A 56,317-nucleotide genomic window follows, 5' to 3' on the forward strand; every position below is an offset into this window, starting at 1 on the left:
CCGAACGCCTCCTCCGCCCACCCGAGGACGACGAGCCCACCCAAGCGTCGGCCGACCCCGCAGAACCCGGCGGACCCGCACCACCCGACAACCAGGTGGCCTGACGGCCGATCGCTAGATCGCGATCCCTGCGGCGATGGCCTCGGTCATGCCGCGGGTCGCGAGCACATCCGCCAGTTCGTTGTCGTCGACGCCGGAGTGGCCCTTGACCCAGAACCACTCGACTTCGTGCCGCGCGCAGGCCTTTTGGAGGCGCTGCCACAGGTCGACGTTCTTCACCGGTTGCTTCGCGGCGGTCAGCCAACCGTTGCGCTCCCAGCCGAGCACCCACTTGGTGATGCCGTTACGCACGTAGGTGCTGTCGGTGTAGAGGTGCACCGAGACCGGACGGGTCAAAGCCTCCAGCGCCATGATCGGCGCCGTCAGCTCCATCCGGTTGTTGCTCGTCACGCCCGACTCGCCACCGAACATCTCGCGCACGTGCTGGCGCTGCCGCAGCACCGCGCCCCAGCCGCCCGGCCCGGGGTTGGGGCGGCAGCCGCCGTCGGTGTGGATCACCACGACATCGTCTCGGGCGTCGTCTGGCATCCGCCGAGAATAGGCAATCGGGCCACCGGTGTGCGGGGTGACTCGCCGCGTCACCGGCGTGTCGTCGTCGCGGCGCGCGCTCGGATGGCCGGCGCGATCCACTCGGCCAGGTACTCGCGCAGGGCGTCGCCCTGGCGAGCCGGCCCGCCGGGATCGACGATGAACGACTGCACCGTCCTGAGCATGAACTCGACGAGACCACCCAACGAGTCGCCGCCGAAACCTGCTGCAGCCCAGTCGATATCGAAGCGCTCCAGAATCGATCGGCCGAATCCGATGGCCAGCTCGGACGTCACCCCCGCGGTGAACGCGGACGCCTTTCCCGGTTCGACGACCAGGCGCAGGTAGCGATCCTGCGACAGCTGCTCGAGGGTGTAGGCGATGCTCTCGACCACCGCCTGCGTCGGATCGCTGATGCTGCCTAGTCGTGCGGCCAGGCGATCGAGGAATCCGTCGATCGACGACAGCGCAGTAGCGGCGAGCAAGGCCTCCTGGGTGGGGAAGTAGCGGTAGACCGTCTGACGCGTCACCCCGAGCGACTGCGCGATCGTCGAGATGGTCGCGGGCCGGCCGCCGTCGATGGTCTGACGGGCCGCCTCGAGAATGCGCGCGACGGCCTCGTCGTCGTCACGGGGGATGTCTCCCGACCATCCGTGTCTACGCATCACGCGATCGTCGCACGACCCGGTATCGACCATTGACAATACATTCCACTAGAGATGTATGGTCAGGGAATGGATGCTCCTGCCCACTGCGACGACGAGGTGCTGACCGAGCGGGCGCTCGCGCACGCGCTCGCCGGCACCACCGACATGGCCGACCGCGAGTTGCGGGTGCCGCTGCACTACTACCGCGATCCGAAGACCACCGACGTCGAGGAGTCGCAGATCCTGCGTCGGGTCCCGCTCGCGATCGCGCCGTCAGCGCAGGTGCAGAACGCCAACGACTACGTCGTCCGCTCGGTGCTCGGAGATTCCCTGCTGATCACCCGCGACCGACATGGAGTCAGCCGCGTGCTGCTGAACTACTGCCGGCACCGGGGCGCCATGCCGGCCTGCGGATCCGGCAATGCGTCACGATTCGTCTGTCCCTATCACGCATGGACCTACAAGAACACCGGCGAGCTCTTCATGGTCCCCGGCAGAGCAGGGTTCGATTCGATGAACCTGAAGGACTACGGTCTCGTCGAACTGCCGTCAGAGGAGCGCTACGGCTTCATCTGGGCGGTACTGTCGGCCGACGCGACGATGGACCTGGACGCTCATCTCGGAACCATGGGGCCCGAACTCGAGCGGTGGAACTTCGCGTCCTACGGCTATCACACAGAACGCGAATTCACGTCCGGCGTCTCATGGAAAGGTGCGCTCGAGGCCTTCGCCGAGGGCTACCACTTCCCGTTCGTCCACGGTCAGAGTGTGATCGGACAGAACACGTTGGCCAACACCGCAATCTACGACGAGTACGGCCGACACCACCGCATCGGTTTCCCGTTCACGTGGATCACCAACCTTGACACCGACGCCACGGGGCCGCGCGACCCGTCGACGAACATGGGCGTCATCTACTGGATCTACCCGAACCTCATTCTCGCCAACAGCCCAGTCGGAGTGGAGATCATCGACATCCTGCCCGACGGCGAGCCGACCCGCTGCACCGTCCGGCACAGCTGGATGGCGCGCATTCCCGCGCAGAACGATGAGATGCGCGCGACCTACGACACCATCTACGACAGCGTGCACGCCGCGGTGCGCGACGAGGATTTCGCGATGCTGCCGCAGTGCGGCGAGGGGGTGCGCCGCGGCCAGCACGATCATATGATCATCGGCCGCAACGAGATTGCCGTTCAGCACATGATCAAGGTCTTCGCCGACGAGCTCGGTATCGCCCTGTCCTGATCACGACCGCCGCGGCGCTGACATCAACGCCGTGCGCACTGTCATGCCCACCTCGTGGTGGCGCAGCGTGGTGATCCGCCGACCGGGCTGCACGGCCGCCTTGATCGGCGAGGTTCGGTCACCGAAGAACCGGGCCGACTCCTCGATGTCGTCGACCACATAGGTGATGCCCCACAGCGTCGACGGGCCCTGGCCCGAGACACCGGGTGAGCCGACCACTTCGACGATCGTCTCGCCGAACCGATAAAAGATCTGCCGGATCGGCCGCTCGCCGAGATGAGCATCGCGTTGGCGACGCGGCTGCACGCCCAGGCCGCCGAGCGCCCTGACCGTCCGGTCGAGATCCGGCGACATCAGCACGACATGGTCGATGACGGTGACGCCGTTGCGGTGAACCGCCGGCGGGGTCGCAGCAGCACCGGATCTCGTCGTAGCGATCCCGTCCACGTCCTCACCCACACCGGGTGGAAGGCCATCCAGTGACCACCCGACGATGCCGAATCCGTTGTCGCGGCCGACCAATTGGATACCCACGTCGCCGACCGCGCACATTCCATCGGCACGCACGGTGAATCCGGCCTCGGCCCAGGCCGATGGCGGATCGGCCACCTCCAGCGTGGCGATGCGCAGCGTCATGAGCGCCGAGTGTGTCAGATCAACGGGCGAAGTCGGCGGGACGGAACTTTCCGTCGCTCAACTTGCTCTCGATCTCCTCGAGGCTGCGGCCGGTCAGGTCGGGCATCCGGAAGTACACGAAGAGCCATGCCGCCACGTTGAACAATCCGTAGAGCCACATCGCCGGACCGACGCCGATGCCGCTGATGAGCGTCAGCAGGGTCAGCGTGATGAGCAGATTCGTCCCCCACAGCGCCGCGGATTGCACAGCCGTGCCTGCCGGCCGGACCGCCAGCGGATACGTTTCCGAGCCGGTCAGCCACCCCATCAGCTGAAGACCGCCGGCGTTGAACAGCATGAACACCACCAGGCACGCGATGATGAAGGGTATCGAGTCCCGATCGCTGTTACCGGTCACGAACAGCGTGCCGAGCACGAACAGGCTCGCCGCGGCGCCGGGGATCATGATCAGGGTGAGCCTGCGCCGGCCCACCTTGTCGATGATCGACAGACCGACCAGCTGAGCCACCAGATAGCTGACCCCGAGAGCAACCGACACCTCGAGAGCCACAGACTCGGAGAAGCCGTTGTCGGTCAGGATGGTCGGCGAGTAGTAGATGATCATCTCGATACCGCTGAGCTGCGTGAAAATCGCAATGCCGCAACCGAGGACGAGAGCGGGACGCACCCATGCCTCGCGGAGCCCCGGCCACCCGCGGGTCTTCGCGGTCTGCTCCTTGCGCGTCAGCTCTTCCATCTCCTCGAGCTCACCGTCGACGTCGTAACCCGACGGGCGAACGCGTTCGAGGACGTCGCGGGCATCGTCGCCGCGATCGTTCTTCACCAGCCATCGCGGGCTCTCGGGCAGTCGGAGCAACAGCAGGAGCATGATCGCGGCAGGGACCGCGGCCGCGCCGATCGACCATCGCCACGGAATGTGTTCGGTGGCGCCGACGATCGTCGCGATCACGATGCCGACACCGATCGCTATCTGGAAGCAGAGCACCAGCCGGCCACGGTATTTCGGTGGCGCCAGCTCGGCGACGTACATCGGTGCGGTCTGCGTCGCGCCACCGACGGCGAACCCGAGGACAAGGCGACCGAGCGAGAGCACGAACGGATTCGGTGCGACTGCGCACCAGAGTGCGCCGACCACGAACACCGCCGCAAGCATCAGTAGCGTGCCCTTGCGACCCCGCTTCTCCGAGAGATAGCTACAGGTCAGGGCGCCGATCACGGCGCCAAGCAGGATGCTCGCCGCGATCACCTGCTTCCACGACTCCTCGATACCGAAGTCCTTGGTGATCTGAAGCAGCGCCCCAGAGATGATGCCGGTGTCGTAGCCGTAGAGCATGCCCGACACCGCCGACACGAGTGCGACGATGATCGCGGCGCCGGTCAGCTGGCCCGAAGCGGTGGCCCTGTCGTGATCGGACGCGGCGGTGTCGTGGGACTTCATCCGAGGACTCCTGACGTTCGGCGTCGCGCTGCAGCGACGAGCGTCGTTGCAGCGCACTGGATTCCGTGACTAATCGTCGTCCTTCTCGGACTTGTCGGAATCCTCGGCGTCGTCCTTCTTGTCGGAGTCCTTCTTGTCGTCGTCGTCCTTGTCGGAGTCCTTCTTGTCGGAGTCCTTATCGTCGTCCTTCTTGTCGTCGTCAGAATCCGACGACGAAGACGTGACGAGTTCGAGGACCGCCCAATGGCTGGGCGACAGCAGCACAGACCACTTGCCCTCTTCGCGGCCGAGCTTCAGAACACCGTCGTCGAGCTCCCAGACGGTGTCGTCGTCGTGCGTGGATTCCTGCCCGTCCGAGTACGTGAGTTTGAAAGCCATGCCGGTGTGTGCCCCAACCTCGGCCGTGTTAATCCCGTCACACCGTAGGAAGTGGACGCGCGGCGTGTCAGCGAGGCGCGTGGGCCAGGAACGTGTGCACGATGTTGCGCTGCCAACCCGAGACCGTCTCGCTGCGTACGTCGACGAAACCGTTGCGCTGCAGGCGTTCCCGGAACGCAGTGGCTCCGTCGAAGTCGTTGACGCTGGTGCGTAGGTAGCGGTAGAGCCCCGCGTCGCCCGAACGAATCTTGCCGCTGGGGATGATGATGGCCGCGCAGACCAGATTCCATGTCACGCGGGCGACGGCGGAATCGCGCACCGAGTACTCGTGCGCGGCGAAGACGCCGCCGGGGGTCAACAGTCCGCGCAGTGTCTGCAGCACCGGATCGGGGTCCGGCAGGTTGCGCACCAGATAGGCCGCGAGGATGCCGTCGAACGGTCCGGTGACCCCGGCCTCGGTCAGACCTTCGGCGCGGCTGTGCACGAACCTGACCGAATCCGGCCACTGTTTGGCCCGTGCCTGCGCCAGCATTCCGGCCGACCCGTCGACGCCGATGATCTCCGCGTGCGGCGCCGCCTCCAGCAGCGCGGCCGTGGAGGCGCCGGTGCCGCAGCCGATGTCGAGCAGCCGCAGCCCGCGGCCCTGATCCGGCAGGGCCATACGCTGCGCCGACTGCCGGAGGTGCTCGTGATAGCCCGGGTTCGCGCCGACCAGTCCGTCGTAGGCGTCGGCGCCGGCATCGAAGGCGTCGGGAACGTCGTAGGCGCCGCGTGTCATCGACCGAACTCTACCCACGGGCCGTCACAGCTTCGCGATCACGTTCTCGGCGAACATCTCGAGGTTGCGGATCTTGGTGTCGAGCGGCTCGGTGTCGGGACCGGTGATGTAGGGGATCCGGAAGCCGACGATGACGTCGGTGATGCCCTTGTCCTCGAGCCTCTTGACGCCGTCGAGGGTGTACGCGTCGATCGAGATGACATGGATCTGGTAGTCGTCGTTGTCTGCGCTGCCCTCCTCCTCGCGGAAGCGGGCGAGCTTGGCCAGCAGCCCGTCGAGCTCTTCCGGGTCGCCGCCGCCGTGCATCCAGCCGTCGTTTCGGGCCGCCCGCCGCAGTGCCGCATCGGCGTGCCCACCGATCAGGATCGGTACGGGACGCGACGGCGCCGGGGTCATCTTGGTCTTGGGGATGTCGTAGAACTCCCCGTGGAACTCGAAGTACTCGCCCGAGGTCAGGCCGCGGATGATCTCGATGCATTCGTCCATCCGCTTGCCGCGGCGAGCGAACGGCACACCCATCAATTCGTAGTCCTCCGGCCACGGGCTGGTGCCGACGCCGAGGCCCAGTCGGTTGTCGAACAGCGCGGCCAGCGAACCGGCCTGCTTGGCGACCAGCGCCGGCGGCCTGATCGGCAGCTTGAGGACGAAGTGGTTGAAATGCAGCGTGGTGGTCACCGCGCACAGCGCCGCGGTGAGGACGAACGACTCGATGAAAGCTTTCCCGTCGAGGAATTCGCGGCTGCCGTCAGGGGTGTACGGATAGGTCGAATCCGACTCGAACGGATACGCGACGCTGTCGGGGATCGTCATCGCGTGGTAGCCCGCCGCTTCGGCCGCCTTGGCCAGCGGGATGTAGTACGTCGGGTCGGTCATGGCTTCTGCAAAGGTGAACCGCACATCGCCTCCTGGTCGTCGCTGACCACACACTAGAACGTGTTCTAGATTCTGCGGGGCGCAACCGTCTTACAGGATGGGGACCTCGATGTCGGTGGTCGCCAGCGCGAACGGGGGAGTGCCCGTGCCCATGACCGTGATGCCGCCCTGCGTGGTCCGTTCCGTCAGTCGTGCGCGGACCGACTCGCCGTCTGCGGCGATGTCCACATCGGACGGTATCCGGATGTCCGCGAGCTCAGTCAACAGCGTTCCGCGCCAATGGAAAAGGCCGTCGATCGGGTCGAGCTGCCCGGTGAGCCGCACCCGCGCCTTGACCTCGTGCCCGTCGACGGTGACCGTCGCGATCCCGTCGTAGACGGCGTCGTCCAGATCGTCGGGCAGCTCGTCACTGAGCCGCTCGACCTCGAACGCCGTCGGGATCTTCGCGCCGACCGCGCGCCAGTACCGTCCGCCGCGGTGCTCCCCGGCTCGGCCGCGCTGGTTGAAGATGCGTTGCGAGGCGGGGCGCACCTCGATCCGCGAGCCCCCGGTGCGGCCGAGATGGTCCAGGCATTTGGCGATGTAGCTCTTCCGCGCGGCGGTGTCCGGTCCCGACAGCAGGAAGTAGTTGGGCACCCCGGCCACCGCAACCCCGAGGTAGGGAAGGAGGCCGTCGGACGGTGCCGCGGTGCCCGCCGGCAGCGTGCCGTCGGTCGCGATCAAGACACGCGCCGTGCGGTCACCCACCTGCCAGGTGTGTGTCCCCTCGTCGAACTCGGCAGCGACGGAGCCGCTGACGTACATGACCGTCTCGGTCACAGGAACCCGGTGCGCTGCCACACGCGGCGTGCAAGCGGTCCCATGAGGTCGACCTCGGTGAGGAACGCCGCGAGCGGTGCGAAGCCCAGCGTCTGCACCTCGCGGCGATGCGGGCTGCTGCGCGCGATGCGTCGTGCCTCGTCGGGGTCGAGACCCACCCGCGAGTACTGCACCCGGTTGGTGAACAGATGCCGGAAGAACAACCCGCCGGCGCCGTTGATGTTGCCCACCCACATGCGCGACAGCCGCCCCAGCTGCGGTGCGCGCTTGCGCAGACCGTCGCGGGCGAACTGGATGTGGCGCGCCTCCTCGGTGACGTGGATGCGCATCAGACGTTGCACGAGTGGCTGCAGTTCGGGATCGTCCATCATCTGCCGCTGCAGGGAATCGAAGATCTCCTCACCGACCAGAGCGGCCACCCACAGCAGCGAGCCCCGGAACGCGAACGGCAGCATGTTGATCATCACGCGTTGATACAGCCTGGGCCGCACCGGTTTTGCGCCGATGTGCTCGATCGCTTTGCCGAACATGACCATGTGGCGGGTCTCGTCGCCCAGCTCGGTGAGCTCGTAATGGGTAGCGCGCGCGGTCGGGTCCTGATGCATCATCTTGCGCAGCAGGGCCTGGTTGAGGATGTTCTCGAACCAGATGCCCGCCGACAGCGTGTTCGCCAGCTCCTGGCGCGACAGCTCGATCTGTTCTTCGCGAGACATGCTGTCCCATAACGGGGTTCCATACAGGGACACCACTTTGGGGGGCAGGAAGAACTTGTCCGGCTCCAGTGGGGCGTCCCAGTCGATGTCGACGACGGGCGCGTAGGACTTCTTCACCGAGCCCTTGAGCAGGCGGTCGGCGAATCCGTCGCGTGTCGTGGGGCTGCGCTGGGCGGGTGGAGCTGTCATCGTCGACATCCCTTCGGCCGTGGTGATCATGACGGTAGGGAGCGGTGCGCCGTCATGTCAATACCCGCGGTACCGCATACCTTTGGTACTGGCCCCTGTCGGCGCCGACGGGGCATGATGACAACCGTGACGTCGTTTCTGCTGCGTGCCGCGCTCACCGGGGTGGCGCTGTGGGTGGTCACCCTGGTCGTCCCGGGAATCGCCTTCGTCGGAGGTGACTCGACTCCGGCGCGAATCGGCATCATCTTCGTGGTGGCCATCGTCTTCGGGCTGGTCAACGCCATCATCAAGCCGATCGTGCAGATCATCTCGATCCCGCTCTACATCCTCACGCTCGGCCTGATCCACATCGTGATCAACGCGCTGATGCTGTGGATCACCTCGTCGATCACCGAGCACACCACCCACTGGGGTCTGTTCATCGACGATTTCTGGTGGACCGCGATCTGGGCGGCGATCGTGCTGTCGATCGTGAGCTGGGTGCTGTCGCTGGTCGTGAAGGCAGACTGAACAGATGCCAGAACTGCCCGAGATCGAAGCGCTCGCCGACCATCTGCGCCGGCACGCGGTCGGGCAGACCGTGCGACGCGTCGACGTCGCCGCGCTGTCGGTGCTCAAGACCTTCGATCCGCCGCTGTCCGCGCTGCACGGCCGGGAGGTGACCGCCGCGAACCGGTGGGGCAAGTACCTCGGCCTGCAGGCCGGCGAGCTACACCTCATCACTCATCTGTCGCGTGCCGGCTGGCTGCGCTGGTCGGACAAGCTGTCGCCGACACCGCTGAAACCGGGCAAAGGACCCATCGCGCTGCGGGTGCACCTCGGGGACGAGGGCCTCGGCTTCGACCTGACGGAGGCCGGCACGCAGAAGCGGCTCGCGGTGTGGCTGACCACCGACCCGATGGCCGTGCCGCAGATCGCGTCGTTGGGGCCCGATGCGCTGGCGCTGACCGTCGACGGCCTGGCAGATGTGCTGCGGAGCAACTCCGGGCGCATCAAGACCGTGATCACCGACCAGAAGGTGATCGCCGGGATCGGCAACGCCTACAGCGACGAGATCCTCCACGTGGCCAAGCTGTCGCCATTCGCGACGGCCAACAAGCTGACCGAGGCGCAGCTCGCCGCGCTGCACGACGCGATGGTCTCGGTCCTGACCGACGCCGTGACCCGCTCGGTCGGTCAGCAGGCCGCCACGCTCAAGGGTGAGAAGCGATCCGGGTTGCGGGTGCACGCTCGGACCGGCATGCCGTGTCCGGTCTGCGGCGACACCGTGCGGGAGGTCTCGTTCGCCGACAAGTCGTTCCAGTACTGCCCGACATGTCAGACCGGCGGCAAGGTGCTCGCCGACCGGCGAATGTCCCGCCTGTTGAAATAGCTCGGCACCAACCCGCGCGCGTTCCCCCCGCCCAAACCGACGTTTGGGCGCGTTTTCGGGGCCTTTTCGCGCCCAAACGTCGGTTTGGGCGGGGGTGGAGCGCTCGATTTCGGCGCAGTTGTCTAACTCGGTTATCCTGCCGCAATGACTCGGCAGAAGATCCTGATCACCGGTGCGAGCTCCGGGCTGGGCGCCGGAATGGCCCGCCAGTTCGCCGCCAAGGGCCGCGACCTCGCGCTGTGCGCCCGTCGCCTCGACAACCTCGACGAACTGCGGACCGAGATCACCTCGCGGTATCCCGGCGTGCGTGTCGCCGTCGCCGCCCTCGACGTCAACGACCACGACCAGGTGCCCAAGGTCTTCGCCGAACTCGCCGAGGAACTCGGCGGTATCGACTGCGTGATCGTCAACGCCGGCATCGGCAAGGGCTATCCGCTCGGCGGCGGCAAACTGTGGGCCAACAAGGCCACGCTCGAGACGAATCTCGTTGCCGCCCTTGTACAGATCGAGACCGCGCTGGAGATGTTCAAGGCCGCAGGTAAGGGCCACCTCGTCCTCGTCTCCTCGGTGCTGGGCAATGTCGGCGTGCCCGGCCACAAGGCTGCCTACGCGGCCAGCAAGGCCGGCGTCACGTCGCTGGGGGAGTCGCTACGCGCGGAGTACCCGTCGGGACCCATCAAGATCACGGTGCTCGAGCCCGGCTACATCGAGTCGGAGATGACCGCCAAGTCGAACTCGACGATGCTGATGGTCGACAACGAAACCGGCGTCAAGGCGATGGTGGACGCCATCGAGAAGGAAAAGGGCCGCGCCGTCGTGCCGGGCTGGCCGTGGTGGCCGCTGGTCGAGGTGATGAAGCTGCTGCCGCCGAAATACACCAAACGCTTCGCCTGAACCCACAGGAACGCGTGCTTTCATCGTCGGATGCATAATCTCGACCGCCGCAGTCTGATGGTGATGTCCGGGATCGGCCTGCTGGGCGCGGCTCTCCCGACAGCGACGTCCCGGGCCACTCCGCCACCGGCCGCGCCGCCGCCCCCGGGAAAGTACCTGTTCGAAGACCACTTCGACGGCCCCGCCGGCTCCGCGCCGGACCGGTCGAAGTGGGAGATCGCCACCGCGCGTGAGTCCATGGAGGACCCGACGTACTGGGAGCTGCCCGGCAACGTCGGCCAGTACCGCGACGACCGTCGTAACGTCTACCTCGACGGCAAGTCCAACCTGGTGTTCCACGCTGCCAAGGACGGCGACACCTACTACAGCGGCAAGATCTTCGGCACCTTCCGTGGCGGCATCGGCCACAACTGGGAGGCCCGCATCAAGCTGAACTGCCTGACCCCCGGCTGCTGGCCGGCGTGGTACCTCGCCAACAACAACCCCGTCAACGGCGGCGAAGTCGACATCATGGAGTGGTACGGCAACGGCAGCTGGGCGCCGGGAACGGCGGTGCACGCCAAGCTCAACGGCGGCGAGCACGTCAGCCAGACCATCTCCGTCGACAGCGCGTGGCACACCTGGCGGGTGCAGTGGGACGACGCCGGCATGCGGTTCTGGCGGGACTACACCGACGGCGCCGCACCGTATTTCGACGTGCCGGCACATGCACTGCCCGACTGGCAGTTCAACGAGCCGGGCTATCAGCTGTTCCCGATCCTCGACTTGGCCGTCGCGGGCTCAGGCGGCGGCGACCCGCGCGGTGGCAGCTATCCGGCCGAGATGCTGATCGACTACGTCCGCGTCTGGTAATCGCGATTTCGGCGTAGATTGCCGTCGGTCGCCGACGAAAACCACGCCGAAATCACCACGCGGCTTGACACGCTGTTGGGTTTTCCCAACAATTGCTTGTATGAGTCCAGTGCGACGGGGGGAAACCTTCCCTATCCACAACCGCATCGGCGTGCTTCGGGCCGAGCGGGGGATGTCGCGGGCACAGCTGGCCGACCTCATCGACGTCAACCCACAGACCGTCGGCGCGCTCGAGCGGGGCGACCACTTCCCGAGCCTCGATCTGGCCTTCCGCATCTGCGCAGTGTTCGACCTCCCCGTCGAGGCGGTCTTCTCCCGCGAACCGTTCACCCCCTTGTCGACGGCGCTCTACCCCCGGAACCGCAATGGAGGGACCGACCATGCCTGACGTGACGCTGATCGACCGGTACCAGGATTACCGCACGCGACAGTTCGTCAAGAACGAAAAGCGCTACGCCGAGTGGTTTCCCGCGTGGCGGACGCAGCGCCGCCGCCGCGCGCTCGTCATGCTCCTCGCGGCCACATTCACGGTGATGTTCGTCGTCAGCGTGCTCTGTGCGTTCGGGCTGAGCTGGGCGCCGCTGCTGTGGTTGCCCGCCACCGTGGCGTTCCTGCCGATCTGGGTGATGCTGCAGATCGTGTCGGGCCGTCAGGGCGACGCGCCCCATCTGACCCTCGACGAATACGAACTCGCACAACGCAACAGCGCCCGATCCATCGGCCTCACCGTGACCCAGTACCTGATGATGGTGCCTGTGGCCTACCTGATCTTCGGGGCCACCGCCACGGGCGGCGCCGACACCGACATGGCCTACGCCGGCGGGCTCATGGCGCTGACCGTCCTGCTCATCGGCGGGTGCACCCCCGCGATGATCCTGGGTTGGACGCGGCCCGACCCCGACGCCTAGACCGAGCGACCTCGCTCCGCCCGGCTCAGGCTGATCGACCTCGCTCCGCTCGGCTCAGGCTGATCGACCTCGCTCCGCTCGGCTCAGGCTGATCGACCTCGCTCCGCTCGGTAGCGGCGCACCAGGGCGTCGGTCGACGAATCCGACTGCGTCGCAGGCGAATCATCCTCGGTCAGTACCGGCAGCAGCGCCTTGGCCTGGGTCTTGCCCAGCTCCACACCCCACTGGTCGAACGAGTCGATGCCCCACACCACACCCTCGGTGAACACCTGATGCTCATAGAGCGCGATCAGCTGGCCGACCACCGACGGAGTCAGCTTGGTCGCCAGGATCGAGGTGCTCGGCCGATTGCCCGGCATCACCTTGTGCGGCACCACATTCGATGCCGTGCCCTCGCCCGCGATCTCGTCGGCCGTCTTGCCGAAGGCCAGCACCTGGGTCTGGGCGAAGAAGTTGCTCATCAGCAGGTCGTGCATGCTGCCGGTGCCATCGGCGGTCGGCAGGTCATCGGTGGGCTCGCTGAATCCGATGAAGTCGGCCGGGATCAGCCGGGTGCCCTGGTGGATCAGCTGATAGAACGCGTGTTGGCCGTTGGTGCCGGGCTCACCCCAGAAAATCTCACCCGTACTCGTCGTCACCGGTGACCCGTCGGCGCGCACCGACTTGCCGTTCGATTCCATCGTCAGCTGCTGCAGATACGCGGCGAACCGGGACAAGTCGTTCGAATACGGCAGCACCGCACGGGTTTCCGCACCGAAGAAGTTGTTGTACCAGAGTCCGATCAACCCCAGCAGCGCCGGCGCGTTGGCCTCCAGTGGGGCGGTGCGGAAGTGCTCGTCGACGAGGTGGAAGCCGGCCAGGAACTCGGCGAATCGCTCCTTGCCGATCACGGCCATCACGCTCAAGCCGATGGCGCTGTCGACCGAGTAGCGGCCGCCCACCCAGTCCCAGAAGCCGAACATGTTGGCGGTGTCGATCCCGAACTCGTCGACCAACTTCGCATTCGTCGACACGGCCACGAAATGCTTGCTCACCGCGTCATCGCCCAGCGCGTCGGTGAGCCAGCGTCGTGCCGCCGTCGCGTTGGTCAGCGTCTCCAGCGTCGAGAACGTCTTCGACGCGACGATGAAAAGCGTTGCGGCCGGGTCGAGTCCGTCGAGCGTGGCGACGAGGTCGGCCGGGTCGACGTTCGACACGAAGCGCGCCGAGACGCCCGCGTCGGCGTAGTGGCGCAACGCCTGGTACACCATCACCGGACCCAGGTCGGAGCCGCCGATGCCGATGTTGACCACGCACGTGATGCGCTCACCCGTCGCGCCGCGCCACTCGCCGCTACGCAGCCGGTCGGTGAAGTCGCCCATGCGGTCGAGCACCTCGTGCACGTCGGCCACCACGTCCTGGCCGTCGACGCTCAGCGCCGCGTCGCGGGGCAACCGCAGCGCGGTGTGCAGAACCGCCCTGTCCTCCGAGGTGTTGATGTGCTCACCGGCGAACATGGCGTCGCGCCTCTCCGGCAACCCGGCTTCGCGCGCCAGATCCAGCAGCAGGCTCAGCGTTTCGCCGGTCACGCGGTGCTTGCTGTAGTCGATGTAGAGGTCGCCGACGGTCAGCGTCAGCTCCCTTCCCCGCGCGGGATCGTCGGCGAAGAGCTGACGTAGATCGGTGGCGCCGATCTGTTCGTGGTGCCGGGACAGTGCCTGCCATGCCGGCGTGGCCGTGATGTCGGAGGAGCCCATGAAAAGAACCCTAGTGCGGTCCACTTGACCGAGGGTGTAAGACGTGGGGTATGGATACCACCACCCTGTTGAACTCCGTTCCCACCGGTCTTTGGATCGGTGGTGAGGAGCGGCAGGGTTCGTCGACGTTCGACGTGCTCGACCCCAGCGACGATCAGGTGATCACCAAGGTGGCCGACGCCACCCCCGACGACGCGCGTGCCGCACTCGATGCTGCCTGCGCAGTGCAGGCCGAGTGGGCCGCCACGGCGCCGCGCAAGCGTGGCGAGATCCTGCGGGCGGTGTTCGAGACGATCACCGAACGCGCCGACGACATCGCGGCGTTGATGACGCTGGAGATGGGCAAGGTCGTCGCCGAGAGCAAAGGCGAGGTCACCTACGGTGCGGAGTTCTTCCGGTGGTTCGCCGAAGAGGCGGTCCGGATCGACGGCCGGTACACCGCGAGTCCCGCTGGGACGGGGCGCATCCTGGTCACCAAACAGGCCGTCGGACCCTGCTACGCCATCACGCCGTGGAACTTCCCGCTGGCCATGGGCACCCGAAAGATGGGGCCCGCCTTTGCTGCCGGCTGCACGATGATCGTCAAGCCGGCGCAGGAGACCCCGCTGACGATGCTGCTGCTGGCCAAGCTGATGGACGAGGCCGGCCTGCCCAAGGGTGTGCTGTCGATCCTGCCGACCAGCAATCCCGGCGGCGTCACCGAGGCACTGATCAACGACGGCCGGCTGCGCAAGCTGACGTTCACCGGCTCCACCGGCGTCGGCAAGGCGTTGGTCAAGCAGTCCGCGGACAAGCTGCTGCGGACGTCGATGGAACTGGGTGGCAACGCGCCGTTCATCGTGTTCGACGACGCCGACGTCGATGCCGCGGTCGACGGGGCGGTGCTGGCCAAGATGCGCAACGGCGGCGAGGCGTGCACCGCGGCCAACCGGTTCCACGTCGCCAACGCGGTGCGGGAGGAGTTCACCGAGAAGCTGGTCAAGCGGATGAGCGAGTTCACCCTCGGCAAGGGTCTCGATTCGTCGTCGACGCTGGGCCCGCTGATCAACGCCAAGCAGGTCGCCACGGTCACCGAGCTCGTGTCCGACGCGGTCTCCCGCGGCGCGACCGTCGCCGTCGGCGGCGTCGCGCCGGATGGGCCTGGGAACTTCTACCCGGCCACGGTGCTGACCGACGTACCGGCAGACGCACGCATCCTCAAGGAAGAGGTCTTCGGGCCCGTCGCACCGATCACCGGGTTCGACACCGAAGAAGAAGGGGTGGCCGCGGCCAACAACACCGAGTACGGGCTGGCCGCCTACGTCTACACCCAGTCGTTGGATCGCGCCCTGCGCGTAGCCGAGGGCATCGAATCCGGCATGGTCGGCGTCAACCGCGGCGTGATCTCCGATGCGGCCGCGCCGTTCGGCGGAGTCAAGGAATCCGGGTTCGGTCGTGAAGGTGGCAGCGAGGGCATCGAGGAGTACCTCGACACGAAGTACATTGCGCTGACGAAGTAGCGCGCGCCTTCCGGATTCGGCGCCCGATCCTCCCTAGGCTTCCTTGTTCGAAGGCAAGGAGGGCCACAGGAGTTGACTGCCGTGAGCGCGGCGCCGATCCGGGTGGGCCCACGCCGCTATGTCGGTTCGGGCCAGGGGATACCGGCGCTCGACGGGGTGCGGGCCATCGCGGTCGGCTTGGTGCTCGCCGACCACGGCGGAGTGCCGGGACTGCCGGGGGGATTCCTCGGCGTCGACGTGTTCTTTGTTCTCAGTGGGTTCCTCATCACCTCGCTGCTGATCGACGAGACGACCCGGACGGGGCGGATCGGGCTGCGGGGGTTCTGGGTGCGCCGCGCCCGCCGGTTGCTGCCCGCACTCGTGGTGATGGTGCTGGCCGTCGTGGCTGCGCGCGACCTGTTCGCCCCGGAATCGGTCGCCGGTCTGCGTGAGGACGCCGTCGCCGCACTGTTCTGGATGTCGAACTGGATGTTCGTCGCGCAGCAGACGGACTACTTCTCCACCGGCGCGCCACCGTCACCGCTGCAGCACACCTGGTCGCTCGGCGTGGAGGAGCAGTACTACCTGCTGTGGCCGCTGCTGATCGCCGGGATCGTCGCGGGGCTCGGCGCGATCGCCTACCGCCGTGGCGTCCCGGTCACCCCGACGATGGTCCGCACCGCGGTGTTCGTCGTCGCCACGCTCGGCGTCCTCGGCTCGGCGGCCGCGTCGGTCGCGCTGGCCTCCGACGACGCGCTGCACCGCGTGTACTTCGGGACCGATACCCGCATGCAGGCTCTGCTCGTCGGCGCTGCTGCGGCCGCGCTGGTGGTGCGTGACTGGCGCGGCATGACAGCCGGTCTGGTGACGCTGCGCTCCCGTTGGACCCGCTGGCTGGCCTGGGTGCTCCCGGTCCTCGGGCTGCTGGTGCTGGCGACGGCGGCGCATCTGGCCGTCGGGACGGCGGCCGAGTTCCGGGGCGGACTGCTGATCGTGGTCGCCGTGGCGGCCGTGCTGGTGATCGCCCCGGTGGCGCTGGATCAGACAAGCCCGGCGGCGCGGATGCTGTCGATGGGGCCGCTGGTGGGCCTGGGTGCCATCTCCTACGGCGTCTACCTGTGGCACTGGCCGCTCTTCTTGCTGCTCAACGGTGAACGCACCGGGTCCGAGGGTTGGAAGCTGTTCGCGCTCCGCTGTGCGGCGACCGTGGCGGTGGCGGCGGTCTCGTGGTGGTTGATCGAGCAGCCGATCCGGGATTGGCGTCCGACGTTCGTCCCGATGCTGCGGCTGTCGGCGGCGACGGCCGCCACCGCGGCGGTCGTGGCGATGACCGTGCTCCCCTCCGGCGTGCCCTTCCCCAAGCCGGGCACCGGCCCGCTGATCGATTCGGCCGCGCTCGTCGCCCCCGAGATTCCGGTCGCCGTCACCCAGCCGGCGCGCCAGCGGGCTCCCGGGGACGTGCGGGTGGCGGTCTTCGGCGACTCTGTCGCATGGACGATGATGCGGTACCTGCCCGACACCCCTGGGGTCGACTTCGCCGACTTCACCACGATCGGCTGCGGCATCGCACGCGGCGGGCCGTATGAGTACGTGGGTCAGGAACTCCAGCAGAAGCCCGAATGCGATTCCTGGCCGGCGCGGTGGGCACAGCGCATCGGCTACGAGAAACCGGATGTGGTTCTGCTGATGGTCGGCCGGTGGGAGGTGGTCGACCGGATGAACGAGGGCAGCTGGACCCACATCGGCGAGCCCGGCTACGACGCCTACCTCCGCGGCGAGCTCACCCGCGCCCTCGACATCCTGGGCTCCACGGGCGCCCGGATCGTCGTCACGACCGAGCCGTACAACCGGCGTGCGGAGAAGGCCGACGGCAGCCTCTACCCCGAGGATCAACCCAAGCGGGTCGATGCGTGGAACACCTTGCTGCGCAACGTCACCGAAGCGCGCCCCAACGTGACGGTGCTCGACCTGAACCGCAAGCTCAGCCCCAACGGCTACTACCAGGCGAAGGTCAACGGGATGGTGGTGCGCGCCGACGGCGTGCACCCCACGCCCGAAGCCGTCGAGTGGCTGACGCCCTGGCTGGTCGACGCGGTCAAGCCGCGGTGATTTCGGCGTGTCTGTCGTCGCCGAGCGACGACGATCACGCCGAAATCGCGGGAGGTCAGTGGCCGAGGCGGCCGCGGCCCAGCCGCAGCAGCAGCATCGCGAGGTTCTTGCCCTCGGGGCCCAGCACGCTGTAGCGCTCGATGACCTTCATCTCGCGGCTGTGCACCAGGCGGGTGCCGCCGGAGGCCATCCGGGCCTTGCCGATGATCTGCGAGACCTCGGTGCGCCGCTGCACGGCCTCGAGGATCGTCGCGTCGAGGCGATCGATCTCCTGGCGCAGCTCGTCGATATCGGGCGCCTGTGCGGTGTCTGTCGTCATGTCGTTCTCCGGATTCTCGTCGTGTGGCTGGTCTGGTCTCATCCGGTTCCGGGCCTCACACAACAGACGAGCCCCGGGTCCGGAAGCGGACCGCGGGGCTCTGGGAAGCAGCTAGACCACGGGCACCGCTGGCCGGTACCCGTAGAAAAATCGCCGCTGCTGACAAAGCACTCAACGAGTGTGCCACTACCTGCCGCGCCTGCGCAAAGAGTGTCACCGTTCGGCGGTAAGTTTGGAACAGTATGTCGATCGCAACAGAAACAGATGAGCTCTTAGACGGGCTCAATCCCCAGCAGCGCCAGGCCGTCCTCCACGAGGGCACGCCGCTGCTCATCGTCGCCGGAGCAGGCTCCGGTAAGACGGCGGTACTCACCCGTCGTATCGCCTATCTGCTCGCGGCGCGCGAGGTCGGCGTCGGCCAGGTCCTCGCGATCACGTTCACCAACAAGGCCGCCGCCGAGATGCGCGAGCGCGTGGCGCAACTGGTCGGTCCGCGGGCCCGCAACATGTGGGTTTCGACGTTCCACTCGACGTGCGTGCGGATCCTGCGTAACCAGGCGTCGCTACTGCCCGGGTTGAACTCGAACTTCTCGATCTACGACGCCGACGACTCACGTCGTCTGCTGCTGATGATCGGCAAGGACATGGGCCTCGACACCAAGAAGTTCTCCCCGCGGCTGCTCTCGAACGGCATCTCGAACCTCAAGAACGAGCTGATCGGTCCCGAACAGGCCGCCGCCGAGGCGTCGGAGGCTGCGGAGGACCTAGCCCGCGTCATCGCCGAGGTGTACGCCGAATACCAGCGTCGGCTGCGGGCGGCCAACGCGCTCGACTTCGACGACCTGATCGGCGAGACGGTCGCCGTGCTGCAGGCCTACCCGCAGATCGCGCAGTACTACCGGCGCCGCTTCCGGCACATCCTGGTCGACGAGTACCAGGACACCAACCACGCGCAGTACGTACTGGTGCGTGAACTCGTGGGAGGACCCGCGACGGAATCCGACGATCCAGCCGGGGTGGCGCCTGCAGAGCTCTGCGTTGTCGGCGACGCCGACCAGTCCATCTACGCGTTCCGCGGTGCGACGATCCGCAACATCGAGGACTTCGAGCGCGATTATCCCAGCGCCACAACGATTCTGCTCGAACAGAACTACCGCTCCACGCAGACGATCCTGAACGCTGCCAACGCCGTCATCGCGCGCAATGCGGGTCGGCGGGACAAGCGGCTGTGGACCGACGCCGGCGAAGGGGAGCTCATCGTCGGCTATGTCGCCGACAACGAGCACGACGAGGCCCGGTTCGTCGCTCAGGAGATCGACGCCCTCGCCGACGGGGACGCCGAGTTCTCCTACAACGACGTCGCGGTGTTCTACCGCACCAACAACTCCTCCCGCGCCCTCGAAGAGGTGTTCATCCGCGCCGGCATCCCGTACAAGGTCGTCGGCGGCGTGCGCTTCTACGAGCGTCGTGAGATCCGCGACATCGTCGCCTATCTGCGGGTGCTCGACAATCCCGGCGACTCGGTCAGCATGCGGCGCATCCTCAACACGCCGCGCCGCGGCATCGGTGACCGCGCCGAGGCATGTGTGGCGGTGCACGCCGAGAACACCGGCTCGAGTTTCAGCGACGCCCTGGTGGCCGCCGCCGAGGGTAAGGTGCCGATGCTCAACACCCGCGCGGAGAAGGCGATCGCCGGCTTCGTCGAGATGCTCGACCAGCTGCGGGGCGGCCTCGACGGGGAGCTGGGCGAGCTGGTCGAGTCGGTGCTCGACCGCACGGGTTACCGCGCCGAGCTCGAAGCCTCCACCGATCCGCAGGATCTGGCAAGGCTCGACAACCTCAACGAATTGGTCAGCGTCGCACACGAATTCAGCATCGACCAGGCCAACGCGCGAGCGCTCGCAGAAGACGAGCCGCAGGACGAAGACGTCCCCGACACCGGGGTGCTCGCCTCGTTCCTGGAGCGTGTGTCTCTGGTGGCCGACGCCGACGACATCCCCGAGCACGGGTCCGGCGTGGTCACGATGATGACGCTGCACACGGCCAAGGGCCTGGAGTTCCCGGTGGTATTCGTGACCGGATGGGAAGACGGCATGTTCCCGCACATGCGGGCACTCGGTGATCCCGTCGAGCTCTCCGAGGAACGCCGGCTCGCCTACGTCGGCATCACACGGGCTCGTCAGCGGCTCTACCTCACCCGGGCCAAGGTCCGTTCGTCATGGGGCCAGCCGATGCTCAACCCGGAATCCCGCTTCCTGCGGGAGATTCCGCAGGAGTTGATCAACTGGCGCCGTGTCGAGGCCCCGACATCGCACTTCTCCGCGCCGGTGAGCGGGGCGGGCCGGTTCGGTACGCCCCGTCCGTCACCCGCGCGGTCGTCGGCCGGAAAGAGGCCGCTGCTGGTGCTCGAGCCCGGCGACCGTGTCACGCACGACAAGTACGGGCTCGGTCGCGTGGAGGAGGTCTCGGGCATGGGGGAGTCGGCGATGTCGCTGATCGACTTCGGCAGTGCCGGGCGAGTCAAGCTGATGCACAACCACGCGCCGGTGAGCAAGCTCTAGCCTGAACGGCCCCAGCGCGCCGTCTCCGGGAGCAGTGCCAGCACGATCGACGCCACCGGAAGCACCGGCATGCCGTAGACGAGGAATGGCAAGGCGGCGCCCGCGACGAACAGCCCCGCGAAGATGAGCAGCGCGACCGCGGCGCCGACGATCACCAGCAGCCTGCCCATCCTGCGCCGCAGGAGCAGAGCGATCAGCCCGCCGATGGTGGCCGCGGCGGAGATCGCGGCGAGGAAGCCGATGGCGACGCAGAACAGCGGGTCGGTCGCCGACCAGCCGGAGATCAGGTTGGTCGCGATGACCGCGGTGGCCCACCCGGACAGGATGCTGACAACGGCGGTCACGATCGCCGACCGGGCGGGCACGCGCGGCTCGTGCGGCGGACCGACGGCGACGGGTTGGGCGCGGGGCAGGTAGCCGGTGGCGGGCTCTTCCGCGGCGGGGAACTCGCCGGTGGGGTGACGACGGATGATCGAGGTGGCCGGTTCCGAGGAGGACTCGACAGGCTGCGAGCCTGTGGTCAGCGGAGCCCGGCGCAGAATCCGGGTGTCGGCATCATCCGACGAGGAGTCGGGGTGCTCGGGTTGATCGCCTGCGTCGCTGGCCACTCAGCCAACGTAGCTGCCCGGCGACAGTCCACGCTTGGCCAGCCACCCGACAGGGTCGATCCGGTTCGAGCCGTCGAGAAGCACTTCGAAGTGCAGGTGGGGTCCGGTGGAGTTGCCCCGGTTGCCCATCGTGGCGATCTGGTCACCGGCCATGACGCGCTCCCCGACGCTGACCAGCCATGTGTTGATGTGGCCGTACAGCGTCACGGTGCCGTCGGAGTGCTTGAGTTTGACCCAGGCGCCGTAGCCGGCGGTCGGGCCGACGTCGATGACGACGCCGTCGGCGGCCGCGAGGATCGGCGTGCCGATGCTGTTCGCGATGTCGATACCGCCGTGCAGCACACCCCAACGGAACCCGAAGCCGGATGTCCACACCCCGCGCGTCGGCATCACGTACTGCGGACGGGCCAGGCGCGCCTCGCGCTCGGCGCGTTCCTGCGCGAAGGCGGCGGCCTTGGTGATCTCTTCGGCGTGGATGGCGGAGTTTGCTGCGGGTGCGACGGTGACGATCTGCATGCCGTCGACAGAGCCGGTGATGACGCCAGGGCCGCCCAGCGTGGTCGAGTCGGACGCGAGCACGGTCTCTGCAGGTTGCTTCTCGGCGGCGGTCGTGACGCTGTACGCCCCGGCGGCGGTCGCGCCGACGGCCATGGCCGCAACCATCAGCCGACCCTTGACGGGTACTTCGGGTTTGCGGTGTTGGCCTGCCCGGCCGCGCATGTCGATGACGTCGGTGGTGGCGTTGCCGTCGCTGCGGTCGGTATGGCTGTCGCGATAGGCGCGTGAGCTGCGGGAGGTGCTGCTCGCCGCGCGGAATTCGGCCGGCACGAGGCGCAGCGGCTGCAGGTCATCGGTGTCGAGAAGATCGTCGAGTTCGGGAGCGCGGATGACCTGCGTGTCGCGGTCGAACACGTCGTCGGCCGGGCAGTCGAGATCGTGCAACTCGCCCAAGGCGCCGAACTCGTTGAACGGAATGATGTCAGTGACTTCGGTGGCTGCAGGCGCCGCGAGGGCCTCGGAGAGGCGAGGCGATCGATGCTGAGCCAACCTGAGACGTCCTTAATCTCTCGTGAGCCGTCGTGACCAGACCGTTATCTAGACCACAGGACGTTAACCAAAATCCAATGCGAGTGCCAACCCGTGACTGTAGTGGACCGGAGAATGTGACTTGAATCACGATTAGGGGGCCGGTGAGATCGACCACATGACGGGCAGGCGATGTCAACTTCGGAAGGCGGGGTCGATACAGTTCCCTCCGGAGCCCGTCGGGCACACATTCACCAGCCGCCGACAGACAGGGATGGTCTGAGAGTCCATGGACCTCTTCGAGTACCAAGCGAAAGAACTCTTCGCCAAGCACAACGTTCCCACCACGCCCGGCCGGGTCACCGACACCGCCGAGGACGCGAAGGCCATCGCCGAGGAGATCGGCAAGCCGGTCATGGTCAAGGCGCAGGTCAAGGTCGGTGGCCGCGGTAAAGCCGGCGGCGTGAAGTATGCCGCCACGCCGGACGACGCGTTCACCCACGCCCAGAACATCCTCGGTCTCGACATCAAGGGCCATGTCGTGAAAAAGCTGCTTGTCGCCGAGGCCAGCGACATCGCCGAGGAGTACTACATCTCCTTCCTGCTCGACCGCTCCAACCGCACCTACCTGGCCATGTGCTCGGTCGAGGGCGGCATGGAGATCGAAGAGGTCGCCGCGACCAAGCCGGATCGCCTGGCCAAGGTCCCCGTCGACGCCGTCAAGGGTGTCGATCTGGCCTTCGCCCGTGAGATCGCCGAGAAGGGCCACCTGCCCGCCGAGGTCCTCGATGCCGCCGCAGTGACCATCCAGAAGCTGTGGGAGGTGTTCACCAAAGAGGACGCCACCCTGGTCGAGGTCAACCCGCTGGTGCGGACCCCCGATGATCAGATCCTGGCGCTCGACGGCAAGGTCACCCTCGACGCCAACGCCGACTTCCGCCAGGAAGGGCACGCCGAGTTCGAGGACAAGGACGCCACCGATCCGCTCGAGCTCAAGGCCAAGGAGAACGACCTCAACTACGTCAAGCTCGACGGTGAGGTCGGCATCATCGGCAACGGCGCTGGTCTGGTCATGTCGACGCTCGACGTCGTCGCCTACGCCGGCGAGAAGCACGGCAACGTCAAGCCTGCGAACTTCCTCGACATCGGTGGGGGCGCCTCGGCCGAGGTGATGGCCAACGGGCTCGACGTCATCCTGGGCGACAGCCAGGTCAAGAGCGTCTTCGTCAACGTGTTCGGCGGCATCACCGCCTGCGACGCGGTCGCCAACGGCATCGTCAAGGCCCTGGAGATTCTCGGCGACGAGGCCAACAAGCCGCTCGTCGTGCGTTTGGACGGCAACAACGTCGAGGAGGGCCGACGGATTCTCGCCGAGGCCAACCACCCCCTGGTCATCCAGGCCGAGACCATGGACGCCGGCGCCGACAAGGCCGCCGAGCTGGCGAACAAGTAAGGGACACAAACGATGTCGATCTTTTTGAACAAGGACAGCAAGGTCATCGTCCAGGGCATCACCGGCGGCGAGGGCACCAAGCACACCAAGCTGATGCTCAAGGCCGGCACCCAGGTCGTCGGCGGCGTGAACGCGCGTAAGGCGGGCACCACCGTCTCGCACCAAGACAAAGACGGCAACGACATCGAGCTGCCGGTGTTCGGCAGCGTCGCCGAGGCGATCAAGGAGACCGGCGCCGACGTGTCGATCGCTTTCGTGCCGCCTGCCTTCTCGAAGGACGCGATCATCGAGGCCATCGACGCCGAGATCCCGCTGCTGGTGGTCATCACCGAGGGAATCCCGGTGCAGGACAGCGCTTACGCGTGGGCCTATAACGTGGAAAAGGGTGAGAAGACCCGCATCATCGGCCCGAACTGCCCCGGCATCATCACCCCGGGCGAGTCGTTGGTGGGCATCACGCCGAACAACATCACCGGCAAGGGCCCGATCGGCCTGGTGTCGAAGTCGGGCACGCTGACCTACCAGATGATGTACGAGCTGCGCGATCTCGGCTTCTCCACGGCCATCGGCATCGGCGGCGACCCGGTCATCGGCACCACCCACATCGACGCCATCGAGGCGTTCGAGAAGGACCCCGAGACCAAGCTCATCGTCATGATCGGTGAGATCGGCGGCGACGCCGAGGAGAAGGCGGGCGCCTACATCAAGGCCAACGTCACCAAGCCGGTTGTCGGTTACGTTGCCGGCTTCACCGCCCCCGAGGGCAAGACGATGGGCCACGCGGGCGCGATCGTCTCCGACGGTGCGGGCACCGCGCAGGGCAAGAAGGAAGCCCTGGAGGCCGCTGGCGTCAAGGTCGGCAAGACGCCTTCCGAGACCGCCAAGCTGGCCCGGGAGATCTTCGAAAACCTGTAAGTCAACACATTCGAGACTGCGGTCAGATCGCCTCATCTACTGAGTCGGCGATCTGGCCGCAGTCTCGTTTCAGGGGTCAGCCCGATGTCATCAGTGCCAGTAGGTCGAAGACCACGGTGGCCGCGGCGATCGAGGTGATCTCGGCGTGGTCGTAGGCGGGGGACACCTCGACGACGTCGGCGCCGACGAGGTTGATGCCGTGCATGTTCCGCAGCATGCGGAGCAGTTCGCGCGCCGTCAGACCGCCGGACTCCGGCGTCCCGGTACCCGGTGCGAAAGCGGGATCCAGCACGTCGATGTCGATGGACAGATAGACGGGTACGTCTCCGACGCGGCGTCTGACGACGTCGACGGCTGCATCGACTCCCATCACGTCGAGGTCGCCGGCGCGGATGGTGCGGAACCCCATCCGGGCGTCCTCGTTGAGGTCGACGCGGTCGTACAGCGGACCGCGGATGCCGACGTGGATCGAATGATCCGGCACCAGCAGTCCCTCCTCGAACGCGCGGCGGAAGATCGTCCCGTGGGTGACCGGGGCGTCGAAGTAGGTGTCCCAGGTGTCGAGGTGCGCATCGAAATGGATCAGCGCCACCGGACCGTGCACGGCGTGCAGCGCGCGGAGTGCGGGCAGTGCGATCGTGTGGTCGCCGCCGATCGCCACCACTCTGCGCTCCCGCTCGCCGATCACCTCGCGCATGTGCCCCTGGATCTGGCGACAGGCCTCGGCGATGTCGTAGGGCGTCACGGTGATGTCACCCGCGTCGACGATCTGCACCGCCTGCAGCGGCGTGACCCCCAACTCGACGTGGTAGCCGGGCCGCAGTGTGCGTGCCGCCTGCCTGACGGCCATCGGACCGAAACGGGCGCCCGGCCGGTAGGAGGTTCCGCCGTCGAAAGGCACTCCCAGCACAGCGATCCCGTAGTCGTCGACCTCACCGATGTCGGCGATTCGGGCGAACGTCGATTTACCCGCGTAGCGGGGCACCACCGTCGAGGGGATCGCCCCCAGCGGCGGGTGCCCGGCTCCGCTCGTGGGCGGGTTCACCGGTGCCGGGTCGCGCGGACGTCGACGTCGGGGAACGCGGGCACCTCGAAGCGGGTGTGCACGTAGGTCTCGGTGCAGGCCTGCTGCGCGTGGGCGGCGATCTCGCCCAGTGTGGTCACCCACATGCCGTCCAACTGGGTGACCCTCTCGACGAGTCGTTCCAGCGCAACGGCTTTGGAGGGACGGCCCGAGATGAACGGGTGGTTGGTGAGAACGAAGCAACCCCCTTCGAGGTGGTGGGCTTCCGCTTCGAGGGTCCACATCTCGAGGACCTTGGCCGGACTCTCGATGACCCCGCTTCCGGTCACGCCGGGGTAGAAGGCGTACTGCTCCCAGTCGTCGAGAGCCCAGTCCACGGGAATCTCGATGAGCGTCTCGGCCGCGTCCGGTGCCACAGCGAATCGGTAGGGCTTGTCGCCGTCGAGAAGGCTGGAATCGTAGAGGAATCCACGCTCGGCGAGCAGGGCCGGCGTGTGCCAGTTCGTCTCCCACCACGGGGCGCGGTACCCGAGCGGGCGGACGCCGGCCACGCGCTCGAGGGCGTCGAGACCGCGGTCGAGGTAGCGCGCCTCGGTAGCCGCGTCGATGCCCTGCATGGGTTCGTGCAGGTATCCGTGGTGGCCGATCTCGTGCCCACCGTCGACGATCGCCCGGACGGTGTCGGGGTAGCAATCCGCAGTGAAACCCGGCACGAAGAAGGTGGCCCGGACGTCCTGGCGAGCCAGCAGCTTCAGGAGCCGGGGCACGGCCACCCGCGGTCCGTAAGACTGGTGACTCATCAGCGACATGCGGTTCGTCGCACTCGGATCATGGGCCAGCACACAGGATTCGGCGTCGACGTCGAAGGTGAACGCGGCCGCGGCGCGGTAACCCTCCGGCCAGCGCAGGTCGTCGCGTCGGGTGGTGGTGGGGCTGCTCACGGGGCGGTTCCTTCGGCGGTGTGGACGGACGACTGGGCGACAGTGGAGTCGGCACTGCGCCGGCGGGCGCGCGGGCCGAGCACCGCGTACAGTCCGCCCGCCACCAGGCCGCCTGCCAACCACGACAGATCCAGTCCGTGCATTGCCCGTGATCCGAAGCCCTGCATGACCGGTAGGGGGCCGTACATGAACATCCAGGTGCCGACGATGCCGGCGACGAAGCAGGCCATGGTCGTCCAGTTGACGTCGGGCAGGCGACGGGAGCCGACCGGCTCGAACAACCGCTGTGCGTCGAGGTTGCCGCGTTCGATCACGAAGTAGTGGACGAGCATGATGCCGGCCCAGCTGGCGATCCAGGCCACGATCGCACCGAGCCAGGTGCTGAGCACCGTGGCGAGGCTGGACTGGAAGACGAAGAAGACGACCACGAAGAGCGCGAAGATGCCGACGAGCAGATTCAGCTTGCGTCGGGACAGCTTCACGTCGAGTGCCTGCGTGGCGACCGAGAACGTGTAGATGTTGAGGATGTTGGTTGCGATCGGGCCGTGTATCACCAGGAACAGGACCGGTAGCGCCAGTGATCCGAAGTTCGACACGATCAGTTCCCCGGGATCGACCTCACCGTTCGTGGTGGCGAGGCTGGCTCCCAGCACGCCGAGCCACACCACGGGGATGAACTGGCCCAGGGTGCTCGCGAGGTAGAGCTTGCGCGGGGGCACCGTGGTGCTGACAAAGCGCGAGTAGTCGCACGCGTAGGTGAACCACGTGATGCCCCAACCGATTCCGATGACGGTCATCACCGCCGACATCGCTGCGATGCGCTCAGTGCCCTCGAGGATGCTGCCCGCGGGTCCGGCATAGGACCAGTTGATGTCCAGGTGGAACCACGCCACGACCGACATCAGGATCAGCACGGCCAGTGTGGGCGGTACCGTCCAGCGCTCGAAGGTGGCGATGGCGCGATAGCCGAGCCACGCGATCGTGACCTGGACGGCCATGATCACCGCCGCCACGGCGACCTTGGCCGAGATGTTCGGCGCGTCGGGATCCACGAGATGGAGTTGGCCCAGCAGCGCCATGACCAGATCCAGGATGATCCAGGTGTTCACCGCGCACCACCCGATCGCCAGCACGGCCTGGATGGCGGCCGGTACGTAAGCGCCGCGTCGGCCGAATGCGGCACGGGAGAGCACCATTCCGGTGACACCGGTGCGCTGCCCCATCAGGACGAAGACTCCGAACAGTGCCATGCCGACGACGTTGCCGCCGATCAGGGCGATCAGGGTGTCGCGCAGCCCCAGCCCGAGTCCGATGCCCAGTGCGCCGAGCACCCAGTTGATCGGGGCGATGTTGGCGCCGGCCCAGATCCAGAACTGCCCGGAGACGCGCGAGGTGCGCACAGCCTCGGGAATCGGCTGCAGCACGTCTTCGATCCGGTGGATGTCATCGGAACCGGGGATGTCGGCACCCGGCTTCTCGAACTCGACGGACGCGGGGTGGTCTGTACTCATGGACGTTCCTTCGGGTATCAGCGACCCAACCGGTAACTAGTTGCGTCTAATGCAACGGCGATGCATTGAATCGGAATCTAGTGTGAGCCATAGCACCTGTCAACAGGAACGCGACGTGCACGTGGAACGGTCATTTAGGGCACCTGGCTATTGTTTACACGGTCTTTACATCGCGCTACGAGACCCTGCAACGACCAGCAGAAAACAGAGGGCCTGTTGACACAAGTGCAACGTCGTTGCACTGTATGCATAGTCCGTGTACACGACTGCACCCATTGACGATCGAAAGGAACCACCGATGAACTTGGAGCGCCTGAAGCGAATCCCCAACGGTGACAAGGTCACCCCGACGTTCACCGCTGCGGAGATGGAGGCGCGCCTGACGACCCTGCGCAAGCAGATGGCCGATGACGGCTTGGCCGCGGTGGTCTTCACCAGCTACCACAACATCAACTACTACTCGGACTTCCTCTACACGGCGTTCGGCCGTCCGTACGCGCTCGTGGTGACGGAGGACGGCGCGACGACCGTGTCGGCCAACATCGACGCCGGCATGCCGTGGCGGCGAACATTCGGCGACAACCTCGTCTACACCGACTGGCGGCGAGACAATTTCGAGTACGGCGTGGCGCAGGTGCTCGCCGAGCAGGGCATCACCGAGGGCCGGCTCGGCGTCGAGAACGACCACATCAGCCCCGACCTGCTGGCACGGATCATGGGCGCACTTCCCGGGATGCGCGCCGTCGACGTCGCCGCCGCGACCATGCGCCTGCGGATGATCAAGTCGGCCGAGGAGATCGCGCTCATCAAGCACGGTGCCCGGATCGCCGATCTCGGCGGTGCCGCGGTGCGCGAGGCCATCGCCGAGGGGGTGCCCGAATACGAGGTCGCGATCGCGGGGTCGAACGCGATGATCCGCGAGATCGCCCGCACCTTCCCGCACGCCGAGTTGCGCGACACCTGGGTGTGGTTCCAGTCCGGGATCAACACAGACGGCGCGCACAACTGGGCGACCACCCGTACCGTTGCGCGCGGAGACATCCTGTCGCTCAACTGTTTTCCGATGATCGCGGGGTACTACACCGCACTCGAGCGCACCCTGTTCTACGGTCAGCCCTCGGCCGAGCATCTGCGGCTGTGGGAGGTGAACGTCGCGGTGCACCGGCGCGGCCTCGAACTGATCAAGCCCGGGGCGGTGTGCAAAGACATCTGCGCCGAACTCAACGAGATCTACGAGGCCGAAGGTCTGATGCCGAACCGCACGTTCGGTTACGGCCACTCGTTCGGGGTGCTGTCGCACTATTACGGCCGGGAAGCCGGCCTGGAGCTGCGCGAGGACATCGACACCGTGCTCGAGCCCGGCATGGTGGTCTCGATGGAGCCGATGATCATGATTCCCGAGGGTCAGCCCGGTGCCGGCGGCTATCGCGAACACGACATCCTCGTCATCGGGGAGGACGGCGCGGAGAACATCACCAAGTTCCCCTTCGGGCCCGAGCACAACATCGTCGACGCGTGAGCGCAGTGCCGGGTCCCGGCCGCCCGGTACCCGGCCGCTGCGTCGGTCACAATGACACCGGGCAGATGGCGGCGAAGGGGTGGTGGGCGTGAGTACCGAGGGCGACAGCGGCGTGCTCGCAACGGAACGCAACGGCGATGCCCGATCGTCGTCAGTGCTGCTCAACGGGCTGCGCGTCCTGGAGTCCTTCTCGATCGCCGAACCGATCCTGGGAGTCACCGAGATCGCCCGCAAGGTCGACCTGCACAAGAGCAGCGTCTCACGCATCCTGGCCACCCTCGAGAAGGCGGGTTACGTCGAGCGCGACCAGGACACGGGCCGCTTCCGGTTGGGCCTCGGCCTTATCGCGCTGACCGGACCGCTGCTGGCCAACCTCGACGTCCGCCGCCTCGCACACCCCGAACTCGATCAGCTGACCCGCCGCACCGGGGAGACGAGCGCGCTGACGATGTGGAACGGGAACGAGGCGGTGGTCGTCGACCAGGTGTCGAGCCCCAAGCAGGTCAAGCACACTGCTGAGGTCGGTACCCGCTACGACACCTACCAGAGTTCCTGCGTCCAGGTGTTCCTGGCCGCGATGTCCGAACCCCAGGTGCGTCGGCTCTTCGAGCGACGTCTCCTCGTCGGCCCGGACGACGACGCCCTCGGCGCCCTCCTCGACGAATTACGCGAGACCCGCGTCCGTGGTTATGCGCTCAACGACGGCCTCACGTCCATCGAGGAGGTGGGTATCGCTGCCCCGGTGCACGACCACCGTGGAGAGCTCGTCGCCGCCATCATGCTGTCGGCGCCACGGTTCCGCGTGCCGGCGCCGATGCTCGAACCGCTCGGGCTGGCGGTCGCCGATGCGGCGGCGAGGATCTCCGCCCGCCTCGGTGCAGCCCCCTCCTGACCCTGCTGCGCCGCGAGCTCGCCGCGTTTGGTGACCGGTAACACGTTCTATTAGCCTCTCGAATTAACACCTGTCAGGAGGCCTGTCATGCCGGTTGACCCGCGCACCCCGATTCTGGTCGGAGTCGGTCAGTTCACCGAACGCATCGACGACCCCGGCTACCGCGGCATGTCGGCTGTGGAGCTGGCGACCGAAGCCGCGCGGGCCGCGCTCGCCGACACCGGTGCCGACGCAACGGCGGTGACAGCGGCCATCGACACGGTGTTCGGGCTGCGGCAATTCGAGATCTCGGGACCGATGCCGGCAACGCTGGGTAAGTCGAACAACTACCCGCGCTCGGTGATGCGGCGCCTGGGTGGGGACCCGGCGCGCGTCGTCCTCGAACCGGTGGGCGGGCAGGGCCCGCAGAAGCTGGTTGCGGAGGCGGGCGCGGCGATCGTCGCCGGTGACGCCGACGTCGTGATGATCATGGGCTCCGAGCCGGGATCGACGGCCAAGTACTTCGCCGACCGCGACGACAAGCCGGATTTCACCGAGAACGTCGACGGTCAGCTCGAGGATCGCGGGCACGGGATCTACAGCTACATCGACGAGTACACCGTCACGCACGGATTGACCGGCGCCCCGGTGCAATACGGTCTGCTGGACAACGCTCGCCGGGCCCGGCTCGGTCTGGGCGTGCAGGAGTATCGCCACGCGATGGCGGAGCTGTTCGCGCCGCTGTCGAAAGTGGCTGCCAAGAACCCACTTTCGTCGTCTCCGGTGGAGCGTTCGGTCGAGGAGATCGAGACCGTCAGCGACGACAACCGGATGATCTGCGACCCCTATCCGCGGTACCTGGTCGCTCGCGACACCGTGAACCAGGGCGCCGCATTGATCGTGATGTCGGTCGAGGCGGCTCGCCGCCATGGCATTCCGCAGGAGAAGTGGGTGTTCGTCCACGGGCACTCTGACCTCGTCGAGCAGGCGCTGCTGAGTCGGGCGGACATGGGCGCGAGTCCCGCTGCCGTCCACGCGGTACAGGAGGCGTTGCGGGTGGCCGGGGTGGGGGTCGACGACATCGCGACATTCGATCTGTACAGCTGTTTTCCGTTCCCGGTGTTCGTGGCCGGCGAGGCGCTCGGTGTCTCCGACGACGATCCCCGCGGACTGACCCTGACTGGGGGCCTCCCGTACTTCGGGGGGCCGGGCAACAGCTACTCAGCCCACGCGATTGCCGAGACCGTCGCCCAGATGCGCGACCGCCCTGGACAATTCGGCTTCGTCGGCGCGAACGGTGGCATCATGAGCAAGTACTCGGTCGGGATCTACTCGACCGAGCCCGTCGAATGGCGCCGGTCGCGCAGCGCGGAACTCACCGAGCAGGTCGCCGCGCTGCCGGCGGTTCCGGTGACCAAGCAGCCCGAGGGGCATGGCGTCGTCGAGACGTACTCCGTGCGCTACGACTGGCCCGTGCGCACCGGCATCATCGTCGGGCGGCTCGACGCCGACGGCTCCCGCTTCATGGCCACCACCACCGACGACGAGCTGGTCGCGCTGATGTGCGACGGTGATCCGTTGGGCGCGAAAGTCGCTGTCACGCCTACGGACAAGGGCAACAGGGCGGTCTTGGGCTAGAAGAGCCTGGTCGCCGTCGGGGTGAGCACGAAGCCGTGGTCGCCCGCCGTGCACGCCGTGGTGCCCTTGTCATCGACCCCGCATCGGATGCCCTTGTACTCGATGACGTGCTGCGGCGGGAGAGGGGTGGCCTGCATGGAGGCATCGGGGACATACGTTGGATTCAGTGGCGGAGAGCCGGGTTCGACGGACGCCGGCTTGTCGGTGGAGACGGCGACTTTCCATGTGCCAGGGCCTTTGTCGGGCCGCGGCCCTTCGCACGTGAGTCTGCGGACCGCCGGATCGTCGAGCGAGTTCATGTCGTTGCTGTCGCACTCCAGGCCATCTGGCGTCGTGAACTGCACGCCGCGGAAGTAAGGGTAGCTCTTGAAGAACGACTCGGTGTCGACCTGAGCGAGCATCGACAGATCAGGGAAGTCTGGCGGCAGGGCGGGCGAGCTGGAAGTCGGCGTGGAGGGCGCCGCTTGGCCGGTGGTTGCCTCGCCGCAACCGGCGACTGCAAGGACGCACAGGAGCGCCACTGACGACAGCGTTTCCAATGCGGTGCGTTTCATGTCAGGGAACCTCCGTGGTGTCGACGCGCGTCCATCAATAGCCTCCCAATCCGCGGGTATCCGAGTTCGCGATGTTGACCAGCTGAGTGCCGTAGGGGTTCCACAACGATATGGAGGCGTCTACGGAATTTCCCGCGGACAGGGGTGACTGGAAGACGCCGTATGCGCCGGGTTGGGACGTGACCAACTGCGGCGCGGACCAAGTGACGCCGTCCGTCGACGAGCTGGTGAAGATGTTTCCCTTGTCGTCGTTGAAGGTCAGCAGCGCCTTGTTGTCGTAGAAGTGCACGTTCGGCTCGCCGACGCCGCTGAACCCCGCGGGTGCCTGCAAGACGGGTGGGCTTCCGCCGGCGGCAGGCGGTCCTGCGGCGAACGAGTTGCCGTTCCAGTATTCGTATTTTGCAGGGTTCTCCACGTCGCCGATCGGGACGCGCGCAACGTGGAGACCGTCGTTCGCACGCCCGTTTTCCGAGCCGTACATGTACACATAGCCATCGTCGCGCGGAGTGAAGCTCTGCACCTGAAACGGGTTGTTCGACGCGGCATTGTTCGACCACACCGGGCCTGCTTTCGCCCAGGTCTTGCCGCCGTCGACGGATTTGTACAGTTCAGAACTGCGCGTCTGCCAGGTGTTGTTGTCCCAGTTCTTGACGTTCATCACCGACGCGTACATCGTGTCGCCGTCATTGAACGTCGACGTGGGAATGGTCGAGATGTCTCCGGGGGTGTTCGGGAACGGGTCGTTGACGACCTCGTCGACCACCCATTTGCCGTGCTCGTCCATCTTCCAGAAGATGATGTTGTTGTGCCCGCCCGCTTCCGCGCGTGGTCCCGGTCCGCCGGTCTCGCCGATACCGACACCGGTGTCGCCCTGGATCGTGAAAATGCGCCCGTCAGGCGTCATCCCCATGATCGACAGGTCGGTGTTGGGCACGCCGACTCCGCCGTCACCGGTCTTCGGATCCCCCGAACCGGCCAGGCTCTGCAGCCACGTCAGCTGCTCGCTGTTCAGGCTGTCCGGGTCGATGCCGCCAGGCGGGGGGTCGTTGCCCGGCAGCCAGCCCGCATTGATCGCACCGATGCCCTTGGCCGTCGTCTCGTCGGAGGTGAGGAACTGTGCGATGAGCTGCTGGATAATCCGGGTGTAGGCCGCTGCGATGGCCACCCACGGCGCCGAGTCGTTCGGCGGGCGGGGCGTCGCGACGCCGGCGTCGCTGACGTCGAACATCGTTGAAGCGATGTCGACCCAGGCCAGGAGCACCGCGCGGATCGCGACCATCGCCCTGCCGCCCGACTGCATGGCCGCAGCCAGCGCCGCCAATTTTTCGTGCTCGAGATACTCCTGCTGGATGTTGCGGTAGGCCTTGGCCGCCGCCGCGGTGGCGGCTCGTCCGAACCAGCTCTCCCGCATCGCGTTCGCAGCGCGCACTTGTTCGCCGATCAGTTCGTCGAGCGCGGATGCCTTGCCGCTGAGATCGTGGCCTGCGTCGACGACGCGCTGCGGCTCCTGCGCGCGGATCATCGAGATGGACATCAGGCCCCCAGACCGGTGTTCTCACCAGCCTAGGACCGGCGCCGGGGAGTCCGGCGCACCAATTCACACCAGCGCGCTGAGCTTGCTCGCGAGCCGCTCCACGTAGCCGGCGACCTCGTCGGGGCTGCGATCTGGGAAGCCGAACAGCACCTCGGTGACTCCGAGCTCGCGCCAGCGGGCCAGCTTGTCAGGGTCCGGTTTGAAGTCCAGCGCCACGATCTGGGGAGCCCCGTCACGGCCGGCGGCAGCCCAGGTGTCCTGCAGCAACTTCACCGGCGCGTCGATGTCGAAGTCCCGCGGAGTGGTGATCCACCCGTCGGCCGATTTCGCGATCCACGTGAAGTTCTTCTCGGTGCCCGCGGCCCCCACGAGTACGGGGATGTGCGACTGCACGGGCTTCGGCCAGGCCCAGGAGGGGCCGAAGTTCACGAACTCGCCCTCGTAGGCGGCCTCCTCGTCGGTCCACAGGGCCCGCATCGCCTCCAGGTACTCGCGCAGCATCGTGCGGCGGCGTCCGGGGGGCACGTTGTGATCTGCGAGTTCGTCTGTGTTCCAGCCGAATCCGACGCCCAGGGAGACGCGGCCGCCGGAGAGGTGGTCCAAGGTGGCGATCGATTTCGCCAGCGTGATCGGGTCGTGCTCGACGGGCAGCGCCACCGCGGTGGACAACCGGACCCGCGACGTCACCGCGGCCGCAGTGCCCAGCGACACCCAGGGGTCCAGGGTGCGCATGTAGCGGTCGTCAGGCAGGGTCTCGTCGCCGGTGGTCGGGTGGGCGGCCTGGCGCTTGATCGGGATGTGGGTGTGCTCGGGCACGTAGAACGTGGAAAAGCCGTGCTCGTCGGCGAGCTTCGCTGCCGCGGCCGGCGTGATGCCGCGGTCGGAGGTGAACAGCACCAACCCAAAGTCCATAGGGTGAATTAGAACGTGTTCCAATATGCGTCCGCAAGTGGGGGTATCCGGGTAGAGCGAGTACCCAGGCGCGCCGAGTTGCGTAGCTCGCTACTCAAGACCTCGCACCTCGAACGCGCGACAGTTTTGCGCATGGAAGCAACGACGCCCATCCGGTCCAGGATCGGGGAATGGGTCCGGCGGTACCTGCCGTGCGAGATAGCAGGCACCGCAGGTGAATTCGGGGCTGCGGCGCTGGCCTACACCTCCACCGGCTCGCTGGCCGCCGCAGCCGTGGCGGCGACCATCGGCGCATCCGGGGGCTACTACGCGACAGCATTCCTGACCGCTCTGCGGTGGACCTATCGCGACCACCGTCACCGGGACCGCGGTGCCCGCATCGTCGTCTCCACCCTGTTGGCACTACGCAGTGTCGCGATCGAGTTCGGCCCCGCGGAACTTATCGACAGCATCGCCGTGCGGCCGCTGGCCTTCTATCTCGGGCCTGCGCTGTTCGGCAACGTCGCCGCCGGCTGGATCTTCGGCAAGCTGATCTCTGACGTGGCGTTCTACGGATGCGCCGTCTTCAGCTACGAACGGTTCTCCGCGCTGCTGGCGCACCGCGTTTCCACCCGCGACGTTCCCACCATCGACGAAGGGGGCGGTCATGAACCCGCACCGAAGGTCTGTGCTGCGTGAGCAGCTGCGCGCCGCCGCGCCGCGTTGGACCCAGCTGGCCCAGACGCACGGCACGCCACTTCTCGTCCTCGAACCGCACCGGGTGGCGCGGCGCCTGCGGGAACTGCAGCGCGCGCTACCCGGGTTCGACGTCCACTACGCCGTCAAGGCGCTACCGCACCCGGTGGTGCTGTCCACCGTCGCCATCTGCGGCGGCGGCTTCGACGTGGCGACACGGGGCGAGGTCGATCTGCTGGGACGCCTCGGCCTGCCGCTGCACCGTGGCATCCACACCAACCCCATCAAGAAGCCGGCCGACATCGACCACGCTTACGCCGCGGGCATCCGCACATTCGTCGTCGAGAACGTCGCCGAGGTGCACAAGTTCGCGGGCCGTCCCGCCGACATCGAACTGCTGGTCCGGCTCGCCTTCGCCAATCCCGCCGCGAAATCGGATCTGTCGTCGAAGTTCGGCGTCACGCCCGCCGACGCCGAACTACTGGTCAAGCACGTCCTGGCCGGCGGGGTCGGGTTCGCGGGGTTCAGCTTTCACGTGGGCAGCCAGAGCAGCTCGACCGAACCGTTCCGCCGCGCGCTCCGCCACACCCTCGACCTCGCCGATCACATCGACGCCGCGCTGGGGCAACCCACACGGACCATCGACATCGGCGGTGGGTTCCCGGTCAGCTATCGCGAGGACGAGCCGCCCATCTCCGAGATCGGCGCCATCGTCGACGACGTCCTCGGGGCGCGGCGCGACGAGTTCACGTGGGTGTGTGAACCGGGCCGATTCCTGGCCGCCGATTGCATGACCTTGCTGACGACGGTGGTGGGTAGCGCCGAACGGGCCGGACGGACGTGGCACTACCTCGACGACGGGTTGTACGGAAGCTACTCGAACGTGATGACCGAGGATGTCCACGCGCCGATCCTGGCGCTGGCCGAGCTGGACGGGCCGGGTGAGCCGACGTTGCAGCCGGTGACGTTGGCAGGGCCCACGTGTGACAGCGCCGACGTCATCGCCCGGGACTACCCGATGCCCAGCCTCGCCGTCGGCGACGTCCTCGTCAGTCCGATGATGGGCGCCTACACCTCGGTCACCGCGTCGCGGTTCAACGGCATCGAGGCCACGCCGATCGTGATGAGCTGACTTCGCCTCACCGCGATCCATACCGATGACTGGTGGTCGTCGCGGGGTTTGGATGGCACACCATGACGACCGAACGCATCGCCGAGAACGTCTCTTTCGCCTACTGGGTGCCCAACGTCAGCGGCGGCCTGGTGACCAGCGACATCGAGCAGCGCACGGACTGGAACTACGACTACAACGTCAAGCTCGCGCAGACCGCCGAGAACAACGGTTTCGACTACGCGCTGTCCCAGGTGCGCTACGAGGCCAGCTACGGCGCGGAGTACCAGCACGAGTCGACCAGCTTCAGCCTCGCGCTGCTGCTGGCCACCCAGCGCCTCAAGGTGATCGCCGCCGTCCATCCGGGACTGTGGCAGCCGGGTGTGCTGGCCAAGCTGGGCGCCACCGCCGACCAGCTCTCCGGCGGCCGCTTCGCCGTCAACGTCGTGTCCGGATGGTTCAAGGACGAATTCACCCACCTGGGCGAGCCCTGGCTCGAGCACGACGAGCGCTACCGGCGCAGCGCCGAATTCCTGCAGGTTCTCCGCAAGATATGGACCGAGGACGACGTCGAGTTCCTCGGCGACTTCTACCGCATCCACGAATTCACGCTCAAGCCCAAACCGGTCAACTCGCCCGAGCGCCCCAACCCGGAGATCTTCCAGGGCGGGAACTCCACCGCAGCGCGGCGAAACGGGGGCCGCTACGCGGACTGGTACTTCTCCAACGGCAAGGATTTCGACGGCGTCACCGAACAGATCGTCGACGTTCGTGACCATGCCCGCGAGGTCGGCCGGGAGGTGAAATTCGGCCTGAACGGATTCATCATCGCCCGCGACACAGAAAAAGAAGCGAAGGACACCCTGCGGGAGATCATCGAGAAGGCCAACAAGCCCGCAGTGGAGGGCTTCCGGGCGGCGGTGCAGCAGGCAGGCAGCTCCACCAGCGACAAGAAGGGGATGTGGGCCGACTCGAGCTTCGAGGACCTCGTGCAGTACAACGACGGCTTCCGCACCCAGTTGATCGGCACACCGGAACAGATCGCCGAGCGCATCGCGGCCTATCGCAAACGTGGCGTCGACCTGATCCTCGGCGGGTTCCTGCACTTCCAGGAGGAGATCGAGTACTTCGGCGCCAGGGTGTTGCCGCTCGTCCGCGAGATCGAAGCCGCGGAGCGCTCGGCCGGGGAGCGGGCGGTCCTGATTCCCGCCTAGCCGCCGCCTCCGCCGCACGGGGTCTCCAGCGATGTGCGCTAGCGTGGGTCATCGAATCGCTCAGGCGGTCCGTCGGGATCGCAGTCGCCTGCGTTGACATCGTTGACAAATGTCGACAAATGATGTCGACGCGGGGCCCCGCACACCACAGGAGAGGTCATGTCGTACCCACAAGGCCCGACCGGAGGCCACGGCTACCAGCCGGGTCAGCAGCCCACCACGCAGTTCAGCGCGCCTACGCAGCAGTTCGCCAGGGTCGGTGAGCCCAGCAGCCCCGGCGCGGAAGGCCCCAGCAAGCTGCCCGAGTACCTGAGCGCCGCAGTCGCCGGTCTCGGCCTGCTCGCCTACCTGTCGTACTTCGCGCCGCAATTCACCGCGGAGTCCTCGGATTTCCCGGGTCTCGGTGAGCTCAGCGGCAGCTCCGTGGGGCTCGGTATCGCCGTCGTCGCCTCGCTCGTCGGTGCGCTCGTCGCCGGCGTCGGCCTGCTGCCCAAGCAGAAGAGTCGCGTCGCGCTGGCCGCTGTCGCGTCGGTGCTGGGGTTCCTCCTGGTCATCTCGGAGGTGCTGAACAAGCCCAGCGGGACCAGCGTCGCCTGGGGTCTGTGGCTGGTTACCGCGTTCACGCTGCTCCAGGCCGCGACGGCCGTCGTGGTGCTGCTGTTCGACTCCGGCATCCTCACCCCGCCCACGCCGCGGCCGAAGTACGAGCAGCCGCAGTACGGCCAGTACCCCGGGTCCTACTACGGACAGCAGCCGGGTCAGCCCGGCCAGCAGCACGGTCAGCCGCAGCAGCGCCCCGGCTATCCGACGCCCTACGGCGGCTACCCGGGCGCGGGCCCGTCCACCGGCGGCTTCCCCGCCACGTCCCCGTCGGGTCAGCAGCCATCAGGCAGCCAGTCGGGTCAGCACTCGGGTGCGCAGTCGGGTTCGCCGACGCCGCCCACCGGCTACCCGACCTACGGCCAACCGCCGTCGAGCAGCACGCCGACGACACAGGTCCCCACGCAACAGCAGCCCTCGCCGTCCTCGCAGTCGGGCCAGTCCTCCTCGTAGTGTCGGGTGCGTCGTAGTGTCGGGCGCGTCGCAGTGTTTCAAGCGTCGTAGTCTCAAGCGCGCATGCGTGACCGTCGCGCGTCCGAGAGCGTCTTTTCAGGAGCGGCCCGACCCGTGAACACAGCCCCACGCGCGGGTAACACGCCAGGACCAGCGGGCCCACGCCAGGCGCGTGAACTGCTCCGGGTGGCGTTCGGGCCGTCACTGGTCGCATTGGTCGTCATCGCGGCGGTGGTGCTGCTGCAGCTTCTGATCGCCAACAGCGACATGACCGGTGCGCTCGGTGCCATCGCGAGCATGTGGCTGGGTGTGCATCAGGTGCCGGTGTCCATCGCGGGCAGCGCACTCGGGGTCATGCCGCTGCTTCCCGCTCTGGCCATGGTCTACGGCACGGCGCGCACGACCGCGGCCGCGGTGACCCACACGTCCTGGTTCGTGACGCGCTGGGTTGTGGCGTCGGCGCTGGGTGGGCCTCTGCTGATCGCGGCGCTGTGCCTGGCGGTGATCCATGACGCCGCGTCGGTGCTGACGGAGCTGCAGACACCGGACGCGTCGCGTGCCTTCGCCAGTGTGCTGACCGTGCACCTGCTGGGGGCCGCGCTGGGCGTCGGCACCCGGATGGGCCGGCGCCTGCTGCGCCCGCCGTTGCCGGCGTGGTTGCCCGACGCGTTCCGCGCCGCGGGCGTCGGTGTGCTGGCCCTCTCGGCTCTGTCCGCGGCGGTGGTGGCGGGCTCGCTCGTCGTGCACTGGTCGACGATGCACGACCTCTACTCGATCACCGACTCGCTGTTCGGGCAGCTGAGCCTGACCGTGCTCTCGCTGCTGTACCTGCCCAACGTCGTGGTCGGCGCCGCCGCCGTCGCGGTGGGCTCCAGCGCGCACGTCGGCTTGGCCACGTTCAGCGCCTTCACCGTCCTGGGCGGTGACGTGCCGGCGCTGCCCGTGCTGGCCGCCGTACCGACCCCGCCGCTCGGCCCGGTCTGGGTGGCGCTGCTGATCGTCGGCGCGGTGTCCGGGGTCGCGCTAGGCCAGCAGTGCGCACGCCGCGCGCTGCCGCCGGTGCAGGCGCTGGCCAAGGTGGTGGTGGCCTCGGCCCTCGGAGCGGCGGCGATGGCGCTGCTGGGGTACGCGGGCGGCGGACCGCTGGGCAACTTCGGCGACGTCGGGGTCGACCATGCCACGTTCGGACCTGCGGTCTTCGTGTGGTTCGCCGGCATCGGGGCGCTGACCGTCGCCATGTCGGGCGGCTTCACGCCCCGGGTGCGCAGGCCCAAGCCCGTCGTCGAATCCGGCACCCTCGCGGAGGACGCCGACGATGACGAGCCGGCCTACGCCGAACTCGAATCGGATTCCGACACCGTCGTGATCGTCTCGGAGCGCGTCGACACCGAGCCCGACGTGTCGCCGCCACCGGTGCGCGAAGAACTCGCGGCCGTAGACCTTCCGGGCGAGCATGACGATCCCGAGGACCATTTCGTGGCCGACGACGACATGCGTTCGGGCCGCGACGGCACCACCCACTAGGCTTCCAGCCGTGCAGCCACCGGTCCGGGTTCCCCCGAGTGCGCCGTCGCGGCTCGTGGTCCTCGCTTCCGGCACCGGCTCCCTGCTCGCGTCGCTGCTCGAGGCCGCGGTCGGCGACTACCCCGCGCGTGTGGTCGCCGTCGGCACCGACCGCGACTGCCGTGCGTTGGAGATCGCGGAGCGGGCGGCGGTTCCGACGTTCACCGTGCCGCTCCGCGCCCACCCCGACCGCGCAGCATGGGACACCGCGATCACCGCGGCGACGGCAGCGCACGAGCCCGATCTGGTGGTCTCGGCGGGCTTCATGAAAATCCTTGGTCCGGCGTTTCTTTCGCGGTTCCCGGGGCGGGTGGTCAACACCCACCCGGCGCTGCTTCCCGCCTTCCCCGGCGCGCACGCCGTCGGTGACGCGCTCGCCTACGGCGTCCGGGTGACCGGGTGCACCGTCCATCTCGTCGACGCGGGCACCGACACCGGCCCGATCGTCGCGCAGCAGGCGGTGCCCGTGCTCGACGGCGACGACGAGGCCACCCTGCACGAACGGATCAAGGTGATCGAACGAGAACTCCTGGTGGATGTCCTGGCGGCGCTGGCCACCCGCGGCGTCACCTGGACGGGACGAAAGGCGACCATAGGATGAGCGACACCGACGGCAGGCGGCGTATCCGCCGCGCCCTGATCAGCGTGTACGACAAGACCGGGCTCGTGCCCCTGGCTCAGGGCCTGCACGAGGCGGGGGTCAGCATCGTCTCGACCGGTTCGACTGCGAAAACCATTGCCGACGCCGGTGTTCCGGTGACCCCGGTGGAGGACGTGACCGGATTCCCCGAGGTGCTCGACGGTCGGGTGAAGACGCTGCATCCCCGCGTTCACGCCGGGCTGCTGGCCGATCAGCGTAAACCCGAACATGTTTCGGCGCTCGAGGACCTCGGCGTCGAGGCGTTCGAGCTGGTCGTGGTCAACCTGTATCCGTTCACCCAGACGGTGAATTCCGGGGCCGGTGTGGACGAGTGCGTGGAGCAGATCGACATCGGCGGCCCGTCGATGGTGCGCGCCGCGGCGAAGAACCATCCCAGCGTGGCGGTGGTCGTCGAACCATTGGGCTACGACGGTGTGCTGGCCGCGGTGCGTGCCGGCGGATTCACGCTCGCCGAGCGAAAGAAGTTGGCGTCACTGGCTTTCCGTCACACCGCGGAGTACGACGTCGCGGTGGCGTCATGGATGGAGTCGGTGCTGGCGCCCGAGGACGCCGCCGAGGACGGCGCAGCCACGCTGCCGCCGTGGTTCGGGGCGACGTTCCGGCGCACCGCGGTGCTTCGCTACGGCGAGAACCCGCACCAGCAGGCGGCCCTCTACAGCGACGACGGCGGCTGGCCGGGTCTGGCGCAGGCAGAACAGTTGCACGGCAAGGAGATGTCGTACAACAACTACACCGACGCCGACGCGGCGTGGCGCGCGGCGTTCGACCACGAGGACACGTGCGTGGCGATCATCAAGCACGCCAACCCCTGTGGCATCGCGGTGTCGTCGGTGTCGGTCGCCGATGCGCACCGCAAGGCCCACGAATGCGACCCCCTCTCGGCGTTCGGGGGCGTGATCGCCACCAACACCGAGGTCAGCGTCGAGATGGCCGAGACGGTGGCGGGAATCTTCACCGAGGTGATCGTCGCGCCCGCCTACGAGCCGGGCGCGGTGGAGGTGCTGCGCGGCAAGAAGAACATCCGCATCCTGGTGGCGTCGGAGCCGCAGCCCGGTGGCACGGAGTTCCGTCAGGTGAGCGGCGGCTTGCTGGTGCAGCAGCGCGACGCGGTGGACGCCTCGGGCGACGATCCGGCGAACTGGACGCTGGCCACCGGCACGCCGGCGGATCCGTCGGTGCTCGCTGATCTGGTGTTCGCGTGGCGGACCTGCCGGGCGGTCAAGTCGAACGCGATCGTGATCGCCAAGGACGGCGCGACGGTCGGCGTCGGTATGGGCCAGGTCAACCGCGTCGACGCGGCGCGTCTGGCCGTGGAGCGGGCCGGGGATCGCACGCAGGGGGCTGTCGCGGCCTCCGATGCGTTCTTCCCGTTCCCCGACGGGCTGCAGACGCTGACGCGGGCCGGTGTGACGGCGGTGGTCCATCCCGGCGGTTCGATGCGCGACGACGAGGTCACCGCGGCTGCCGCGGAGGCGGGCATCACGCTGTACCTGACCGGAGCGCGTCACTTCGCGCACTGACGATCACCGCGACTGCGCGCAAAATGCCTGCGTGAGGTGGTGTGTTGCGTGCAGACCCGCGCGCTCGCGGGGAACAGTCGTAGCGTGGAGTGGTGACTTCAGCTTTTCAACCCTCGCCCGCCACTGCAGACATGCCCCGGACCGTCGGCGAGCTGCGCGCCTCCAGGCATCAGGAGCGCAGCGTCAAGGCCGAGATCCGGGAAAACCTGCTCGCCGCGCTGAGCTTGGGAGCCACTGCCGAACAGATCTGGCCGGGCATCCTCGGCTTCGACGACACCGTGATCCCGCAGCTGGAACGGGCGTTGATCGCCGGCCACGACATGGTGCTCCTGGGTGAGCGCGGGCAGGGCAAGACACGCCTGCTGCGCGCGCTGAGTGGACTGCTCGACGAGTGGACGCCGGTGATCGCCGGCGCGGAACTGGGCGAGCACCCCTACAGCCCCATCACGCCGGAATCGATCCGGCGGGCCGCCGACTCCGGCGACGACCTGCCGATCGCGTGGCGGCACCGCAGTGAGCGTTACACCGAGAAGCTCGCCACCCCCGACACCAGCGTGGCCGACCTGGTCGGCGACATCGACCCGATCAAGGTGGCCGAGGGCCGCAGCCTGGGCGATCCGGAGACGATCGCCTACGGTCTGATCCCGCGTGCGCACCGCGGCATCGTCGCGGTCAACGAGCTGCCAGACCTCGCCGAGCGCATCCAGGTCGCGATGCTCAACGTGATGGAGGAGCGCGACATCCAGGTTCGCGGCTACACGCTGCGGTTGCCGCTCGACGTCCTCGTCGTCGCGAGCGCCAACCCCGAGGACTACACGAACCGCGGGCGCATCATCACCCCGCTGAAGGACCGCTTCGGCGCGGAGATCCGCACCCACTACCCGCTCGAGCTCGACGCCGAGGTCGGCGTGATCACGCAGGAAGCGCATCTGGCCGCCGAGGTGCCGCCCTACTTGATGAGCATCCTCGCCAGATTCGCTCGCGCACTGCGCGAATCGACCGCGATCGATCAGCGCTCCGGTGTCTCGGCCCGGTTCGCGATCGCCGCGGCTGAGACCGTCGCCGCATCCGCCCGGCATCGCGCCGCGCTGCTCGGCGAACAGGATCCGGTGGCGCGCGTCGTCGACCTCGGCACCGTGATCGACGTGCTGCGCGGCAAGCTGGAATTCGAATCCGGCGAAGAGGGACGCGAGCAGGCAGTGCTCGAACACCTGCTGAGGCGCGCCACCGCCGAGACCGCCCAGCGGCTCCTCGGCGGTATCGACGTCGGTCCGATCGTCACCGCGGTCGAGAACGGCTCGCCCGTCACGACAGGGGAGCGGGTGTCTGCACGCGAGGTGCTCGCCGCACTGCCCGAGGTGCCCGCCGTCGCGGAGATCCAGCGCCGCCTCGAGGCGAGCACCGACGGGCAGCGGGCAGCGGCGATCGAGCTGGCGCTCGAGGCGCTCTATCTGGCCAAGCGGATCGACAAGGTGTCCGGAGAGGGCGAAACCATCTATGGCTAAACGACTGTCGCGGTACTCGCGATACACCGGCGGACCTGATCCGCTGGCCCCTCCGGTCGACCTGCGTGAGGCCCTCGAAGCCATCGGGCAGGACGTCATGGAGGGCACCTCGCCACGGCGCGCGCTGCAGGAACTGCTGCGGCGTGGGTCCAAGAACATGCCAGGCGCCGACAAGCTGGCCGCAGAGGCCAACCGTCGTCGTCGAGAGCTGTTGCAGCGCAACAACCTCGACGGCACACTGGCCGACATCAAGAAGCTGCTCGACGAGGCGGTGCTCGCCGAACGCAAAGAGTTGGCGCGGGCGCTCGACGACGACGCGAGATTCGGTGAGCTGCAGCTGGAATCGCTGTCGCCGTCGCCGGCCAAGGCCGTCCAGGAGCTCTCGGAGTACGACTGGCGTTCCCCGGAGGCCCGGCAGAAGTACGAGCAGATCAAGGACCTCATGGGCCGCGAGATGCTCGATCAGCGTTTCGCCGGCATGAAGGAGGCGCTGGAGAACGCCACCGACGAGGATCGCCAACGCGTCAACGACATGCTCGACGACCTCAACGACCTGCTGGACAAGCACGCCAAAGGCGAAGACGATCAGCAGGACTTCGAGAACTTCATGGCCAAGCACGGCGAGTTCTTCCCCGAGAACCCGCGCAACATCGACGAGCTGCTCGATTCGCTGGCCAAGCGGTCGGCGGCCGCGCAGCGCTTCCGCAACAGCCTGTCCGAACAGCAGCGTGCCGAGCTGGACTCGCTGGCACAGCAGGCATTCGGGTCGCCGTCATTGATGAACGCGCTCAACCGGCTCGACGCGCATCTGCAGGCCGCGCGGCCCGGGGAGGACTGGAACGGGTCGGAACGCTTCTCTGGAGACGACCCGATGGGCATGGGCGAGGGTGCCCAGGCGCTGGCCGACATCGCCGAGCTCGAGCAGCTCGCCGAGCAGCTTTCACAGAGCTATTCGGGTGCCTCCATGGACGATGTCGACCTCGACATGCTGGCCCGTCAGCTCGGCGACGAGGCTGCGGTGAACGCGCGCGCGCTGGCCGAACTCGAACGTGCACTGATGAACCAGGGCTTCCTCGATCGGGGTGCCGACGGGCAGTGGCGGCTCTCGCCGAAGGCGATGCGTCAGCTGGGCCAGACCGCGCTCAGGGATGTGGCCCAACAACTCTCGGGTCGGCACGGCGAACGCGACACCCGCCGTGCCGGTGCGGCCGGGGAGCTGACCGGTGCGACTCGGCCGTGGCAGTTCGGTGACACCGAGCCGTGGAACGTCACGCGCACCCTCACCAACGCTGTCTTGAGAGAGGCGGGCACTGGTGAGCGCGCGGGAGCCATCAGCCTCACCGTCGAGGACGTCGAGATCTCAGAGACCGAGACACGTACGCAGGCCGCGGTCGCGCTGCTCGTCGACACCTCGTTCTCGATGGTGATGGAGAACCGCTGGCTGCCGATGAAGCAGACCGCGCTGGCGCTCAACCATCTCGTCAGCACCCGGTTCCGCTCCGATGCGCTGCAGATCATCGCGTTCGGGCGCTACGCGCGCACGGTGACCGCGGCCGAGCTGACCGGTCTGGAGGGTGTCTACGAGCAGGGCACCAATCTGCATCACGCGCTGGCGTTGGCCACCCGTCACCTCCGCAGGCATCCGAACGCGCAGCCCGTCGTCCTCGTCGTCACCGACGGTGAGCCGACCGCCCATCTCGAGGACTTCGACAGGAACGGAAGTCCCGCGGTGTTTTTTGATTACCCGCCGCACCCCCGCACGATCGGCCACACCGTCAAGGGCTTCGACGAGGTCGCGCGGCTGGGCGCGCAGGTGACGATCTTCCGGTTGGGTAGTGACCCGGGCCTGGCTCGGTTCATCGATCAGGTCGCCCGCCGGGTGGGCGGTCGTGTCGTGGTGCCTGACCTCGACGGGCTCGGCGCGGCGGTGGTCGGCGACTACCTGGGGTCGAAGCGGCGACGCTGACCGCCGATCGGACGTAGGCCTCAGGCCTTACGCCTCTTCCGTTTGACAGTGACGCTGCCCCACAGAGCGAACCCGGAGATCCGCACACAGGGCGCACCCGGAGCGCCTTCGCCCTCGATGCTGTGCTCGAAGCTGCCCATCACCGACACACCGCGCAGGTCGACGTTCACTTCCGGCGGCACCAGGATGGTCTGGCCGCCCATGATCGTGTAGGTGCGGATCTCGACGTCGTGTGCGGTGAAGTCGGCGTAGCGCAGGTCCACGACGCCGCCACCCCAGAACGCGACGGTGGTCAGCCGCTTCGGGACGTTCCACCGGCCGCGCCGCTCGTAGCCCGACAGGATCGCCAACAGGGTGCTCGACGGTGCGGGGCGGCACGTGCCGCTGCGGCCGCGGGTGATCGCACCCGGCAGATCAGCAGACAGCCGATCGAGTTCATCGCAGGTCTGAGCCGCATACGCCCTCGCCAACCGGGCTTCGTACTCCGTCACGCCGATCGTTCCCGAGGCTGCCGCGTCGGTCAGCAGTTGCGCGACCTGGATGCGATCGGTGTCGGCAGCGCGCATCGAGCGGCTCCGTGACGCGGGGCTGCTCATCGGGCCTTCCTGCTACGTCCGCACATCGCCACCAGGTTACGACGATCGGCGGTACATGCAAGGTCCGTGGCCAAACTGTGAGCTGTCAGTTGATCCAGCGAGGCTTGCGCTTCTCCAGGAACGCGAGGATGCCCTCGCGGGCCTCGTCGGAGACGAACAGCGCCGCCGAGCGCTGCGTCAATGCTTCGGCGCGACGGTCGAACTCCTCGAGGATCGCGGCCGTGGTCAGCGCCTTCGATTCGGCCAGCCCCTGCGGTGAGCCCTGCGCGATCGCCGCCGTCAGGTCGTCGACGGCGGCCGCGACGTCTGCAGTGGCGACGGTGACCAAGCCCATCTGCTCGGCCTCCGTCGCGCCGAACTTCTCGCCGGTGACGAAGTAGCGACCGGCGGCGCGGGAGGTCATCTTCGGCAGCAACGTCAGCGAGATGATCGATGGAGCCACCCCGATGCGGGCCTCGGTCAGCGCGAACGTGCTGGCGGTGCCGGCCACCACGATGTCGCAGGCGCCGATCAGACCGAGCCCGCCGGCACGGACGTGTCCGTCGACGGCGGCGATGACGGGAAGCGGGCACGTCAGGATCTGGCGCAGCACCTGCGTCATCTCCCGGGCCCGGTCGAGCGCCAGCTCGGAGGGATCGCGGCCTGCGGCCTCGGCCAGGTCTGCACCCGCGCAGAACGTCCCGCCCGTATGGCCGAGCACGACGACCCGCACCTGCGCGTCCGCTGCGGCCCGCTCGAGGCCCTCGCGCAGTTGGGCGACCAACGCCGTCGACAGCGCGTTGCGGTTGTGCGGTGAGTCGAGGGTCAGCCGGGCGACCGCGCCGTCGCCCTCGTAGGACACCAGCATCAGTAAGACCGGGGGAGCCCGAGCGATGTCTGCGCGATGAAGTTCAGCACCATCTCCCGGCTGACGGGTGCAATGCGGGCCAGCCGCGAGGCGGTCAGCACCGAGGCGATGCCGTACTCCTTGGTGAGCCCGTTGCCGCCGAGACACTGCACTGCCTGGTCGACGGCGCGCACCGACGCCTCGCCGGCGGCGTACTTGGCCATGTTCGCCGCCTCGGCCGCGCCCACGTCGTCACCGGAGTCGTACAGGCTGGCCGCCTTCTGCATCATCAGCTTGGCGAGCTCGACCTCGATGTGGTTCTGCGCCAGCGGGTGGGAGAGCCCCTGATGCGCGCCGATCGGCGTCTTCCACACCTGCCGGGTCTTGACGTAGTCGACCGCCTTGTCGATCGCGAAGCGGCCCATCCCGACCGCGCTCGCCGCACCCATGATGCGCTCGGGGTTCAGCCCCGCGAACAGCTGCGCGATCGCGGCGTCCTCAGAACCGACGAGCGCGTCGGCAGGCAGGCGGACCTCGTCGAGGAACACCTGGAACTGGAACTCGGGGCTGACGATCTCCATCGGGATCTTGGTGAAGCTGAATCCGGGAGTGTCGGTCGGCACGACGAACAGCGCGGGCTTCAGATTGCCCGTCTTGTGGTCGGCCGTGCGGCCGACGACGAGCACGGCCTGAGCCTGGTCGACGCCGGAGATGTAGACCTTCTGGCCTGAGAGGATCCAGTCGCTGCCGTCGCGCCGCGCCGTGGTGGTGATGCGGTGGGAGTTGGAGCCGGCATCGGGCTCGGTGATCGCGAAAGCCATCGTGATCGTGCCGTCGGCGATGCCGGGCAGCCAGCGCTGCTTCTGCTCGTCGGTGCCGTACTTGGCGATGATCGTCCCGTTGATCGCAGGCGACACCACCATCATCAGCAACGCCGAACCCGCTGCCGACATCTCCTCCATGACCAAGCTGAGCTCGTACATGCCTGCGCCGCCGCCGCCGTACTCCTCGGGCAGGTTCACCCCGATGAAGCCGAGCCGGCCTGCCTCGGCCCACAGCTCGTCGGTGTGCTGGCCGGCGCGCGCCTTCTCCAGGTAGTAGTCCTGCCCGTAGTTGGCGGCCATCGCGCCGACCGCTTTGCGCAGGGCCTGCTGTTCTTCGGTCTCGACGAATCCGGTCATGACGCCTCTCCTGAATCGACTCGCGCCAGTACGGCGCCCACTTCCACCTGCGTTCCCGCGGTGACGTTGAGTTCGGCCAACACACCGTCGGCCGGCGCAGCGATGGTGTGCTCCATCTTCATCGCCTCCAGCCACACCAGCGGCTGGCCCGCGGTGACGGCGTCGCCGACGGCGGCCCCGACCCGCAGCACCGAGCCGGGCATCGGGGCGAGCAGCGAGCCGTGCGCGACGGCATCGGCCGGATCGGGGAACCGCGGCAGCGCCGTCAGGTGGACCGCCGCGTTGGGCGAGTCGACGTACACGTCGTGTCCGCGGGAGCCGTAGCGGCTGACGGTGAACGGACGGTCCACGCCGGCCACTCTCAGCACCACCTGGTCCGGCGTCGCCGTCACCAGCGTGACGTCGTCGCGATCCGCGATCCGCACGCCGTCGCGCGTGAAACGGTAGGCCACGTCATGGGTGGTGTCCTCGTCGTCGACGTAGCTCTTCGTCTGCCAGCCCGACGCGAGGTTGCGCCATCCGCTCGGGATGCCTGCGAACACCGTTGCGGTCCTGCGGTTGTGCGCGGCATCGGCCAACGCCGCAGCGATGGCCGACAGCTCCGTCGTCGCGGTGTCGGCCACCGGTGCGGCGAGCTCGGCGAGGCCATGAGTGTCGAAGAACGCGGTATCGGTGGCGCCGGCCAGGAACGCCGGGTGGCGCAGCACGTTGACCAGCAGGTCCCGGTTGGTGCGCACACCGTGCAGCTGGGTGCGGGTCAACGCATCGGCCAGCAGTGCGGAGGCCCGCTCCCGGGTGGGCGCCCAGGAGATGACCTTCGCGATCATCGGGTCGTAGAACACCGAGATGACCGAGCCGTCGCCCACCCCGGAGTCGAGGCGCACACCCGGCCGGTCGAGCAGCTCGAAATGCTTGACCGCCGAGGCCACGTCGACTCGGTGCACGGTGCCCGCCTGCGGTTGCCAGTTCTTGGCGGGGTCCTCGGCATAGAGGCGCGCTTCGATGGACGAACCCGACGAGGCCGGCGGGTGCGGGCCCAGCGGCGCCCCGTCGGCGACCGCGAGCTGCAGCTCCACCAGGTCCAGGCCGGACGTGAGCTCGGTGACCGGGTGTTCGACCTGCAGGCGGGTGTTCATCTCCAGGAAGAAGAACTCTCCGCCGTCTTTCGTCGAATCCGAGGCAGCCATGAATTCGACGGTGCCTGCGCCGGTGTAGCCGATCGCGGTGGCAGCCAGCCGGGCCGCCTCGAAGAGCTTGTCCCGCATGCCCGGTGTGCGCTCCACCAGGGGTGAGGGCGCCTCTTCGATGATCTTCTGGTGGCGGCGCTGAATCGAGCACTCCCGCTCACCGACCGCCCACACCGTGCCTTGCGCGTCGGCCATCACCTGCACCTCGACGTGATGGCCCGCCTCGAGGTAGCGCTCGCAGAAGACCGTGGGGTCGCCGAACGCCGACTCGGCTTCTCGTCGGGCGCCATCGACGTGCGCGTGCAGCTCGGCGAGATCACGCACCACGCGCATACCCCGGCCACCACCGCCGGCTGAGGCCTTGATCAACACCGGCAGCATCTCGGCGGTCACCGTGTCGGGGTCGAGTTCGTCGAGCACCGGCACGCCCGCCGCGGCCATCATCTTCTTCGCCTCGATCTTGGAACCCATCGCAGCCACGGCGGCCACGGGCGGGCCGATCCACGTCAGGCCGGCGTCGATCACCGCGGCCGCGAAATCGGGGTTCTCCGAGAGGAATCCGTAACCGGGATGAACGGCGTCGGCGCCGGCAGCCCGTGCGGCGGCGATCAGCTGGGCGGTGTCCAGGTAACCGCGGGTGCCGTCGAGGCGCACCCGAACGTCGGCTTCGGCGACGTGGGGTGCTTCGGCATCGGGTTCGGTGTAGACCGCGACCGTGCCGATACCCAGCCGCCGGCAGGTGGCGAACACCCGCCGCGCGATCTCGCCACGGTTGGCGACCAGAACTCGAGTGATCATCGCTCGCCCCTTCTCGCGTTTTCGGCGTGGTTGTCTGCGCTCAGCGACGACGAGCACGCCGAAATCGCACTCATGGGGGCCCTCACATCCGGAAGACGCCGAAATTCGACGTCCCCTCGATCGGTGCGTTGGCGATCGCCGACAGGCACATGCCCAACACCGTGCGGGTGTCGCGCGGATCGATGACGCCGTCGTCGTACAGCCGCCCGGACAGGAACATCGGCAGCGACTCGGCGTCGATCTGCGCCTCCACCGCCGCGCGCAGAGCGGCGTCGGCAGCCTCGTCGACATCCTGACCGCGGGCCTGCGCCGCGGCCCGGCTCACGATCGACAGCACGCCCGCCAATTGGGCGCCGCCCATCACCGCCGACTTCGCGCTCGGCCAGGCGAACAGGAAGCGCGGGTCGTAGGCGCGTCCGCACATGCCGTAGTGGCCCGCGCCGTAAGAGGCGCCGATGAGCAGCGACAGATGCGGCACGGTCGAATTGGAGACGGCGTTGATCATCATCGAGCCGTGTTTGATCATGCCGCCCTCCTCGTACGCCTTGCCCACCATGTAGCCGGTGGTGTTGTGCAAGAACAACAGTGGCGTGTTTGATCGGTTGGCCAATTGGATGAACTGCGTGGCCTTCTGCGACTCCTCGCTGAACAGCACGCCGCGCGCATTGGCGAGGATGCCGAGCGGGAACCCGTGCAGCGTGGCCCATCCCGTCACGAGCGAGCCGCCGTAGAGCGGCTTGAACTCGTCGAACTCCGAGCCGTCGACGATGCGGGCGATCACCTCGCGCGGATCGAACGGGATGCGCAGATCCGGCGGCACGATGCCGAGCAGTTCCTCGGAGTCGAACACCGGCTCGACGTACGGCCTCGGCGCCGGTCCCTTCTTGCGCCAGTTGAGCCGAGCCACGATGCGGCGGCCGATGCGCATCGCATCGAGCTCGTCGACGGCGAAGTAGTCCGCGAGACCTGATGTGCGGGCGTGCATCTCGGCCCCGCCGAGGGACTCGTCGTCGGACTCCTCGCCGGTGGCCATCTTCACCAGCGGAGGGCCGGCCAGGAACACCTTCGAGCGGTCCTTGATCATCACGACGTGATCGGACATCCCGGGGATGTAGGCTCCACCCGCGGTGGAGTTACCGAACACCAGCGCGATTGTCGGGATGCCCGCCGCCGACAGCCGGGTCAGGTCGCGGAACATCTGCCCGCCAGGGATGAAGATCTCTTTCTGTGTGGGCAGATCCGCACCGCCCGACTCGACCAGCGAGATCACCGGCAAACGGTTCTCGAAAGCGATCTGGTTGCCACGGAGGATCTTTCGCAGCGTCCACGGATTGCTGGTGCCGCCCTTGACGGTGGGATCGTTGGAAACGATCAGGCATTCGACGCCCTCGACCGCGCCGATGCCGATGACGACGCTCGCTCCGACCGTGAAGTCGCTGCCCCACGCGGCGAGTGGGCTCAGCTCCAGGAAGGGCGAGTCGGGGTCGACGAGCGCCTCGATGCGTTCGCGCGCGGTCATCTTGCCGCGGGCGTGGTGGCGGCTCACGTATTTCTCTCCGCCGCCTGCCAGCGCTTTGGCGTGCTCGGCGTCGAGCTCGGCGAGCTTGATCGCCATCGCATCGGCGGCCTCGCGGTAGGCGGGGGAACGGGGATCGAGTGTCGAGTGGAGCGTCACGCCTGGAAGCCCAGCGTCTTGGCGGCCAGCGAGGTCAGGATCTCGGTGGTGCCGCCGCCGATGCCGAGGATGCGCATGTCGCGGTACTGGCGCTCGATCTCCGATTCGGCCATGTAGCCCATGCCCCCGAACAGTTGAACCGCCTGGTTGGCCACCCATTCACCCGTCTCGACAGCGGTGTTCTTGGCGAAGCACACCTCGGTGATCAGGTTGGTCTCGCCCGCGATCTGGCGTTCCACCACGTGCCGGGTGTAGACCCGCGCGATGTCGATGCGCCGCGCCATCTCGGCCAGCGTGTTCTGCACCGACTGCCGCGCGATCAACGGCTTGCCGAAGGTCTCGCGGTTGCGGCACCACTCGACGGTGAGGTCGAGGCAGCGCTGCCCGCTGGCGTAGGCCTGCGCGGCGAGGCCGACGCGTTCGGAGACGAACGCCGCGGCGATCTGGAAGAAGCCGCTGTTCTCGGCGCCGACGAGGTTGGCGACGGGGACGCGGACGTCGGTGTAGGACAGTTCGGCCGTGTCGGAGGAGCGCCAGCCCATCTTGTCGAGCTTGCGGCTCACCTCGAAACCGGGCGTGCCCTTGTCGACGACGATCAGGGACACCCCCGCCGCGCCCGGGCCGCCGGTGCGCGCCGCGGTGACGACGAAGTCGGCCCGCACGCCCGAGGTGATGTAGGTCTTGGCGCCGTTGATGACGAACTCATCGCCCTCTCGGACTGCCCGGGTGGTCAGGTGCCCGACGTCGGAGCCGCCGCCCGGTTCGGTGATGGCCAGCGAGCCGATCTTCTCGCCGCGCAGTGTCGGCCGCACGTAGGTCTCGATGAGGCGCTCGTCGCCGGAGGCGATGATGTGAGGCACCGCGATGCCACAGGTGAACAGCGAAGCGAACACGCCGCCGGGTGCTCCCGCCTGGTGCATCTCCTCGCAGATGACCAGCGCGTCGCCGCCGTCGCCGCCGTCGCCGCCGGCCGTCTCCGGGAAACCGGCGCCCAGCAGCCCTGCCGCGGCTGCCTTGCGGTGCAGATCTCGAGGGAGCTCGCCGACGCGTTCCCATTCGTCGACGTGGGGGAGTACTTCGCGTTCGGCGAAGGCGCGCACCGTCTTTCGCAGGTCTTCACGTTCCGGTGTGGTCCAGATGCTCACGACAGCAACTCCTCGGGGATATCGATGGTTCGGCTGCGCAGCCATTCACCCAGCCCTTTGGCCTGGGGATCGAAACGCGCCGCGGACGCGACGCCCTGGCCCAGGATGTCGTCGATCACGAAATTCACGGCCCGCAGGTTGGGCAGCAGGTGGCGGGTCACCGGTAGGTCGGCCGCCTCAGGAAGCAGCTCGCGGAGCTTGTCGACGGTCAATGCGGATGCGAGCCAGCGCCATTGATCGTCGGTCTTCACCCAGACACCGACGTTCGCGCTGCCGCCCTTGTCCCCGCTGCGGGCGCCGGCGATGGTGCCCAGCGGCACCCGCCGCGTCGCGCCGGCGGGACTCGGCTCTGGTGGCTCGACCTCGGGAACCGGTTCGAGTTCGCGTGTCTGCGCGGCCGGTGCGATGTTCACGCGGGTGCCATCGGGGTGCACGGCCACGTGGGGCACCTGCGCGGCCGGTACGTGACCGGCAGTGAAGACGCCGTAGACCTGACCGTCACCGGGCGGGGTGGTGCTCGTGAAGCCGGGGTAGCTGGCCAACGCCAGTTCGACCGCAGCTGCGGAGAATCGGCGGCCCACCGCGGCAGCGTCGGGGTCGCGCGCCACACAGCTCAACAGGGCGCTGGCGGTCTGTTCGGTGTCGGCGTCGGCGTGGTCGGTGCGGGCCAGGGACCACTGCATCTCCGCCGGCCGGACGGTCAAGCTCGCCTCGAGCTGACGGCGTACGAGCTCAGCCTTGGCCTCGATGTCGAGCCCGGTCAGTACGAACGTCATCTCGTTGCGGAAACCACCGAGGCTGTTGAGGCTGACTTTCAGGGTCGGTGGCGGAGGCTCACCGGTGACGTCGCTGACGCGCACCCGGTCGGGTCCGTCGTCGGTCAGCGTGATCGAGTCGACCCGCAGTGTGGCGTCAGGATTGGCGTAGCGGGCTCCGCCGATTTCGTAGAGCAGTTGCGCGGTGACTGTGCCTACGGTGACGGCGCCGCCGGTGCCCGGGTGTTTGGTGATGACGGACGAGCCGTCGGCGTGGATCTCGGCGATCGGGAAGCCGGCGTGGTCCAGGTCGGCGATCTCGGTGAAGAAGGAGTAGTTGCCGCCGGTGGCCTGGGTGCCGCATTCGATGATGTGGCCGGCGGCGATCGCGCCGGCGATGCGGTCGATGTCGTCGCGCTGCCACCCGAAGTGCGCTGCCGCGGGACCGACGATCACCGATGCGTCGGTGACGCGGCCTGTCACCACGACGTCGGCGCCCGCGTGCAGGCAGTCTGTGATGCCCCACGCGCCCAGGTACGCGTTGGCGGTCAACGGTTGGCCCAGACCGAGCTCGCCGGCGCGGGGGAGCAGGTCGTCGCCCTCCACGTGCGCGACGGCGACAGTGATCTGGAGGCGCTCGGCCAGGTCACGGATGGCGGTGGCCAGGCCCGCGGGATTGAGGCCGCCGGCGTTGGCCACGATGCGCACGCCGCGGTCCATGGCAAGGCCGAGGCATTGTTCGAGCTGGCGCAGGAACGTCTTGGCGTAGCCCCGATCTGGGTCCTTCATCCGGTCGCGGCCGAGGATGAGCATGGTCAGCTCGGCCAGATAATCGCCGGTCAGGTAGTCGAGCTCGCCGCCGGTGAGCATCTCGTGCATGGCCGAGAGCCGGTCGCCGTAGAAGCCCGAGCAGTTCCCTATCCGGACGGGATCGCGGTCCGACACCGACCTCACGCACTCTCCCGTCGCTCCAGTGGGCAGAGCGCCCAACCAACCGGTAGGTTAACGGGTACCGGCGGTAGCACGTCAAGACCTGACCGCGTGTCGCCCGTGGCGGGATCCGCGGAGTTTGGAACCCGCCGAGCTCACCGGTTATCCTGGACACCAATTGCCCGCGTCCGGTACGCCCGGGCCTGCAGGCAGTACCGATGTCCGTGGGTAATCCGATGGACACCCCGAAACAGATGGAGCTCGATCATGGCTGTCCCGAAGCGCAGGATGTCGCGTGCGAACACCCGGAGCCGGCGCGCGCAGTGGAAAGCCACGGCCACCGGGCTCGTGGGCGTGACCGTTGCAGGTCAGCAGCGCAAGGTGCCGCGGCGTCTGCTCAAGGCAGCGCGTCTCGGTCTCATCGACCTGGACCGTCGCTAACCGTCACGACGCGTAGCGGAAACATTCAGGTTTCATCGGCGCGGCTCTCAGCACTCTCTCAGACACGGGGTTGAGACTGTGCCGGTGCGCATACTCGTCGTCGATGATGACCGCGCGGTCCGCGAATCGCTGCGCCGCTCCCTGTCTTTCAACGGCTACTCCGTGGAGTTGGCCCAGGACGGCCGCGAAGCACTGGACCTGATCGCCACAGCTCGTCCCGACGCTGTCGTGCTCGACGTGATGATGCCGCGCCTCGACGGGCTCGAGGTGTGCCGACAGCTCCGCAGTACCGGCGACGATCTGCCGATCCTCGTGCTGACGGCTCGCGATTCCGTGTCCGAGCGGGTGGCAGGCCTGGATGCGGGCGCCGACGACTACCTGCCCAAGCCGTTCGCGCTCGAAGAGTTGCTGGCGCGCATGCGGGCGCTGCTGCGCCGCACCACGCTCGACGATTCGAGCGAATCGGCTGCGTT

Annotated in this window: 52 protein-coding genes and 2 pseudogenes (2 of these 54 only partly in view); 28 read left to right on the top strand and 26 right to left on the bottom strand. The window is 67.6% G+C overall.

Annotation, left to right across the window (positions count from 1 at the left end; translation table 11 throughout):
• On the top strand, positions 1-104 hold the end of the coding sequence (locus ACZYYX_RS14400; protein ID WP_463815195.1) for an HNH endonuclease signature motif containing protein. It extends 1,339 nt beyond the left edge of the window; the window shows 104 of its 1,443 coding nt (coding positions 1,340-1,443); the start codon falls outside the window, past its left edge; the stop codon is at positions 102-104.
• A 10-nt stretch (positions 105-114) separates the two neighbouring features.
• Here ACZYYX_RS14400 and rnhA read toward each other — a convergent pair whose 3' ends face one another.
• Both rnhA and ACZYYX_RS14410 read right to left on the bottom strand, forming a co-directional pair.
• Positions 115-588: a ribonuclease HI gene (gene rnhA, locus ACZYYX_RS14405; protein ID WP_463815196.1), complete on the bottom strand. Its 474-nt coding sequence runs from the start codon at positions 586-588 to the stop codon at positions 115-117.
• A gap of 50 nt (positions 589-638) precedes the next feature.
• Complete coding sequence (locus ACZYYX_RS14410; protein WP_463815197.1) at positions 639-1,253, bottom strand: TetR/AcrR family transcriptional regulator; 615 nt, start codon at positions 1,251-1,253, stop codon at positions 639-641.
• 69 nt (positions 1,254-1,322) lie between these two features.
• Here ACZYYX_RS14410 and ACZYYX_RS14415 point away from each other — a divergent pair, with 69 nt between their 5' ends.
• Positions 1,323-2,483, top strand: a complete 1,161-nt coding sequence (locus ACZYYX_RS14415) for an aromatic ring-hydroxylating oxygenase subunit alpha (RefSeq protein ID WP_463815198.1) — start codon at positions 1,323-1,325, stop codon at positions 2,481-2,483.
• Here the strand turns inward: ACZYYX_RS14415 and ACZYYX_RS14420 are convergent, their stop codons facing one another.
• From ACZYYX_RS14420 to ACZYYX_RS14450, 7 genes and pseudogenes are all read right to left on the bottom strand, one after another.
• On the bottom strand, positions 2,484-3,119 hold the full coding sequence (locus tag ACZYYX_RS14420; RefSeq protein WP_463815199.1) for a VOC family protein: 636 nt from the start codon (positions 3,117-3,119) through the stop codon (positions 2,484-2,486).
• Positions 3,120-3,138: 19 nt separating this feature from the next.
• Entirely contained in the window at positions 3,139-4,557 is a 1,419-nt protein-coding gene (locus ACZYYX_RS14425) for a sugar porter family MFS transporter (RefSeq protein ID WP_463815200.1), read from the bottom strand.
• A gap of 69 nt (positions 4,558-4,626) precedes the next feature.
• Positions 4,627-4,935, bottom strand: a complete 309-nt coding sequence (locus tag ACZYYX_RS14430; RefSeq protein WP_463815201.1) for a hypothetical protein — start codon at positions 4,933-4,935, stop codon at positions 4,627-4,629.
• Between the two features lie 67 nt (positions 4,936-5,002).
• Positions 5,003-5,713, bottom strand: a complete 711-nt coding sequence (locus ACZYYX_RS14435; protein WP_463815202.1) for a class I SAM-dependent DNA methyltransferase — start codon at positions 5,711-5,713, stop codon at positions 5,003-5,005.
• Positions 5,714-5,737: 24 nt separating this feature from the next.
• Positions 5,738-6,610: an LLM class flavin-dependent oxidoreductase gene (locus ACZYYX_RS14440; RefSeq protein WP_463815203.1), complete on the bottom strand. Its 873-nt coding sequence runs from the start codon at positions 6,608-6,610 to the stop codon at positions 5,738-5,740.
• Positions 6,611-6,676: 66 nt separating this feature from the next.
• The gene (locus tag ACZYYX_RS14445; protein WP_463815204.1) at positions 6,677-7,405 is read right to left on the bottom strand and encodes a DUF4873 domain-containing protein; all 729 of its coding nucleotides are present in this window, start codon (positions 7,403-7,405) and stop codon (positions 6,677-6,679) included.
• Positions 7,405-8,307 (bottom strand): annotated as a pseudogene (locus tag ACZYYX_RS14450) (AurF N-oxygenase family protein); the annotation flags it as partial. The gene ACZYYX_RS14445 and the pseudogene ACZYYX_RS14450, both read right to left, overlap by 1 nt.
• 126 nt (positions 8,308-8,433) lie before the next feature.
• On the opposite strand from ACZYYX_RS14450, the gene ACZYYX_RS14455 reads away from it, so the two are divergent.
• From ACZYYX_RS14455 to ACZYYX_RS14485, 7 genes and pseudogenes are all read left to right on the top strand, one after another.
• A complete protein-coding gene (locus ACZYYX_RS14455) occupies positions 8,434-8,817 on the top strand; it encodes a phage holin family protein (protein ID WP_463815205.1) in 384 nt (127 codons plus the stop codon).
• A gap of 4 nt (positions 8,818-8,821) precedes the next feature.
• A pseudogene (locus tag ACZYYX_RS14460) lies at positions 8,822-9,067 on the top strand (DNA-formamidopyrimidine glycosylase family protein); the annotation flags it as partial.
• A 138-nt stretch (positions 9,068-9,205) separates the two neighbouring features.
• Positions 9,206-9,679 carry a zinc finger domain-containing protein gene (locus ACZYYX_RS14465; RefSeq protein WP_463815804.1) on the top strand — a complete coding sequence of 158 codons (474 nt, stop codon included), beginning with the start codon at positions 9,206-9,208 and terminating at the stop codon, positions 9,677-9,679.
• A gap of 144 nt (positions 9,680-9,823) precedes the next feature.
• On the top strand, positions 9,824-10,573 hold the full coding sequence (locus ACZYYX_RS14470; protein ID WP_463815206.1) for an SDR family oxidoreductase: 750 nt from the start codon (positions 9,824-9,826) through the stop codon (positions 10,571-10,573).
• A gap of 30 nt (positions 10,574-10,603) precedes the next feature.
• Positions 10,604-11,425 carry a glycoside hydrolase family 16 protein gene (locus ACZYYX_RS14475; protein ID WP_463815207.1) on the top strand — a complete coding sequence of 274 codons (822 nt, stop codon included), beginning with the start codon at positions 10,604-10,606 and terminating at the stop codon, positions 11,423-11,425.
• 100 nt (positions 11,426-11,525) lie between these two features.
• Entirely contained in the window at positions 11,526-11,813 is a 288-nt protein-coding gene (locus ACZYYX_RS14480) for a helix-turn-helix transcriptional regulator (RefSeq protein WP_463815208.1), read from the top strand.
• Positions 11,806-12,333: a hypothetical protein gene (locus tag ACZYYX_RS14485; RefSeq protein ID WP_463815209.1), complete on the top strand. Its 528-nt coding sequence runs from the start codon at positions 11,806-11,808 to the stop codon at positions 12,331-12,333. Before ACZYYX_RS14480 ends, ACZYYX_RS14485 begins: the two co-directional genes overlap by 8 nt.
• 83 nt (positions 12,334-12,416) lie before the next feature.
• On the opposite strand, the gene pgi is transcribed toward ACZYYX_RS14485, so the two are convergent.
• The gene (gene pgi, locus ACZYYX_RS14490; RefSeq protein ID WP_463815210.1) at positions 12,417-14,069 is read right to left on the bottom strand and encodes a glucose-6-phosphate isomerase; all 1,653 of its coding nucleotides are present in this window, start codon (positions 14,067-14,069) and stop codon (positions 12,417-12,419) included.
• Between the two features lie 50 nt (positions 14,070-14,119).
• Here pgi and ACZYYX_RS14495 point away from each other — a divergent pair, with 50 nt between their 5' ends.
• Positions 14,120-15,568 carry an NAD-dependent succinate-semialdehyde dehydrogenase gene (locus ACZYYX_RS14495; protein ID WP_463815211.1) on the top strand — a complete coding sequence of 483 codons (1,449 nt, stop codon included), beginning with the start codon at positions 14,120-14,122 and terminating at the stop codon, positions 15,566-15,568.
• A 72-nt stretch (positions 15,569-15,640) separates the two neighbouring features.
• Positions 15,641-17,656 carry an acyltransferase family protein gene (locus ACZYYX_RS14500; protein WP_463815212.1) on the top strand — a complete coding sequence of 672 codons (2,016 nt, stop codon included), beginning with the start codon at positions 15,641-15,643 and terminating at the stop codon, positions 17,654-17,656.
• Between the two features lie 55 nt (positions 17,657-17,711).
• Here ACZYYX_RS14500 and ACZYYX_RS14505 read toward each other — a convergent pair whose 3' ends face one another.
• Positions 17,712-18,017, bottom strand: coding sequence for a chorismate mutase (locus ACZYYX_RS14505; protein ID WP_463815214.1), 306 nt, complete (start codon positions 18,015-18,017; stop codon positions 17,712-17,714).
• A 200-nt stretch (positions 18,018-18,217) separates the two neighbouring features.
• Between ACZYYX_RS14505 and pcrA the strand changes: the two genes are divergently transcribed.
• Entirely contained in the window at positions 18,218-20,536 is a 2,319-nt protein-coding gene (gene pcrA / locus ACZYYX_RS14510) for a DNA helicase PcrA (RefSeq protein WP_463815215.1), read from the top strand.
• Here the strand turns inward: pcrA and ACZYYX_RS14515 are convergent.
• Positions 20,533-21,144: a hypothetical protein gene (locus ACZYYX_RS14515; RefSeq protein ID WP_463815216.1), complete on the bottom strand. Its 612-nt coding sequence runs from the start codon at positions 21,142-21,144 to the stop codon at positions 20,533-20,535. The genes pcrA and ACZYYX_RS14515 overlap by 4 nt on opposite strands.
• Positions 21,145-22,191: a M23 family metallopeptidase gene (locus ACZYYX_RS14520; RefSeq protein WP_463815217.1), complete on the bottom strand. Its 1,047-nt coding sequence runs from the start codon at positions 22,189-22,191 to the stop codon at positions 21,145-21,147. It lies immediately after the preceding gene.
• 268 nt (positions 22,192-22,459) lie between these two features.
• Here ACZYYX_RS14520 and sucC point away from each other — a divergent pair, with 268 nt between their 5' ends.
• Entirely contained in the window at positions 22,460-23,623 is a 1,164-nt protein-coding gene (gene sucC, locus ACZYYX_RS14525; RefSeq protein ID WP_463815218.1) for an ADP-forming succinate--CoA ligase subunit beta, read from the top strand.
• A gap of 12 nt (positions 23,624-23,635) precedes the next feature.
• The gene (gene sucD / locus ACZYYX_RS14530) at positions 23,636-24,538 is read left to right on the top strand and encodes a succinate--CoA ligase subunit alpha (RefSeq protein WP_463815219.1); all 903 of its coding nucleotides are present in this window, start codon (positions 23,636-23,638) and stop codon (positions 24,536-24,538) included.
• 76 nt (positions 24,539-24,614) lie between these two features.
• Here the strand turns inward: sucD and speB are convergent, their stop codons facing one another.
• Genes speB through ACZYYX_RS14545 form a run of 3 tightly spaced genes read right to left on the bottom strand, consistent with a single transcriptional unit; the run spans position 24,615 to position 28,014 of the window.
• The gene (gene speB / locus ACZYYX_RS14535) at positions 24,615-25,583 is read right to left on the bottom strand and encodes an agmatinase (protein WP_463815220.1); all 969 of its coding nucleotides are present in this window, start codon (positions 25,581-25,583) and stop codon (positions 24,615-24,617) included.
• Entirely contained in the window at positions 25,580-26,503 is a 924-nt protein-coding gene (locus ACZYYX_RS14540) for a polysaccharide deacetylase family protein (protein WP_463815221.1), read from the bottom strand. Before ACZYYX_RS14540 ends, speB begins: the two co-directional genes overlap by 4 nt.
• Entirely contained in the window at positions 26,500-28,014 is a 1,515-nt protein-coding gene (locus ACZYYX_RS14545; protein ID WP_463815222.1) for a purine-cytosine permease family protein, read from the bottom strand. The genes ACZYYX_RS14540 and ACZYYX_RS14545 overlap by 4 nt, the downstream gene beginning before the upstream one ends.
• Positions 28,015-28,312: 298 nt before the next feature.
• Between ACZYYX_RS14545 and ACZYYX_RS14550 the strand changes: the two genes are divergently transcribed.
• The 3 genes from ACZYYX_RS14550 to ACZYYX_RS14560 all read left to right on the top strand — a co-directional run bounded on the left by ACZYYX_RS14550 (position 28,313) and on the right by ACZYYX_RS14560 (position 32,042).
• On the top strand, positions 28,313-29,533 hold the full coding sequence (locus tag ACZYYX_RS14550; protein ID WP_463815223.1) for a M24 family metallopeptidase: 1,221 nt from the start codon (positions 28,313-28,315) through the stop codon (positions 29,531-29,533).
• Positions 29,534-29,621: 88 nt separating this feature from the next.
• On the top strand, positions 29,622-30,425 hold the full coding sequence (locus ACZYYX_RS14555; RefSeq protein ID WP_463815224.1) for an IclR family transcriptional regulator: 804 nt from the start codon (positions 29,622-29,624) through the stop codon (positions 30,423-30,425).
• A gap of 87 nt (positions 30,426-30,512) precedes the next feature.
• Positions 30,513-32,042 carry an acetyl-CoA acetyltransferase gene (locus tag ACZYYX_RS14560; protein ID WP_463815225.1) on the top strand — a complete coding sequence of 510 codons (1,530 nt, stop codon included), beginning with the start codon at positions 30,513-30,515 and terminating at the stop codon, positions 32,040-32,042.
• Here ACZYYX_RS14560 and ACZYYX_RS14565 read toward each other — a convergent pair.
• From ACZYYX_RS14565 to ACZYYX_RS14575, 3 genes are all read right to left on the bottom strand, one after another.
• On the bottom strand, positions 32,039-32,596 hold the full coding sequence (locus ACZYYX_RS14565; RefSeq protein ID WP_463815226.1) for a hypothetical protein: 558 nt from the start codon (positions 32,594-32,596) through the stop codon (positions 32,039-32,041). The genes ACZYYX_RS14560 and ACZYYX_RS14565 overlap by 4 nt on opposite strands.
• 34 nt (positions 32,597-32,630) lie before the next feature.
• Positions 32,631-34,130, bottom strand: coding sequence for a DUF4185 domain-containing protein (locus ACZYYX_RS14570; RefSeq protein WP_463815227.1), 1,500 nt, complete (start codon positions 34,128-34,130; stop codon positions 32,631-32,633).
• A 63-nt stretch (positions 34,131-34,193) separates the two neighbouring features.
• Entirely contained in the window at positions 34,194-35,042 is an 849-nt protein-coding gene (locus ACZYYX_RS14575; protein ID WP_463815228.1) for an LLM class F420-dependent oxidoreductase, read from the bottom strand.
• Between the two features lie 132 nt (positions 35,043-35,174).
• Between ACZYYX_RS14575 and ACZYYX_RS14580 the strand changes: the two genes are divergently transcribed.
• The 9 genes from ACZYYX_RS14580 to ACZYYX_RS14620 all read left to right on the top strand — a co-directional run bounded on the left by ACZYYX_RS14580 (position 35,175) and on the right by ACZYYX_RS14620 (position 46,310).
• The gene (locus ACZYYX_RS14580) at positions 35,175-35,720 is read left to right on the top strand and encodes a hypothetical protein (protein ID WP_463815229.1); all 546 of its coding nucleotides are present in this window, start codon (positions 35,175-35,177) and stop codon (positions 35,718-35,720) included.
• On the top strand, positions 35,689-36,849 hold the full coding sequence (locus ACZYYX_RS14585; protein ID WP_463815230.1) for a type III PLP-dependent enzyme: 1,161 nt from the start codon (positions 35,689-35,691) through the stop codon (positions 36,847-36,849). The genes ACZYYX_RS14580 and ACZYYX_RS14585 overlap by 32 nt, the downstream gene beginning before the upstream one ends.
• 62 nt (positions 36,850-36,911) lie before the next feature.
• Positions 36,912-38,042, top strand: coding sequence for a dimethylsulfone monooxygenase SfnG (gene sfnG / locus ACZYYX_RS14590; protein WP_463815231.1), 1,131 nt, complete (start codon positions 36,912-36,914; stop codon positions 38,040-38,042).
• Between the two features lie 159 nt (positions 38,043-38,201).
• Entirely contained in the window at positions 38,202-39,095 is an 894-nt protein-coding gene (locus tag ACZYYX_RS14595; RefSeq protein ID WP_463815232.1) for a DUF5336 domain-containing protein, read from the top strand.
• Between the two features lie 63 nt (positions 39,096-39,158).
• A complete protein-coding gene (locus ACZYYX_RS14600) occupies positions 39,159-40,619 on the top strand; it encodes a cell division protein PerM (protein WP_463815233.1) in 1,461 nt (486 codons plus the stop codon).
• A 10-nt stretch (positions 40,620-40,629) separates the two neighbouring features.
• Positions 40,630-41,259, top strand: a complete 630-nt coding sequence (purN, locus tag ACZYYX_RS14605; RefSeq protein WP_463815234.1) for a phosphoribosylglycinamide formyltransferase — start codon at positions 40,630-40,632, stop codon at positions 41,257-41,259.
• Complete coding sequence (gene purH, locus ACZYYX_RS14610) at positions 41,256-42,839, top strand: bifunctional phosphoribosylaminoimidazolecarboxamide formyltransferase/IMP cyclohydrolase (RefSeq protein WP_463815235.1); 1,584 nt, start codon at positions 41,256-41,258, stop codon at positions 42,837-42,839. Before purN ends, purH begins: the two co-directional genes overlap by 4 nt.
• Before the next feature lie 131 nt (positions 42,840-42,970).
• Entirely contained in the window at positions 42,971-44,344 is a 1,374-nt protein-coding gene (locus ACZYYX_RS14615) for a sigma 54-interacting transcriptional regulator (RefSeq protein WP_463815805.1), read from the top strand.
• The gene (locus ACZYYX_RS14620; protein ID WP_463815236.1) at positions 44,337-46,310 is read left to right on the top strand and encodes a vWA domain-containing protein; all 1,974 of its coding nucleotides are present in this window, start codon (positions 44,337-44,339) and stop codon (positions 46,308-46,310) included. Before ACZYYX_RS14615 ends, ACZYYX_RS14620 begins: the two co-directional genes overlap by 8 nt.
• 20 nt (positions 46,311-46,330) lie before the next feature.
• On the opposite strand, the gene ACZYYX_RS14625 is transcribed toward ACZYYX_RS14620, so the two are convergent.
• The 7 genes from ACZYYX_RS14625 to ACZYYX_RS14655 all read right to left on the bottom strand — a co-directional run bounded on the left by ACZYYX_RS14625 (position 46,331) and on the right by ACZYYX_RS14655 (position 55,418).
• Positions 46,331-46,906: a DUF1707 SHOCT-like domain-containing protein gene (locus ACZYYX_RS14625; protein ID WP_463815237.1), complete on the bottom strand. Its 576-nt coding sequence runs from the start codon at positions 46,904-46,906 to the stop codon at positions 46,331-46,333.
• 85 nt (positions 46,907-46,991) lie between these two features.
• A complete protein-coding gene (locus tag ACZYYX_RS14630; protein ID WP_463815238.1) occupies positions 46,992-47,753 on the bottom strand; it encodes an enoyl-CoA hydratase family protein in 762 nt (253 codons plus the stop codon).
• On the bottom strand, positions 47,753-48,913 hold the full coding sequence (locus ACZYYX_RS14635) for an acyl-CoA dehydrogenase family protein (protein WP_463815240.1): 1,161 nt from the start codon (positions 48,911-48,913) through the stop codon (positions 47,753-47,755). Before ACZYYX_RS14635 ends, ACZYYX_RS14630 begins: the two co-directional genes overlap by 1 nt.
• Positions 48,910-50,898 carry an acetyl/propionyl/methylcrotonyl-CoA carboxylase subunit alpha gene (locus tag ACZYYX_RS14640; protein WP_463815241.1) on the bottom strand — a complete coding sequence of 663 codons (1,989 nt, stop codon included), beginning with the start codon at positions 50,896-50,898 and terminating at the stop codon, positions 48,910-48,912. The genes ACZYYX_RS14635 and ACZYYX_RS14640 overlap by 4 nt, the downstream gene beginning before the upstream one ends.
• 82 nt (positions 50,899-50,980) lie before the next feature.
• A complete protein-coding gene (locus ACZYYX_RS14645) occupies positions 50,981-52,513 on the bottom strand; it encodes an acyl-CoA carboxylase subunit beta (protein ID WP_463815806.1) in 1,533 nt (510 codons plus the stop codon).
• Positions 52,514-52,569: 56 nt separating this feature from the next.
• A complete protein-coding gene (locus ACZYYX_RS14650) occupies positions 52,570-53,718 on the bottom strand; it encodes an acyl-CoA dehydrogenase family protein (RefSeq protein ID WP_463815242.1) in 1,149 nt (382 codons plus the stop codon).
• Positions 53,715-55,418 (bottom strand): acyclic terpene utilization AtuA family protein, encoded by a 1,704-nt coding sequence (locus ACZYYX_RS14655; protein ID WP_463815807.1) that lies wholly within the window; start codon positions 55,416-55,418, stop codon positions 53,715-53,717. Before ACZYYX_RS14655 ends, ACZYYX_RS14650 begins: the two co-directional genes overlap by 4 nt.
• Before the next feature lie 252 nt (positions 55,419-55,670).
• Between ACZYYX_RS14655 and rpmF the strand changes: the two genes are divergently transcribed.
• Together rpmF and ACZYYX_RS14665 are read left to right on the top strand one after the other, a co-directional pair.
• Positions 55,671-55,844: a 50S ribosomal protein L32 gene (gene rpmF / locus ACZYYX_RS14660; RefSeq protein ID WP_048632975.1), complete on the top strand. Its 174-nt coding sequence runs from the start codon at positions 55,671-55,673 to the stop codon at positions 55,842-55,844.
• A gap of 84 nt (positions 55,845-55,928) precedes the next feature.
• Positions 55,929-56,317 carry the 5' portion of a response regulator transcription factor gene (locus ACZYYX_RS14665; protein WP_463815243.1) on the top strand. It continues 298 nt past the right edge of the window, so the window shows 389 of its 687 coding nt (coding positions 1-389); the start codon lies at positions 55,929-55,931; its stop codon lies beyond the right edge, outside the window.

It is taken from the genome of Mycobacterium sp. IDUB_1 (assembly GCF_055419625.1).

What these genes read in the sequence shown, in the direction of transcription:
- rnhA (WP_463815196.1), bottom strand. Translation starts at nt 588, where the DNA reads ATGCCAGACGACGCCCGAGACGATGTCGTGGTGATCCACACCGACGGC.
- ACZYYX_RS14410 (WP_463815197.1), bottom strand. Translation starts at nt 1,253, where the DNA reads ATGCGTAGACACGGATGGTCGGGAGACATCCCCCGTGACGACGACGAG.
- ACZYYX_RS14415 (WP_463815198.1), top strand. Translation starts at nt 1,323, where the DNA reads ATGGATGCTCCTGCCCACTGCGACGACGAGGTGCTGACCGAGCGGGCG.
- ACZYYX_RS14420 (WP_463815199.1), bottom strand. Translation starts at nt 3,119, where the DNA reads ATGACGCTGCGCATCGCCACGCTGGAGGTGGCCGATCCGCCATCGGCC.
- ACZYYX_RS14425 (WP_463815200.1), bottom strand. Translation starts at nt 4,557, where the DNA reads ATGAAGTCCCACGACACCGCCGCGTCCGATCACGACAGGGCCACCGCT.
- ACZYYX_RS14430 (WP_463815201.1), bottom strand. Translation starts at nt 4,935, where the DNA reads ATGGCTTTCAAACTCACGTACTCGGACGGGCAGGAATCCACGCACGAC.
- ACZYYX_RS14435 (WP_463815202.1), bottom strand. Translation starts at nt 5,713, where the DNA reads ATGACACGCGGCGCCTACGACGTTCCCGACGCCTTCGATGCCGGCGCC.
- ACZYYX_RS14465 (WP_463815804.1), top strand. Translation starts at nt 9,206, where the DNA reads ATGGCCGTGCCGCAGATCGCGTCGTTGGGGCCCGATGCGCTGGCGCTG.
- ACZYYX_RS14470 (WP_463815206.1), top strand. Translation starts at nt 9,824, where the DNA reads ATGACTCGGCAGAAGATCCTGATCACCGGTGCGAGCTCCGGGCTGGGC.
- ACZYYX_RS14475 (WP_463815207.1), top strand. Translation starts at nt 10,604, where the DNA reads ATGCATAATCTCGACCGCCGCAGTCTGATGGTGATGTCCGGGATCGGC.
- ACZYYX_RS14480 (WP_463815208.1), top strand. Translation starts at nt 11,526, where the DNA reads ATGAGTCCAGTGCGACGGGGGGAAACCTTCCCTATCCACAACCGCATC.
- ACZYYX_RS14485 (WP_463815209.1), top strand. Translation starts at nt 11,806, where the DNA reads ATGCCTGACGTGACGCTGATCGACCGGTACCAGGATTACCGCACGCGA.
- pgi (WP_463815210.1), bottom strand. Translation starts at nt 14,069, where the DNA reads ATGGGCTCCTCCGACATCACGGCCACGCCGGCATGGCAGGCACTGTCC.
- ACZYYX_RS14495 (WP_463815211.1), top strand. Translation starts at nt 14,120, where the DNA reads ATGGATACCACCACCCTGTTGAACTCCGTTCCCACCGGTCTTTGGATC.
- ACZYYX_RS14505 (WP_463815214.1), bottom strand. Translation starts at nt 18,017, where the DNA reads ATGAGACCAGACCAGCCACACGACGAGAATCCGGAGAACGACATGACG.
- pcrA (WP_463815215.1), top strand. Translation starts at nt 18,218, where the DNA reads ATGTCGATCGCAACAGAAACAGATGAGCTCTTAGACGGGCTCAATCCC.
- sucC (WP_463815218.1), top strand. Translation starts at nt 22,460, where the DNA reads ATGGACCTCTTCGAGTACCAAGCGAAAGAACTCTTCGCCAAGCACAAC.
- sucD (WP_463815219.1), top strand. Translation starts at nt 23,636, where the DNA reads ATGTCGATCTTTTTGAACAAGGACAGCAAGGTCATCGTCCAGGGCATC.
- ACZYYX_RS14545 (WP_463815222.1), bottom strand. Translation starts at nt 28,014, where the DNA reads ATGAGTACAGACCACCCCGCGTCCGTCGAGTTCGAGAAGCCGGGTGCC.
- ACZYYX_RS14550 (WP_463815223.1), top strand. Translation starts at nt 28,313, where the DNA reads ATGAACTTGGAGCGCCTGAAGCGAATCCCCAACGGTGACAAGGTCACC.
- ACZYYX_RS14560 (WP_463815225.1), top strand. Translation starts at nt 30,513, where the DNA reads ATGCCGGTTGACCCGCGCACCCCGATTCTGGTCGGAGTCGGTCAGTTC.
- ACZYYX_RS14565 (WP_463815226.1), bottom strand. Translation starts at nt 32,596, where the DNA reads ATGAAACGCACCGCATTGGAAACGCTGTCGTCAGTGGCGCTCCTGTGC.
- ACZYYX_RS14570 (WP_463815227.1), bottom strand. Translation starts at nt 34,130, where the DNA reads ATGTCCATCTCGATGATCCGCGCGCAGGAGCCGCAGCGCGTCGTCGAC.
- ACZYYX_RS14575 (WP_463815228.1), bottom strand. Translation starts at nt 35,042, where the DNA reads ATGGACTTTGGGTTGGTGCTGTTCACCTCCGACCGCGGCATCACGCCG.
- ACZYYX_RS14580 (WP_463815229.1), top strand. Translation starts at nt 35,175, where the DNA reads ATGGAAGCAACGACGCCCATCCGGTCCAGGATCGGGGAATGGGTCCGG.
- ACZYYX_RS14585 (WP_463815230.1), top strand. Translation starts at nt 35,689, where the DNA reads ATGAACCCGCACCGAAGGTCTGTGCTGCGTGAGCAGCTGCGCGCCGCC.
- sfnG (WP_463815231.1), top strand. Translation starts at nt 36,912, where the DNA reads ATGACGACCGAACGCATCGCCGAGAACGTCTCTTTCGCCTACTGGGTG.
- ACZYYX_RS14595 (WP_463815232.1), top strand. Translation starts at nt 38,202, where the DNA reads ATGTCGTACCCACAAGGCCCGACCGGAGGCCACGGCTACCAGCCGGGT.
- ACZYYX_RS14600 (WP_463815233.1), top strand. Translation starts at nt 39,159, where the DNA reads ATGCGTGACCGTCGCGCGTCCGAGAGCGTCTTTTCAGGAGCGGCCCGA.
- purH (WP_463815235.1), top strand. Translation starts at nt 41,256, where the DNA reads ATGAGCGACACCGACGGCAGGCGGCGTATCCGCCGCGCCCTGATCAGC.
- ACZYYX_RS14615 (WP_463815805.1), top strand. Translation starts at nt 42,971, where the DNA reads ATGCCCCGGACCGTCGGCGAGCTGCGCGCCTCCAGGCATCAGGAGCGC.
- ACZYYX_RS14620 (WP_463815236.1), top strand. Translation starts at nt 44,337, where the DNA reads ATGGCTAAACGACTGTCGCGGTACTCGCGATACACCGGCGGACCTGAT.
- ACZYYX_RS14625 (WP_463815237.1), bottom strand. Translation starts at nt 46,906, where the DNA reads ATGAGCAGCCCCGCGTCACGGAGCCGCTCGATGCGCGCTGCCGACACC.
- ACZYYX_RS14630 (WP_463815238.1), bottom strand. Translation starts at nt 47,753, where the DNA reads ATGCTGGTGTCCTACGAGGGCGACGGCGCGGTCGCCCGGCTGACCCTC.
- ACZYYX_RS14635 (WP_463815240.1), bottom strand. Translation starts at nt 48,913, where the DNA reads ATGACCGGATTCGTCGAGACCGAAGAACAGCAGGCCCTGCGCAAAGCG.
- ACZYYX_RS14640 (WP_463815241.1), bottom strand. Translation starts at nt 50,898, where the DNA reads ATGATCACTCGAGTTCTGGTCGCCAACCGTGGCGAGATCGCGCGGCGG.
- ACZYYX_RS14645 (WP_463815806.1), bottom strand. Translation starts at nt 52,513, where the DNA reads ATGGCGATCAAGCTCGCCGAGCTCGACGCCGAGCACGCCAAAGCGCTG.
- rpmF (WP_048632975.1), top strand. Translation starts at nt 55,671, where the DNA reads ATGGCTGTCCCGAAGCGCAGGATGTCGCGTGCGAACACCCGGAGCCGG.